Genomic DNA, 43,474 nt, shown 5'->3' on the forward strand with positions numbered 1-43,474 from the left:
ACACTATATGATAATAATTGGAAAACCAATGACCATACACCATAATCCAAAGCAGCTAAAGTTATCGCAATTATGCTACTACTTGTAATAGCAATAAGTGAACTTTTAGCTTGAATCTTAAAATTCACGTCTACGGTGAGTTGAACCTTGGGGATTAACGTTAGTCCATTTGCAATTACTGTTAACGCCAATATATCAAGTAAAGGTTCCAGTAAAGGTATTTGATAGAATAAAGCAATATAATAGGATGAACAATAAAGTACAATATATATTAATATTGAAAGACAAATATTAAATATAAATACTGTCGAATAATCTTTTTCTGTACGCTCCGGTTTTCTAATTAATGCTGCACTAAATCCACTATCAATTAGAACCTGAGCTAATGATAGAAATAAAGTTAGCATACCCACATAACCAAAAGAGCTTGGCCCAAGAATCCTACCCAAATACAACATTAATAATAATTGTATAGCTTGGGTTCCTAGCCTTTCAATAGTGCTCCATAATAACCCTTGTTTGGCTAGTTTATTATTCATCAATTAAACTTTCTCAAAAAGTTCTTTAAATGATGGTTGATTCATATCTTTGTCTGAGATAATCGCTTTTTCTTCTTTCCAATTAATGGCTAAAAAATCATCATCCCATCTTATACCTTTTTCCATTTTTGCATTATAAAAATTATTTGTTTTGTATAAAAAATCAGCAACATCACTAATCACTTCAAATCCATGAGCGAATCCTTCTGGGATCCACAACTGACGCCTATTTTCAGCAGAAATATTTACTCCAACCCATTTACCAAAAGTTTTGGAGTCTTTTCTTATATCCACTGCAACATCATATACTTCACCCACAACACAGCGTACTAATTTTGCCTGTGAATAAGGAGGCAATTGAAAATGCAACCCTCTAATTACTCCCTTAGTAGATTTAGAATGGTTATCCTGAACAAATTCAACCTTCCGTCCTACAGCTTCTTCAAATACTTTCTGGTTAAAGCTCTCAAAAAAGAAACCGCGTTCATCACCAAATACTTTTGGTTCAAAAATTAGCACATCAGGAATTTCAGTTTCAATTACGTTCATTTTATTAATAACCTTTAATCATTTTTAGCAGATACTTACCATAAGCATTTTTCTTTAGCGGCTCGGCCAATATCTTCACCTGCTCTGCATCAATAAATCCTTTACGATAAGCAATCTCTTCCGGGCAAGATACTTTTAATCCCTGACGCTCTTCAATCGTTGCAATGAAGTTGCTTGCTTCAATAAGGCTTTGATGCGTCCCTGTATCCAGCCACGCATAGCCGCGCCCCATCATAGCAACAGACAAACGTCCTTGTTCCATATAAATGCGGTTAATATCGGTAATTTCCAGTTCACCACGCGCAGATGGTTTAAGGTTTTTCGCCATTTCTACAACGTCATTGTCATAGAAATAAAGTCCGGTTACAGCATAATTGCTTTTTGGCTCTAATGGTTTTTCTTCAAGACTAATGGCTGTTCCGCTCTTATCAAACTCCACGACACCATAACGTTCAGGATCATTAACGTGATAAGCAAATACCGTTGCACCGCTTTCTTTGTTAACAGCAGCTTCCATTAATTTCGGCAAGTCGTGTCCATAGAAGATATTATCGCCAAGCACGAGTGCACAATCATCACCGCCAATAAAGTCTTCACCAATGATAAACGCTTGCGCCAGGCCATCCGGGCTCGGTTGTACTTTATACTGTAAATTAAGCCCCCACTGGCTCCCGTCCCCCAACAATTGTTGGAAACGCGGCGTATCCTGTGGCGTACTGATAATAAGAATATCGCGAATACCCGCCAACATAAGCGTTGAAAGCGGATAATAAATCATCGGCTTATCATAAATCGGCAGCAGTTGTTTACTTACTGCCATCGTCACAGGATAAAGACGAGTACCAGACCCACCCGCCAAAATAATACCTTTACGCGTTTTCATTTCACCATTCCTTTTAATTCATCCCGCTCTGGCATCATGAGCGAGATGCAAAAATTTGTTAAATTGCCGTAGTCGTAAATAATTCGTTGAGCATACGTTTCACGCCCACCTGCCAGTCAGGTAAGACAAGCGCAAAGTTCTGCTGAAACTTTTCTGTATTGAGACGAGAGTTATGGGGACGACGGGCTGGTGTGGGATAGGCCGTTGTTGGCACGGCGTTGAGTTTGTTAAGAGCAAGGTTGATCCCCGCTTTGCGCGCTTCTTCAAATACCAGAGCGGCATAATCGTGCCAGGTTGTTGTACCACCAGCAACCAGATGGTACAAACCAGCAACTTCGGGTTTGTTTACTGCCACGCGAATGGCATGAGCGGTGCAATCAGCCAGCAATTCAGCACCTGTTGGTGCGCCAAATTGATCGTTTATTACAGCCAACTCTTCGCGTTCTTTTGCCAGACGCAACATCGTTTTGGCAAAGTTATTTCCTTTACCAGCGTATACCCAGCTGGTACGGAAAATAAGATGCTTTGCGCAATGTTCTTGTAACGCTTTTTCTCCAGCTAGCTTGGTTTCACCGTAGACATTTAGCGGTGCTGTTGCATCCGTTTCCAGCCATGGCGTATCACCGCTGCCTGGGAAAACATAATCAGTGGAGTAGTGTATAACCCAGGCTCCGACTTCATTAGCTGCTTTTGCAATCGCTTCGACGCTTGTCGCGTTAAGTAATTGTGCGAAATCCGGTTCTGATTCCGCTTTGTCTACTGCAGTGTGAGCAGCCGCATTAACAATAACATCAGGGCGAATTTTTTTGACAGTTTCAGCCACACCTTCGGGGTTGCTGAAATCGCCACAATAATCAGTGGAGTGAACATCAAGAGCAATCAGATTACCTAGCGGTGCCAGAGCACGTTGCAGTTCCCAACCCACCTGCCCTGTTTTGCCGAAAAGCAGGATATTCATTACTGACGGCCCTCATAGTTTTGTTCAATCCACGACTGATAAGCACCGCTTTTCACATTCTCAACCCAATTTGTATTAGCCAGATACCATTCCACCGTTTTACGAATACCGCTCTCAAACGTTTCTTGCGGTTTCCAGCCCAATTCGCGGCTAATTTTATCGGCATCAATTGCATAACGGCGATCATGTCCTGGGCGATCGGCAACATAAGTAATTTGCTCACGATAAGATTTCTCTTTCGGTACAATCTCATCCAACAAATCACAAATAGTGAACACTACGTCGATGTTTTTCTTTTCGTTGTGTCCACCAATGTTATATGTTTCGCCCGCTTTACCTTCGGTTACGACGGTATATAACGCACGAGCATGATCCTCTACATACAACCAGTCGCGAATTTGATCCCCTTTACCATAAATAGGTAATGGCTTACCTTCCAGAGCATTCAGAATAACCAATGGGATTAGTTTTTCCGGGAAGTGATAAGGACCATAATTGTTAGAGCAATTAGTCACAATGGTCGGTAAACCATAAGTCCGCTTCCATGCGCGTACCAAATGATCGCTGGACGCTTTAGAAGCAGAATATGGGCTACTTGGCGCGTAAGCTGTCGTTTCCGTAAATAGCGGTAACGCTTCGTTATTATTTACTTCATCCGGATGGGGTAAATCGCCATACACTTCATCAGTAGAAATATGATGAAAGCGGAAACTTTTTTTCTTTTCATCATTCAGAGCAGACCAGTAATTGCGCGCTGCTTCTAAAAGAACATAAGTACCCACAATATTGGTTTCAATAAATGCCGCAGGGCCAGTTATTGAACGGTCAACATGACTCTCTGCCGCCAGGTGCATCACCGCGTCTGGCTGGTGCTGTGCGAAAATACGCGCCATAGCTACGGCATCGCAGATATCTGCATGCTCAAATGAATAACGTTCAGAATCAGAAACTTCAGCGAGTGATTCCAGGTTTCCGGCGTAAGTCAATTTATCGACATTAACAACACTGTCCTGCGTATTATTTATAATGTGACGAACTACAGCAGAGCCAATAAACCCTGCGCCACCAGTTACAAGTATCTTCACTTTTTTATTCCATATAGCTATAGAGCATGCTGTGAAATAGACTGCTCCAGAATTGATTAATAGAGGCATTAGTGCACGCTACCGCCCCTGGCTTAACAGCTACCAGAGCACTGCGTGCATGACTACGATGTGACGACCTGACTCGCTCGTGCCAAATCCAAAAAATTCAAACGCTAATTGTCTTACCAAACAGCCATAGAAACAAGGAAAATCCTGGAAAAGTTTGACGCGAAGCCGCTTGCTAACTCATTGTTATTATTGAAATTCATAAAAAAACAACGGCAGGAAAATTCAATGCGCAAAACTTATGCTATGAATCTTCACTGCCGTTTTTAATTTCTTACTTACCGACACTTCCTGTCAGATTTTCGTTATTCGCTTAACAACTTCTCAATGCCTTTGCGGAACTTCGCCCCTTCTTTCAGGTTGCGCAGCCCATATTTTACAAACGCCTGCATATAGCCCATTTTCTTACCACAGTCGTAACTGTCACCAGTCATCAGCATTGCGTCAACGGACTGTTTTTTCGCCAGTTCAGCAATGGCATCTGTGAGCTGAATTCGCCCCCATGCACCAGGCTGAGTGCGCTCCAGTTCAGGCCAAATATCGGCAGAAAGCACATAACGGCCTACGGCCATAATGTCTGAATCCAGCGTCTGCGGCTGATCGGGTTTTTCGATAAATTCAACAATGCGGCTGACTTTACCTTCGCGATCCAGCGGCTCTTTAGTCTGGATGACGGAGTATTCAGAGAGGTCTCCCGGCATACGTTTTGCCAATACCTGACTGCGACCAGTTTCATTGAAGCGCGCAATCATTGCTGCAAGGTTGTAACGCAACGGATCGGCGCTGGCATCATCAATAACCACATCGGGCAGCACGACGACAAATGGATTATCACCAATAGCCGGTCGGGCACACAAAATAGAGTGGCCTAAACCTAATGGTTCACCCTGACGCACGTTCATAATGGTCACGCCCGGCGGGCAGATGGACTGTACTTCTGCCAGCAGCTGTCGCTTCACGCGCAGCTCAAGGAGGGATTCTAATTCATAAGAGGTGTCGAAGTGGTTTTCGACCGCGTTTTTGGACGCATGAGTTACCAGGAGGATTTCTTTGATTCCTGCAGCCACAATCTCGTCAACAATGTACTGAATCATTGGCTTATCGACGATGGGTAGCATCTCTTTAGGAATCGCCTTAGTTGCAGGCAACATATGCATCCCAAGACCCGCTACAGGAATAACTGCTTTTAAATTCGTCATTATTTCATCCACCTGTAAAATGGTTGCTGAATTATAGCTTGTTCGATTTTTTTCGCCAGCATCAATTACCCTGAATTGATTACTGATTTCCTTCCGATGTTACGCCGCTTTGTCCAGGATTGCAGTAGCGTTATTCTTAAGTATGGTGCCATTTTTCCAGGAATGGTCGCAAATCTATCGTTCCAGTTTCGGTAGCCTGAAGTTTATCTTTTCCACATTAACGACATGGTGATTAATCCTGTCGATATCGACAGAGCTTTGTCCTTTTTCATTCACCGCATGAACATTTACCAGTGACAGTAGCGTCTCGTTCTTTGCCATAAATGTCCCACGGACATCCTTACGCAAGTCGAAGTTCATGGTCAATGCCGGGCCAACCGAAGATTCTTGCATTACATTGATATTACGCATAAAAAGGTGCTGCGGCTTGTTGTGTAGCTCCAGAGAAGCACGTTTCATCGCAATATTGGTCAGCGCAACAAAGGAGATAGCATTCCCTGCGGAGATTTGGATTCCACGCAATTTCCAGGTAAGATCCGTATTATCAAGATGAATATTATTCAGTCTGAAGTTTTGCGGTATGGAGAGATACTTGCCTTTAATGACGCCGTAGCCGATTAACATCCCGGCACTATTAACCATTTCTATATTGTCAATAACAAAGTTATCACATCCATATATCGCTACAGTGGCGTTATCAATACCGGCTTTCTTGCTGAAATCAGGCGTAATATTACGCGCTTTGATATTACGGATAATGAAATGTTTACCATTTTCAACATGAATCAGCTGTCGACAATCCGATCCTGTAATATTCGCCACAACAAAGTTTTTCACCGCCTGGTCTTCCGGGTAGTTATTATCGTAGGTACTTCCCGCAAGGCCTATGCCGATACCCCAGTTGATTTTGCCATTAGTACAGTTGATGCGTTCTATTACGTGGTCGGAAATTAAAATATCGCGGTCGTTGATTGCCACGTTCCATTCGATGGCGTCGCCCTGTAAGTTGCTGAACTTACAATTGGTGATGTTGGCACCGATAATCTGGTTGTGAAATCCCTGGCGTAATATGGCGTAATTAGCGTGGCTCACGGTCAGGTTATCGATGGTCAGGTTGCGCATAACCCGTTTGTTTTTGCCGCCGATATAAATCTGCGTTACCGGGCCAAAGCCGCTCATCGCCAGCCCTTTGATGGTGCAGTCAGAACCGCGCACATCCAGGGTGATGTTATGCATACTGCCGCCCTTCACCCCTGTCACCTGGCTGCCGTCCTGTAAGACAAATCGCCCTCTGCCGTTGCCGCGCAAACTACCGAGGATGTGTAACGTTTTGCCGGGAGGGATGAAGATGCCGGTGTTGATGTTGTCGCAAACAAATCCGGCGGGCACGACGACCGTTTGCCCTTCGCTAAAGGCTTGTTTAAATGAGGCGATCCAGTCGTGCGGATTGTAGTCGTTGATGTTAACGCTTTGTCGGGCGGGAAGTGCACGGGCGAAAGGGGTATGGAGGAAAGCAAGCGCGGAGCTTGCCGTCAGGAAGGTGCGTCGGGAGATTGTTTTAAATGACATGCGTTCTCCTCTATAAAGCTTGCAGCAAGCTGGCGAGTTCTCGGTTAATCACCTGCTGGTTAAAATCGTGTTCGACTTTTTCGCGCGCGCGTTTGACGACCGGAGCCAGTTCGTCTGTATCCAGTTGGCTAAACGCCGCCAGCCGTTGCGCCAGTGCATAGGCGTCATTTTCCGGCACCAGCCAGCCAGATTTATCTGCCTCCACCAGTTCTGGTATTCCGCTATGCAAAGTGGAAACGACCGGAATGCCGACCGCCATCGCTTCCATTAGCGCCACCGGAATACCTTCCATATCGCCATCCGCACCCGTTACCGATGGCAACAGGAAGACATCCGCTTCGTCGAGCATCGCTTTTACTTCGTGGCTCGGTTTAAAGCCCGGCATCTCCACCACATCTTCCAGTTGATACTGTTCGATGAGCGTACGCAGGCGCCGCTCCCACGGGCCGATGCCGAGGATGCGATAGCGAAATGCCACACCCTGCTCTTTGAGCTGACGGCAAGATTCGATCGCCACATGCAGGCCCTTTTTCTCAGTTAAACGTGCAACGGAAATAATCTCCAGCGGTGTTCCAGGCGCTTTAACCGGACGAGGGCTAAAGCGCGTCATGTCCACGCCCATGCGCGATACAGCGATTTTTTCCATCGGACAGCCCATCTTTTGCAATCTCCCTGCCCACAGATCGCTTATTGGCAACATCAGGTCGCCACGGCGAAACAGTTGTTGATATTCCGGGGTGTAATGGTTGAGCACTTCCCGACTGGAAATATCAATACCGTGGAAGATAGTGGCAATTTTGCCGCGAATGACACCTAGTTCACGCAATTTTGCTGCGGTTACCCCCGCAGGGCCAAAGTGAGCGATAAAGACATCGGCATGAAGCGGTGTTACGACCTGGCCGCAAATGGCAGACAAAATCAGGTTCCGCGACTCGGCACCATAGCGTTTGAGGTTGAGCGCCTGCCAGGTATTTTTACGATGAATGCCGCGTAAGGTCTGGCTGGCGCGGTGGCGCAGTTTCGCCACTTTGCCCGTAGGTTCGTCCTGTAACCAGCGAGTTCTGGCAGCAAGGTTGTACTTCGTCCATGCCGCATGGGTGTTTTGCGTGTCGCCTTTTTGCAGCGCGACAATCTCCACCTCAAATCCCATATCAATAAACGCAGTGATTTGATTGAGGACGAAGGTTTCTGACGACAGCGGAAATTTCAGTAAAAAGAAGCCAACCTTCATTTCGCCTCCCCGATGCGTTCCAGCACTGACTGTACCATCTGCATCCCCGTCTGGCGTTCACGACTGACGGCTTCGTTAAGTCGTGCATTCAGCGCCGGAAGCTGGCCTAAGGTATCCGCAACCATCGCTTGCAGGCTGCCGTCTAATAAATGACGGATATCAATTGCCATCTCCGACAGCCCTAACTGCTGCATAATCCCGGCGGATTTATGTTCGTAGTTGATGGCAATTGCCGGAGTGGCAAAGTTCATGGAGATAATGGCGGAGTGCAGCCGCGTACCAACGGTGAGCTCACAGGCACCAAGAATTTTGCCCATTTCCAGATCGTTAAGTTCATCCATCACCACGTGGTAACGGGCAGGATCGCTGATGTACTGACGCAGGTTGAGCGCCACCATGCGGTCGTCTTTGTTATAGCTGTCGATGCCCGTACAGGTGGAGAGCGCAATCACCTGATAGCCTTCGTCGAGAATGCGATTGACTACCCCGGCAAAGGCTTTTTCATACGCTTGTTGAGTGGTGCCAAGGCGTTTGTCGAACGGTGCCAGTTCGCGCAGGGTAATTGCCACAGTTTTCTGTTGTGCGGCAACGTCCAGCCAGTGTTGAACGGCATAGCTGGCGGTGAAATCTTCGGTGTGATGATCAACCAGCCACGCGGTATCGACGCCATGTTCGACTTTTGCGGTGGTGATATTGCTGCGTTTCATCAGATCAAGACTGACCGATTCGCGCAGGATCAACGCGTCGCAGTGACCGAAAACGTAGTTCGCCAGTTGGTTGAATTGCTCATTCTGGAACGGGCCGACGCTGTGACCAATCATAAACAGCGGCTTTTTCGCCATAAACGTGCATAGCGCGTGTTCAAACTGCGGCACGCCGTAGAGATCGACAAAAAACGATCCGCCGACCTGGATAATGGCATCGTAACCTGACAGCAGGCGCACGAAGTCGGTGAATCCCTGGGCGATGGCGATATTGCGCAGCTTGCCAGTGTCGGTGACGCGTGAGAGCAATACCTGGTGTTGATAGCGGCGACGGAGGACTTTTTTAACGCGCCCGACAACGCCCGCTGCGCTGTTGTGTTGTTTCATTTGCAGGAATAGCGGATCGCCCATCACCGGGCGATTAAGCAGCCAGGAAGAACTGACCGGATAGCGACTCATCACGTCCACTTCGGCTTGTGGATTGAGGATGTTGATGGCATCAAGTAAGCCGCGCAGGATGGCGCTGTCGCCGCGATTGCCGCAAGTATGGTTGCCAAGAATAAGTAATTTCATTTTTTCCTCATAAATTTGATGCCAGGTGAGGTTATGTTGTTGTTTTTATTGCCGGAGCCTAAAACAACCATTCACCCCGCCCGTAGAAGCATTTTCATTTTTTCGCTGCGACAAAACTGGCGTTTCACTTCCACCACCAGCGGATGGCGCGACAACACAATCATCACCACAAACGCCAGTACGCCTGCGGTAATTTGCACCGCCAGCAACGTCGCCAGCGCCAGTTGCCCTTTCAGCAGCACGCCCAGCGCATAACTAACCACCAGCGTCGGCAGCGAGAGATAAAACGGTAGCCACAAGCTCAGGATGTACTGGCGATAACTGGAACCGAGCACCGGTTTAATCATCACGAAGTAACTGAGAATAGTGTTGATAATCTGCACCAGCAGGAAACCAAGCGTGACGCCGATTGCGCCCGCCATCTGCCCACCGATAACAATCGCCGGAATAAACAGAAAGGTTTTGAATACGTTGAATTTAAAGCTGATATCGACTCGCGCTTTCGCCATCAGCAGCGAGCCAATAGGGTTACCCACCGAACGCAGCAGCCCCACCACACACAGCAATTGCAGCACCGGAATAATGCTGTTCCACTTCTCGCCAAAGACCAGTGGTACAAAGTTATTCGACACCACCATCAGCCCGAGCAGCGCCGGGAAGTTGATAATCCCCACCACCGACAGCAGCTTGTAGAAGTTAACGCGCAGCTTTTCGGTGTCGTCCTGAATTTTGGCAAACGCCGGAAACAGCACGCGGGTGATGATCGGGTTCAGCTTCATCGGCGGCACAACGGCCACGTTATAGGCCAGGTTGTAGCCCCCAGCCACGCCCGCGCCGAGAATACGCGCCAGCACCAGCGTTGAAAGGTTGGTATTGAGATAGTTGATGATGCTGTCCGCCGTCAGCCAGGCACCAAAGCGTAAGTTCGGTGCTACCGACGCCAGCGAGAAATGCAGACCGGGGCGATAAATTTTGCGACCAAAGTAGCCAAACAGCAGCGTTCTCACCGCACTATTGACCAGATAACCGAGGATCGCAGTCATCGCCAGCGGCCAGAAATGGGCACTAACCACCGTAAAAGTAAAGCCCGCCAGCACCGCGCTGGTTTCGATCATGCCGATTTTGTTGAACTCCAGCTCCTTTTGCATCAACGCGCGGAACTGCTGCCCGTGGGGGATCACCACAAACGCCAGCGACAATGTTTTAATCAACGGTGCCAGATCCGGGTTATTCAGCACGTCACCGATGAGATCACTCAACAAAAACACCGCCACGCACACCACAATCCCCAGCCCGACGTTCAGCCAGTACAGCGTAGTGAGTTCAAGGTGGCTGATTTCTTTTCGCTGAATAATCGAGTTAGCGATACCGAAGTCAGAAAGCGTATCTGCCAGCGCGATGATCACCAGCGACACGGTAAGCAGGCCGAACTGGTGGTTGTCGATAATCCGCGCCAGCACGGTCATCTGCACCAGCCCGAGGCCAATGATGATCACCGTGGCAATCGCCGACCACTTCGCGCCGCTGATGGTTTTTTCACGTAAGCTCATATCAATATGCCGCTTTGTTAACGAAGCCCTTGAATACCGTCAGGAAAACGATTTTGATATCGAACCAGACGCTCCATTCGCGGATGTACTCAAGGTCGAACTCGACGCGTTTTTCCATTTTCTCCAGCGTGTCGGTTTCGCCACGCCAGCCGTTAATCTGCGCCCAACCGGTAATGCCCGGTTTCACCTTATGGCGCAGCATGTAGCCTTCAATAAGCTGGCGATACTGCTCGTTATGCGCCACTGCGTGCGGACGCGGACCAACAATCGACATCCCGCCGGTCAGCACATTGATAAACTGCGGCAATTCATCCAGTGAGGTGCGGCGCAGAAAGTTCCCCACTTTGGTGACGCGCGGATCGTTCTGCGTCGCCTGGGTCACCACGTTGTCGTTCTCCATCACTTTCATGGATCGAAACTTCCACACTTTGATTGGCTTGCCGTCCATGCCGTAGCGAGTCTGGCGGAAAATAACCGGCCCCGGTGAACTGAGTTTCACCGCCAGCGCAATGCAGCACAGCACCGGGGAGATCAGCAGCAGGATCAGCGTTGCCAGCACAATATCTTCCGCACGTTTAATCAGGCGGTTAATCCCGGAAAGCGGCGTGTCATACAGCGGCACCACCGGCACACCGTTCATATCTTCAATGCGCGAATGGAGAATGTTGAAGGTAAAAACGTCGGGGATCAGCAGCACCGAACAGGTGGTGTCCGCCAGTTGATGAACCAGTTTTTTCACTCGCGCGCCGTCGCACATCTGCATCGCGATATAGACGTTATGGATTTTGCCCGCTTTCGCATCTTCGACCAGCTGTTGCAGGTTACCCGCCCAGTCGTTAGACACGCCGCCCGGTTTCGGGTCATGGTATACGCCCACCACTTCAAACCCTAACCACGGTTGATTACGGAAGCTCTCCATCAGCATTTGCCCGGCAGCTAAATCCCCCGCCACGGCAACCATACGCTTGTTATAGCCATGATTACGCAGCCAGCCCGCACCAATACGAATGCACGAACGGCAAACCACCAGTCCGATACTGGTCAGCCCATACCACGCCAGCCAGATTGTCAGTTGCGTGTCGAAATCATTGTTAAACGCCACCAGTCCGGCGCTGAAAATCACACTTAACGTCCAGTTTTGTAGCAACAGGGCAAATTCTGTCGCTGCCCGAACACCGCGCCATGAGCGATAAAAATCGGTGATGCCGCCCAGCATCTGGAACACCACCAGCGTAATCAGCGCCACCAACAGGTGCATGTAGAGGAATGACAGTCCGCTGAGTTCGCAAACCAGCCATAGTCCGGCAAACATGATGGTGATATCTGAAAAGCGTTGCACCATAGAGATTAACGATGCATTGGTTTTCGCTCGCTCGCGCTTTTTTAGATTTGTCATCGTTGTTCCTGTTCTATTGTCGCCTCACCCCGGCCCTCTCCCCAAAGGGGCGAGGGGGAGAAGAAAGTTCCGTGCTCTCTTCTCTCCGCAGGCAGTAGAGCGTCAGGGTGAGGGGGAAAGTAATGACATTACTCGTTCAGCAACGTCAGCAGAGTTCGCGTTCGCGCTTCCATCAGCGGCACATCACCGCGCGATTCCACATTCAACCGCACCACCTGTTCGGTGTTGGAGGAGCGCAGGTTAAAGCGCCAGTCGGCAAAGGTCATGCTGATGCCATCGGTGCGATCCACCGCCAGCGCCTCACGGCTAAAATGCTGTTCGACGCGATTAATCGCCTCAACGGGGTGCGCCAGTTTGCTGTTGATCTCACCGCTTGCCGGGAATGCTGCCATCCGGTCGCGTACCAGTTCGCCCAGCGTTTTTCCTTTCAGGCACACCAGTTCGGCTACCAGCAGCCACGGGATCATGCCGCTGTCGCAGTAGGCGAAATCACGGAAGTAATGATGCGCGCTCATTTCGCCGCCGTAGATGGCGTCTTCCTTGCGCATACGTTCTTTAATAAAGGCGTGTCCGGTTTTCGACATCACCGGCGTACCGCCTGCGGCAGTCACCACATCGATGGTGTTCCAGGAAAGACGCGGATCGTGGATGATCTTCGCCCCGGGATTTTTTTCGAGGAACGCTTCTGCCAGCAGGCCGACGATGTAGTAGCCCTCGATAAACTGCCCTTTTTCGTCAAACAGAAAACAGCGGTCAAAATCGCCATCAAAAGCAATGCCCATATCCGCGCCGTGTTTGATGACTGCATTACGGGTGTCGTCGCGGCATTCCGGCAGCAGCGGGTTAGGAATACCGTTGGGGAAATTGCCGTCCGGCGTGTTGTGCACTTTGATTAATTCCACAGGCGCACCGAGAGCTTTAAAGCGGGCTTCAATAGCGTCCACCACCGGCCCCGCCGCGCCGTTCCCGGAGTTGATCACCAGTTTGAGCGGCGTGAGGTTTTTGACATTGATATAACCGAACAGGTGATCAACGTAAGCGTCACGCAGATTGATTTGCTGATAGCGACCGCGTGTTGTTTCATCGACAGGCGGGAAGTCGTTGGCTTCTGCCAGACGCTGGACGTCGCGCAGTCCGGTATCGCCGCTGATCGGGCGAGCCCCTTCGCGCACCAGCTTCATGCCGTTGTAATCCATCGGATTATGGCTGGCAGTGACTTCAATGCCGCCATCAACACCGAGATGGAACGTGGCAAAATAGATCTCTTCGGTGCCGGACATGCCGATATCCAGCACATCGACGCCCGCATCCTGTAAACCTTTTGCCAGCGCCAGTTTTAAGGTTTCGCTGGTGAGACGGACATCACCGCCTAAAACAATGGTTTTCGGTTTAAGGAATTCGCCATAGGCGCGGCCAATGCGCCAGGCAATATCTTCATTCAGTTCTTTGCCTAATTTTCCGCGAATATCATAGGCTTTAAAGCAGGTTAATTTTTTCATGTCGTTACCCTTTTTCAGGCAATAGTTGACCCTGACCGAAGCGGCCAATTTTGTTTTTGTCGTTATTTACCGGAGAATTAATCCGGTTGATTATTCAACTGCTACACCCGTCCGTAGCGATCCGCGAAGCGCACCACATCATCCTCTTCGAGATAAGAGCCGGAGCGCACTTCAATTAAATCGAGCGGAATTTTCCCCGGGTTTTCCAAGCAATGCGTCGCCCCCAGCGGAATATAAATGGACTCGTTTTCGCCAAGCAGTTTGATATCACCGTCAATGGTGACTTTTGCCGTTCCCGCTACCACTACCCAGTGTTCCGCGCGGTGATGGTGCATCTGTACCGACAAGCCCTCACCTGGTTTCACTGTAATGCGTTTCACCTGATAGCGGTCGCCTGCGTCGATAGAGTCATATTTGCCCCACGGGCGATACACTTCGCGATGCACCCGATGCTCATGGCGACCATCGGCTTTGATCTGCTCGACCACTTTTTTCACATCCTGCACCGAGTTCCGGTCGGCAATCAGCACCGCGTCTTTGGTCTGCACCACGACCAGATCTTTCACCCCGACTGTGGTGACCAGGCCAGATTCGGCATACACATAGCTGTTTTCGGTTTTGTGATTAATCACATCGCCATGGCAAACGTTGCCCTCGGCAGTGTGGGCGCTGATCTCCCATAATGAAGACCAGGAACCGACATCGCTCCAGCCCGCATCCATCGGCACCACAACCGCATCTGCCGTGCGTTCCATGACCGCGTAGTCCACCGACTCTTCCGGACAGGCCAGAAACGCCTCTTCATCCACACGAATAAAATCGAGATCCGGATCGATGGCGCTCATCGCTTTTTCACAGGCGTCGAGAATATCCGGGCGATATTTTTTCAGTTCTTCGAGATAACGTCCGGCGCGGAACAGGAACATGCCGCTATTCCAGTAATATTCGCCGCTTGCCACATAGGCCTGAGCGGTTTCCAGATTCGGTTTTTCGACAAACTGCGCCACTTCAAAAGCCACCGCATCCTGCTCGCCCGCAGAAACCTCGCCACGACGAATATAGCCATAACCGGTTTCTGGTAGATCCGGCACAATGCCGAAAGTCACCAGTTTGCCCGCTTCGGCATACGGCATGGCGTTACGCACGGCGGCGCGAAAAACGTCTTCATCTGCAATTACATGATCCGCCGCCAGCACCAGCATTAACGGATCGCTCTCAGGGCTATGACGTGTTGCCGCCAGCGCCGCCAGCGCAATGGCAGGGGCAGTGTTACGCCCTGCCGGTTCGAGAATAATGTTCTCGGTAAGTTTGTTCAGTTGACGCAGCTGTTCCGCAACAATAAAGCGGTGCTGCTCATTGCAAATCACCACCGGGCTTTCGCACTCCACGCCGTTCAGGCGGCAGATGGTGGTTTGCAGCATGGTGAGATCGCCTTTCAGGCATAAAAACTGCTTGGGGTAAAGTACGCGGGAAAGCGGCCATAAGCGGCTCCCGGAGCCACCTGCCATCACGACTGGATAGAGTTTCGACTGCGCCATAATTATCCCCGAATATCATTTATAAATTGACGTAACACGTTCTCTTTATCGAGCGTGCGTTCGGCATATTCACGTGCCACCGTGTTGTGTTTGGGCAGCAGGAGCGCCTGGCAAATCCCTGCCACCAGCGCCTCAACCGATTCCGGTTCTACGCAAACCGCAATTCCTGGGAAGGTTTCGCAGAGTTGCCCCAGCTCAGTGTGGGCTTCTGCGGTAATCACCGCGTTACCGCCTACCGCCAGAATATTGGTCAGCTTCGACGGCAATACCGCATCTGCTGCGCCACGTTTTTGCACTACCAGATGGCAATCGCCCATCTTCAGCAGCGCGGGTAAAGCGTCATACGATTGCAGCGGGAAGAATTGCATGTTGCGCAATCCACGCTGTTGCGCCATTTTTTCCAGCCGCGCTTTGCCGCCGCCCTGCCCGACAATGGCAAAAATCAGCGGTTCATCGCGCAGGCGATCGGCGGCTTCAATAACGTTTTCCAGCCCCTGCTTTTCACCAATATTGCCGGAGTAAAGAATGATTTTTTTGTTATCCGGCAGGCCAAGCTGGTTACGAAGGGCGTCAACATCAGCCTCTGCAACATGCTGAAAACGGGCAATTTCCGACCAGTTGGGGAAGAAGATGACCTTTTCCGCCGCCACGCCTTTTTCAACGGCTTTGTTCATCATTGAGCGCGAAATGGTAGAGACGTTATCGACGTTATGCAGTCCGCTACGTTCGAACGCCGTCGCCAGCTGTGCCACTTTGCCGCCTTTGCCCTTTCCGGCAAGACCCAGCCCCAGCATGGCGTCCACTTCGTAATCCTGAATATGCAGCACCGTGCGCGCGCCAGAGAGTTTCGCCAGCAGGCGCATTCCCGGCGTGCAAAACAGCGTTGGCACCACGCCGATAATGCGATCCGGCTTCCAGCGACGTTGCGCCATCAGCGGAAAAAAACTGCTGGCGGCAAAACTGCCGAGATGTAACAGGCGTTTCAGTGTGCTCGGCTGTTTTGGCACATACAGCGGGCAGCGCCACACAGTGGCTGCGCCCTCTTCACGTTTGTACCGCCAGGCGGAATAGTTCTCGCCCACCTGCCACTGCGGGTAGTAAGGCGGTGCGGTAATGACCCGCACCTCATGACCTTGTGCCGCCAGCCATTCGACCATCTCACCGGTATATTTGCCGATACCGGTTAACTCCGGCGAGTAGTTAATGCCGTAGACCAGTATTTTCATAATCCGGGTACTCCGGCACGCTTCTCAGCGAGAAAATAGGCGCGGCTGTTAGCGTGAACATTGTCACTGGCGAGCAGCGAGTCCGGCGTCAGCCAGCGGTAATCGTCGTGCTGCTCATCCGGCAGAAACAGCTCCTCTTCCGTCACTTTCAGGCGAAAACCGAGCACCACATAGTGAGTGGTGAAATCCGTGCCGGAGAAATTATCGTCATAAAAGTGCTGCCAGACACCGTAAAACTGGCCTGCTGTTATCGGCAGACGCAGCCCCAGTTCCGCCATCGTCAGCCGCTCAAATGCGGCTTCCAGCGTTTCGTCTTTCTGCACGCGCCCTCCCGGCACAAACCAGTAACCCTGCGCCGGGCGGTTGGTTCTTTTGCCAAGCAGAAACTCGCCGCGACTGTTCTCAACAATAAAGTCGAGAGAGACAAGCGGAGTGGAGCGCACTACCGTGGCAAAGTCTTCCTGACGTAAAAACATCATTACCCCCGAAAGCGGTCTTGATTCTCAAGGAACCACTGGTAAGTGCTGGCAAGCCCCGCTTCTAGTGAGATTTCGTGATACCAGCCAAGCTGATGCAGGCGCGTCACATCCAGCAGTTTGCGCGGCGTACCATCCGGTTTGCTGGCATCAAAAACCACCCGACCTTTAAAGCCCACCACTTTGGCGATGGTTTGCGCCAGCTCGCGAATGGTGCAGTCAACGCCAGTGCCGACGTTAATGTGCGACAGCATCGGCTGGGTATTTTCCAGCCAGACTTCGTGCGCCAGCTCCATGACATGAATGCTCGCCGCCGCCATATCATCGACGTGCAGGAATTCACGCATCGGTGTACCGCTGCCCCACACCACCACGTCCGGCGCATTCTGTGCCGTCGCCTCGTGGAAGCGACGCAGCAATGCAGGGATCACATGCGAATTACTCGGGTGGAAATTGTCGTGTGGCCCGTACAGGTTGGTCGGCATGACTGAGCGGTAATCGCGTCCGTACTGGCGGTTGTAAGATTCGCACAGTTTGATCCCGGCGATTTTGGCAATGGCATAAGGCTCGTTGGTCGGCTCCAGCGTGCCCTGCAACAACTCGCTTTCTGCCATCGGCTGTTTTGCCAGTTTCGGGTAGATGCAGGACGATCCGAGAAACAGCAGTTTGTTCACGTCGTTCTGATGCGCGGCGTGAATGATGTTGCTCTCAATCATCATGTTCTGGTAGATGAAATCCGCCGGATACGTGTTGTTGGCGACAATGCCGCCCACTTTCGCCGCCGCCAGATAGACCTGGTCAATACTTTCGCTGGCAAAGAAATCATGCACCGCGCGGCTGTCCAGCAGGTTCAGCTCGTCGCGGGTGCGTAATACCAGTTCCACATCACCGCGCTGTTCAAGCTGTCGCCTGATGGCGGAACCGACCATCCCGCGATGGCCAGCGATAAAAATGCGTTGTTTACTCATGCTTATGACTCCAGCGCGATCGCCACGTCGTAGCCGTGAGATTTCAGCAGAGAGTGTTTTTTCGCCGCTTCGAGGTCATTAGCCACCATTTCAGACACCATCTCTCTGAGGGTGATTTCCGGTTTCCAGCCCAGTTTTTCGTGCGCTTTGGTCGGGTCGCCGAGCAGCGTTTCAACTTCAGCCGGACGGAAGTAACGCGGGTCAACGGCGATAATCACATCACCCGGTTTAACGCCCGGCGCGTCATGTCCGGTGACGGAAACCACAATGCCCTTCTCTTCAACGCCCTTGCCTTCAAAGCGCAGTTTGATGCCCAGCTGTGCCGCCGCCATTTCCACGAACTGACGTACGGAATACTGAACGCCGGTAGCAATAACGAAATCTTCCGGTTGTTCCTGTTGCAGCATCATCCACTGCATTTTTACGTAGTCTTTGGCATGGCCCCAGTCGCGCAGGGAATCCATATTGCCGAGGTACAGGCACGACTCCAGCCCCTGGGCGATGTTGGCGATTGCGCGGGTGATTTTGCGGGTAACGAAGGTTTCGCCACGGCGCGGGGATTCATGGTTGAAGAGAATACCGTTACAAGCGTACATGCCGTAGGATTCGCGGTAGTTAACGGTGATCCAGTAGGCGTACAGTTTGGCGACCGCATACGGAGATCGCGGGTAGAACGGCGTGGTTTCTTTCTGCGGAATTTCCTGCACCAGACCATACAGTTCAGAGGTGGAAGCCTGATAAAAACGGGTTTTCTTTTCCAGACCGAGGAAGCGGATCGCCTCGAGCAGGCGCAGCGTACCCATCGCATCAACGTCTGCGGTATATTCTGGTGACTCAAAAGAGACCGCAACGTGGCTCATCGCGCCCAGGTTGTACACTTCGTCCGGCTGCACTTCACGCAAAATGCGCGTCAGGTTGGAGGTATCACTCAGGTCGCCATAATGCAGATGGAATTTCGGGTTGCAGGTGTGCGGATCCTGATAAATGTGATCCACGCGCTCGGTGTTGAATGACGATGCACGACGCTTAATACCATGCACCTCGTAACCTTTTTCCAGCAGAAACTCTGCCAGGTAAGAACCATCCTGTCCGGTTACACCGGTGATGAGAGCGACTTTTGACATGTCTTATTCCTCTGTATTTTTTGAATTTATTCAGTTTCAACGCGTTCGCGTATCACCACTGCGGGATTCCCCCGGCAAACCACATTTGCCGGAAGCGATTTAAAAACACTGCTTCGCGCACCCACGACGGTGCAGTCGCCGATCGTGACGCCAGGGGCAACAAAGACATCGGTTGCCAGCCAGCATTTCTCGCCAATCACAATAGGTGTGGCGTTAATGGTGAAATGTTGACTTGCATGGTCGTGGCTACCGGTGCATAAATAACTTTTTTGCGATATCACCGAATTTGCGCCAATGGTTATTTCACCGAGGGTATATAAATTGACCTCATCGCCGACCCACGCGTAATCACCTAAGGTTAATTTCCACGGATAGGTAATTTTTACTGACGGACGAATAACTACGTTTTTTCCTATTTTTGCGCCGAATAAACGTAATAAAAATGCCCGCCAGCGATACAATATTTGTGGCGACCAGGCAAATATTGTTGCCTGTACCGCCCACCATAATTGCACTTTAATAGCATTGCTGCCCCGGAACCCTTTCGGCACCGAGAAACCACTTAAATCTTGCATTGATATTCCTTATATTCAAAGTTTGTTATATAAGGCTTTAGTCTTACCCGTCGTACGCTGGCGTAAATGCCAGGATAATTCTGCCCAGAAGCCAGGCACATGTAATATCTGCCGTTGGACTTTTTTCGCGTCGGCACACAATTCCATATTATTGGTGGTAGATACCCCACCCATGGAAAATTCAGACACCAGGCCATTGAGTTTTTTAAATGCATAACCAGCTTTATACATTTTGGCCGCCAGCGCATAATCTGAAGAAACTTTATATTCCAGGTCATAACGCCATTTTTTCAATCCGGATACCGGGAAAAATATCGCCTGATGACTGGCGGGCAGGCTGTGATAAATATACCAGCCCGGTTTGGCGCTACGTTTAATTTTATGCCCGTCGCCAAAATCCAGCAGCGCATCGCCGGTGATCATCACGTTATCTTTTTGCATTTTTAACTTACGGACAAAAATTGCGGCATCCTGATGGAAAATATCGCCCGAGTTGAGAAACAACGCGAACTTGCCTTGTGCCATCGCAATGCCCTTGTTCATGGCGTCGTAGATACCGTTATCTGGCTCGCTGACAAAGCGTAGGTTATAGATACCATTGAGATTTTCCAGATACTCACGGGTGCCGTCGTTGGAACCGCCATCGACAACAATCCATTCGAAGCTGATATCGTCCGCCTGCGCCAGATGCGCCAGCGAGGCGTGTGTTTTGACTATCCCTTCGAGGTTACGAAACGCGACAGTGATTATGCTAAGCAACATGTTTTACCTCGTAATACCCGTCATACTTCAAGCTGCATGTGCGTTGGTTTTCCTCGCTCACCCCAGTCACGTACTCGTGTACGCTCCTGGGGATTCGCTGCGTCACCAACTTCCTGCAACTCGAATTATTTAGGGTATATATTTAACGCTTTTCGCAAAATAAACGGACAGACGATTAAAAATGCATATTCCGGGCTAAATATCGAACCGGTAAAAAACAGTGATACCGGCGTAAAAAGATAGAGCTGCACGCGAAAATTGCGATTATCGCCAAAAGCGTTGAGCATCATTTTTATCACTTTCCCCATGTACCACAGCGATAAAAACACCGCGAACCAGGAAAAATAAATAATCAGCAGATACAAACCATTGTCTATGGTTTTTCCGACATCCGCACCGTTAAATATTCCGAATGATGCGACATATTCATAAAGTGAGCCAAATCTGACTACACCGTCAATATGGGTCAAAGAATAGCCGACCATCACCAGCGGACCGACAATACGATAATACGATGACGATCCTTCCGTACCTAAATCTCCCAGACGGGTGGAAATATAAGGAAACGCAATTACCACACCAACCAGGAATACAGCCAGAGAAATCAATGCTAACGGTAACTTTTTCTTAATCGCCTCTTTATTCAGATATTGAAATGCCCACTCCAGCAAATAAAAAAGGATAAAGGTCATAACCCCTGAAAATGATCCGGATAATATTATCCCTGCGAGAATCATAGCATCGGTTTTAGGCGTTTTGATACCAAACTGTTTGATGCTGAGCCAAATTGAGATTAATGCCAGAGCGAAAAATGCCGGTTCGAAATAAAGTGCTGTCGTACGCTTGCCGCCGAATTTGATGAAATTCAGTACATAGCTGTTGCTGTAAATCAGATATTTCGAAATCGACTCCATAATACTGCTGCCGCCGGTGAGGATAATTTGCGCCATCTCCACCGCCGCCAGCGCCACCACCAGCCCGACCACCAGATAAAAGAAACGTAATATCTTGCGATGGTTGTGTGGCGAAATCGTTTTAAAGCGAATACTCCACACCATACCAATAATGATCACAATATAGACAAACAGCATGGTTGAAGTGACGTATTTACTGGCATCCAACGACTGACCAAACAGGTAGTTAAACGCCGTGAGTCCCGCGCCAATCCCTAAGGCAATCATCAATTTTTTAACGCTGATGCGTTCTAAAAACAGCAATAACAAGACGGGTAAAAAAGTGACGATGGTGATGGGGAAACTTTCGCCAAGCTGGGCGATTTTGACGTTAACCAGCAGGTAAATCAGCGGCAGCAGCAGGTAGCTACAGATTCTGATAGACGTTGACATACTCCTCCAGCATCTGTTGTCCACTGTAGGCGGCGCGGCTGCGTTGGCTGAACTCAGCCAGCGTGGTACCAAATATCGCCTGTGCGATTTCCGGTTTGCTTAACTGCACCAGTTGCAGCACATCTTCTTCGCTGACGGTTTTACCACCGGATTTTTGCAGCACTTCCCGCGCCGCATCGCTATGGGTGGCGATCACCGGCACGCCAATCGATAACGCCTCACACAAAATCAGCGGGTAGTTATCGACGCGAGAACTGAAGACCAGCGCGTCCATTTGATTGAGCTCGCTCATTAGCTTACGTTTGTCGGTTTCAAAGCCGTGATTAACCACATTGCCAGCGTTGAACGGCGAGAACTTACCGAAAGTATGCAGTTCGATTTTGTCGCCCAGCGCCATCATCTCGCGCACCAGTTGCTGGTTAGTTTTGCCGTCGTAACGCAGGTCATGCGCCACCACCGCGATTTTCGGCTTGCCCTGGGTTTCACGCACCGGTGGCAGTTCCGCCAGAATCGCCTCGGTTGCCACATCAATGCCGTTATTGATGATCCGGCAGCGCCCTGGACCGTACAGACTATTGAAAGCGTCAGCCACATGCTGGCTGGGGGAAATAAACTGACAGCCCAGCGCCAGCATCTCGCGGAACAACTGGCGTTTGCCCGCCACCAGCTGGTGTGCGCGATCAATCTTCACCGGCGGATAGTTATTTAGCGTCGGGCATTTCTGACAGCCGGTTTTCCAGCCTTCGCAACCGTCGGTAAAGGCGCAGCGCCCGGTAACGCTCCAGTGGTCGTGCAGCGTCCAGACCAGGGTGACATCCGGTTTGTGGTTTTTCACTTTTTCGCAAAAGCGCACCACACTGTTAAGATTCAACCAGTAGCTGTGCAGCACATGAAAATGAAGAACTACCGGCCCCGACGTGCGGGTAATAGAACGGTACAACTCATTGAAATTGCCGAACAGATCGCGATTAAACAGACGAAACAGCGCAATGTTCGCCATCGCCGTCATCCGAGGTGTATGTTTGATTACCTGCGGATAGTGTTGATGACTGACGCTCTCTTTGCCGCCTTTGCCGTAGCCGTAGACAAAATGTGACGCCAGCCCCTGTTGCAGCGCGCGCTGGTGGAGATCTAACGCCACACCTGCCGCTCCGCCTTCCGCCAGTCGCACATTAAATTGCAGAATATTCATTTAATTACCTTCACTCGCGCTTTTTCTCCCACCACCAGCGCGTTGTCCGGGACAGAATCGAGCACCACGCTGCCCGCGCCCACGGTGACGTTGTTTCCAAGCGTGATATCACCAAGAATAATGACGTTGGCGCCGAGTTCGACACCGTTGCCAATTTGTGGACATGCCATGTTATCGGCACCCCGATTGCCGATGGTGACGCCGTGGCGAATGGTGAAATCATCCCCCGCCACCACGTTTTTATTGATCACTACGGCGTAACCGTGATGAATGATGAAGCGGCGACCAATGGTTGCGGCGGCCTGGATTTCATAACCGAAAAAGCCTTCGGTGATAATGCGATACAGCACCAGCAGCGGAGCCGCCCACAAATTGTTGAGGACGTTCTTTTTGCGCCACACCGAACAAAAATGAGCAACGCGATAGGCAAGAACCATGCAACACGGGCGTAAACTCCAGCTATTGGCACGCAGATCTTCCAGCATCTTTAGCGCCCCCGTATGCCATCAGCCAGACGTTTGCCGTTACGCACCGACAGCAGCGTCAACAAAGTCCGCCAGGTCATGCGTTTATTGCGGATCTGGTAGAGGGTAAACAGCTGATATTTTTTGCTGGCGCGGTCAAATTTGTCTTTGTGCTTGCGGTAAAAGTGGAAGTATCCGGAGAATTTTTTCGGTGACGAGGTGATCTGCATTTCGCCGTGATTGATATGCAGGATCTGCGTCGCCTCTTCCACTTTCCACGGTTCGCCATACTCCACCACCATCCGCAGGAATATGTCGTAATCCTGTGCCGCTTTCAGTTCGGTATCGAACAAACACTCTTTGAAACGCCACGCCCAGCTAAAGACCTGATTGCCAATGATATTGCGTTTATAGAACAGGCGGCGTGAATACGGCGATTTGGGATACAGTGGCAAACTTGCCGGTTGGGAATAGACTTCGCCCTGGCAAACATAGTCGTTAGCGTACAAAAAGGCGTGAGTGACCAGTTGCTGTTTATGGGCGAGGAAGACGCTCAGGCGGTTGGGTGTCCATTCATCATCATCATCGATCCCGGTGATGTATTCCCCTTGCGCCTGCATAATTGCCTGGTTACGTACCGCGCACGCTCCGCTGTTAATATCGTTGTGGATGTAAGTGATACGCGGATCGTTGAGGGTGGTGACGTACTGTTGCAGTTGTTCCCAGGAGGTGGAGCAATCATCCACGATGATCATCTCCCAGTTGCTGTAGTCCTGGCGCAGGACCGATTTTATCGCCCGAATCGCCAGTTGTTGGCGGTTCCAGGTTGGCATATAGATTGAGATCAGCGGATTGTCTTTCATAGGTTGTTCTCCCGGAGTGTCAAGATGTTCTGCCGGTTTATGAGCTGGTTTACGGGTTCTGTTGCCGGATGCGGCGTGAACGTAGGTCGGATAAGATGCGTCAGCATCGCATCCGACAGCGGATCTCGTTATTTCGCATCCGACTTATATTCGTATTCGTAATAGCCATAATCCTGATACGCGCTGGCGCGGCGGAAGATGGAGTTCAGAATCACCCCTTTCACAGGAATACCGTTTTGCTCAAAGCGGCTCAGACTGGTTTCCACTTCTTTTAAGGTGTTGACCGCATAACGCGCTACCATCAACGTGGTTCCGGCGTGACGCCCGACAATTGCTGCATCGGTCACTGCCAGAATCGGCGGCGTATCAATCAACACCAGGTCGTAGCTTTTACTCGCCCAGCTCACCAGTTCGGCAAAGCGTTCGCTCATTAACAGTTCAGAAGGATTTGGCGGCACCTGACCGCGCGGGATCAGGTCAAATTTGGCAATAGAGGTCGGTTTAGCAGCGGTAGTAATATCGCCCTGACCAATCAAAATTTCCGACAGGCCATTGACGTTATTGGTGCCCAACAGCTCGTGGGTGTAGCCTTTGCGCATATCGCAGTCGATCAACAGCACCCGTTTATTGGTCTGGCTAATGACCGCCGCCAGGTTGGCACAGACAAAAGTTTTACCAATTGACGGGCTAACCCCGGTCATCATCAACACATTGTTCTGCGCCTGCATCATCGCAAAGTGCAAACTGGTACGCAGACTGCGGATAGCTTCAATCGCCAGATCGGTTGGATTCCCCACCGCCAGTAGCTGGCTCTGTTTATAGCGTTTAACCCCTTTGATGGTTTTGACGCTATCGCGCGCTTTCTGCCATTCCGACAGCGGAATGCTGGCATAGACGCTGATACCGTGTTCTTCCAGCACCTGCGGGCTTTCGATGCCGCGATTAAACAGCGAGCGCAGTAGCACACCAACAATGGAGAGCATCAGGCCAAGAATAATCGAGCCAAGAATAATCAGCCCTTTCTTCGGTTTCAGCACGCCAGGCTGGGTGATTGCCGGGTCAACAATGCGCACATCGCCGACGGTGCTGGCTTCGGTGATTTTCAGCTCCTGCTCTTTATTCAGCAGTTGCATATAGACCTGCTGACCAGACTCGACATCGCGGGTCAGGCGCACAATCTCCTGCTGGGTTTTCGGCATCGCCGTTACGCGCCCGTTAAGTTTGGCTTTTTCGTCTTCCAGCGCCTGCCGTTTCTCCAGCAGCGTGCGGTACGCCGGATGAACTTTGGTGTACAGCTTGGAGATTTCCGCCTCTTTAAAGGTCAGTTCGTTCAGCTGCGCGTCGATGTTCACCATCGAATCGAGCACCGCTTTCGCTTCCAGCGGCAGATCAACGGAATCTTTATCCTGACGGAAGGCATTCAGTTTGTTTTCGGCAACATCAAGGCGGCTACGTACTTCCGGTAACTGTTGCGCGAGGAAAGCGAGGCTTTTCGACGCTTCCGCCGATTTGCGCTCAATATTTTGTTCCTGATAGTTACGGGCGATGCTGTTAAGAATGTCGCGGATCTGCTCGCGATCTTCACCGGTGTAAGTGAGGCTCAGTACGCCAGCGTCTTTGCCGTTCTCTGTTACCGTCAGGCTGTTTTGCAGTTGATTGATCATCCCCAGCGTGGAGTATTTGGTGACGGTAAACTCACTGTCCGGGCTGGCGTGAATAGCCTCAACCATCAGCGTGACGCCTTCTTTTTTCAGCATCTGGCCTGCTTGTCCACGGGCGCTAAAGCCGCCATCACTGCTCAAAGTGTAGGTTTTGTTGTCCAGCACATTAAGCGTAAATACCTGATCCGCCATCTCTTTCGGGCGGTTAAAGGTGGTCACTTTCACCGTCTCGTTCTGGCGTCCCATCAGGCGATCCCAGCCCGCACCGAAAATCGGGAACGTGTTTTTGCTCACCGCAATATCGAGGTCGAGATCGTCCACCGTTTTACCAAGCACCAGACGCGAACGAATCAACTGGATCTCGGCGTCCGAGGCTGGCGGTTTGTTAGCTAACGCCGAACCAATGTCCTGCACCAGCGAATTGCCGCCGCTTTGTTCGATTTGTACCAGCGCGTCGGCACTATAAATCGGCGTGGCGAAGAAGGTGTAAATCACAGCACAGAGGGCGAACACGGCGGTGATGCCAGTCACCCACCAGCGCGCTTCAATGACGGTGCCGACCAGGCGACCAATATCGATTTCATCACTGCCCGTTACCGGAGCGGCATGTTGTTTTACTTTTTCTGTCATTCTTATACCTGCTCTGCGTTCAATGCCTGCGCCCACTGGCGGGCAGACCGTTCAAGTAATGTGTACACCGCTGCAAACGTTTCCCAGCTTTTGCGATACGGATCGGGAATTTCACATTCGTTATCCCAGTGACCAAACAGCATCACTTTGCCGCGCATCTCGGGTGCCATCTCGCATAAGTGTTCGATATGGCGCTTTTCCATGGTCAAAATCAGGTCATAGTTGCGACACAGGCGGCGGCTGATTTGACGGGCACAGTGGCCTTCCAGAGAGAGTTGATGCTCGGCGGCGACGCTGATGGCGGTAGGATCAGCGCCCTTACCGACCAGCGCGCCGAGTCCAGCGGACTCCACTTTTAGCTCCGGGTGATAACGTTGCAGTAAGCGTTCCGCCGTCGGGGAACGGCAAATATTGCCGACACAGACAACTAAGATATTGTTAAACATGACGATTACCAGTTATGAATGTCGCTGGCTGTATCCGTCATGTAACGGACACCGCTAATAGTTGGCAGCAACTGATTGATCAGACGGTTCCAGCGGGAAACCGGGGCGGTGGTGACATACACCACGTCATAAGGTTGCAGGCGGAATTCTGTCGCCATCACCAGCGACGTCGCATCGGACATATCCAGCTGGTAGATATTGGCAATCTTGCCGTTACGCCCCCCCTCGCCTTTCAGCGGACGAATGACAAAGATGCCGCTGGCGTTGGAGGTGGTCATGTCGATACCTTCGGCATTGCCCAGAGCTTCAGTCAGGGTCATGCCGCTAAAGTCCATTTTCAGGGTGCTCTGTTTCTTCACTTCACCCATCACAAATACTTTCAGATCGTCATTACGCGGCACGTAGAGAATATCGCCTGGGTAAAGCAGTCGGTTCTGATTGAGGTCGCCGTTTTGCATCAGCGCCTGCAAAGAAATGCGTTCTTCACGACCATTGTGTGTTAGCACCACGTTGCGCCAGTCAGCGGTGTCGGTCAGGCCACCTGCGGCGTTGATGGCGTCGAGAATGGTCAGTGGCACGTTGGTGATCGCCTGTTGACCGGATTTATTCACCTGACCTGAGATATAGGCTTTTTGCGAGCGGAAGGCGGCGATATTAACGTCCACCTGCGGGTCAGCGATGTACGTCGCTAAGCGCCCGGTAATATCACTGCGGATTTCAGCGAGCGTTTTCCCCACGACGTGAACCTTGCCGATATACGGGTAGAACATAGTGCCGTCAGGCTGTACCCAGTTGCCGGTGTCGCTGGAGCTGCGGTACTGACCTGCGGGCGTGGTAAGTTCCGGATGATCCCAGACGGTGACATTAAGAACGTCGCCCGGCCCGACGCGATACTGGTAATTCGCAATCTCGCTTTCCAGCGTCATATTGGGGCGCGCCACGTTCGGGCGTGGGCGTAATTGATCAATCAGGCGCGGGGTCAGCGGATAAACATTCACCATTTTGTCGAGGTCGAAATCAGCGTCCTGCTGTTTGATGACGTCTTTACCCAGCGTAGACATATTACTGCCCGGAAGTACTGTGCAACCGCTTATCAAGGTTACTGACACCAATAATGGCATCAATTTCATTTTGGATTTCATCATTGTTTATTTATCACTTTGGCAGAGTAATTATCCTGTGCATTATTTATCGACATGCACATTTACCTTGCAGCTAATTGAATAAGAATTTAACTGGCATCAGTCCTAAAAAAATTGATTTCATCCGCAGGCTATTGACAGAATAATTCAGACTGGTCTTTCAGGCATCCAGACACGCTACCGCCCCTGGCTTTCTAGCTACCAATACACTGATTTAGTTTGGTTTTTAAAACCCTCTCAGCATACAGTCGTTTATGAGAAAGGGTTATTCAGGAAATTCATTTTCCGAATATAAGGTAGCATTATGGTAATTGAATATTGGCTCCCCAATAATGCAGGAGGAAGTGTTACAGCTAACGGAATAGCAGGCAAGGTAACAATTCGACAATCGGCTATTTTTAAGAATTATATTAAGTGTCATTCAATATGGTTTTTAGGAGTTTCTTTAGGTTGACAGCAATTAATATTGCGTCTCCACATGCGATATTTCTTAAATAATGTTTTATTATTACCACTTTTAATTCAGGGATAATGCAATGTTATAGTTCTCAAATAAAGTTAGATAAATAGTGCTGCAACATTGCATTTTTGCCCTGATTTATCCATGATCGAATTGTGACATTTGTCATACAACGAATAGGTATTGCACTTACTATGGAATGGATTGCCGATCCGTCTATCTGGGCCGGGTTAATCACGCTGATTGTGATCGAACTGGTCCTCGGCATTGATAACCTGGTCTTTATTGCCATCCTCGCCGAAAAACTACCGCCGAAGCAGCGTGACCGCGCACGAGTTACCGGGCTGCTGCTGGCAATGTTAATGCGCCTGTTACTGCTGGCGTCAATCTCCTGGCTGGTCACCCTGACTCAACCGCTGTTCAGCTTCCGCTCGTTTACCTTTAGCGCACGCGACTTGATCATGCTGTTCGGTGGTTTCTTCCTGCTGTTCAAAGCCACGATGGAGCTGAACGAACGGCTGGAGGGGAAAGACAGCAATAACCCCACGCAGCGCAAAGGTGCGAAGTTCTGGGGGGTGGTGACACAAATTGTGGTGCTGGACGCCATCTTCTCACTCGACTCGGTGATTACCGCCGTCGGGATGGTCGACCATTTGCTGGTCATGATGGCTGCTGTTGTTATCGCTATCAGCCTGATGCTGATGGCAAGTAAACCGTTAACGCAATTTGTTAACAGTCACCCGACGATCGTTATTCTCTGCTTAAGTTTCCTGTTGATGATTGGCTTTAGCCTGGTGGCGGAAGGTTTCGGATTCGTCATTCCGAAGGGCTATCTGTACGCCGCGATTGGTTTCTCGGTGATGATCGAGGCGCTCAATCAGTTAGCCATCTTTAACCGGCGACGTTTTCTTTCTGCTAACCAGACGCTGCGCCAGCGGACTACCGAAGCGGTAATGCGCCTGTTAAGCGGGCAAAAAGAAGATGCGGAACTGGATGCCGAAACCGCGTCCATGCTGGTGGATCATGGCAACCAACAAATCTTTAATCCGCAGGAGCGGCGGATGATCGAGCGGGTGCTTAATCTTAACCAGCGTACCGTCAGCAGCATCATGACCTCGCGCCACGATATTGAGCATATCGATCTCAACGCGCCGGAAGACGAGATCCGCCAGTTGCTGGAGCGAAATCAGCATACGCGTCTGGTGGTTACCGACGGCGATGACGCAGAAGATTTGCTCGGTGTTGTTCACGTTATCGACCTGCTACAACAGTCGCTGCGCGGCGAACCGCTCAACCTGCGTGTGTTGATTCGCCAGCCGCTGGTATTCCCGGAAACCTTGCCGTTGCTACCTGCCCTGGAGCAGTTCCGTAATGCCCGCACGCACTTTGCTTTTGTGGTGGATGAGTTTGGCTCGGTAGAAGGGATTGTGACATTAAGTGACGTCACCGAAACCATTGCCGGTAACTTACCGAACGAAGTGGAAGAGATCGACGCCCGTCATGATATTCAGAAAAACGCCGACGGTTCCTGGACGGCGAATGGTCATATGCCGCTGGAAGATCTGGTGCAATATGTGCCGCTGCCGCTGGATGAAAAACGTGAATATCACACCATTGCCGGGCTGCTGATGGAATATTTACAGCGTATTCCAAAACCTGGCGAAGAAGTTCAGGTGGGGGATTATTTGCTTAAAACGTTGCAGGTGGAAAGCCATCGCGTGCAGAAGGTGCAAATTATTCCGCTACGTAAGGAAGATAATTTGGAGTACGAGGTGTGATGATATGTAGGCCTGATAAGACGCGTAAAGCGTTGCATCAGGCCTACAAATTATGTCATCTGGAAACTTACATCTTCTCCAGCAACTTCTTCACATCTTTGCCATTGCGGGAATCTTTATTGCGCTCAGCCCAATCGTGCAGGCGACGTTTGGCTTCATCCTGTAAGTGTTTGCGCAGTAACTGATCCACTTGCAGACTGTAATTGAGTTGCTGCCAGTTGCCGTAAACCCGCAGCGGAACCGGTGTTTCTTTGAGGAAATCAATCAGTTTGCTTTCCCCGTTCCAGCCACCAACGACTCGAATGTCAAACTGGGTATCGCAGGTCTGCTCTGCCAGATTCAACGAGCCTTCCCCTGTCAGAGCCAGCACTGGCGATTGACCTTGCATGTCGTTTAACGTTACGAGGCCATTATTTAGCGTGAGATCGGTCGTAAAGCGGTCGAGACGAGTCACATTATCGAAGTTTTCAGCGGCCTTCACATCACCGCCGTTACGTTCTACCGCTTGCTGAATCATCTGCTGGAAATTCATCCCTTCCATGCGCGTGTCGGTCATTTCAACATGCGCTTGCCCTTGCCAGTTGTGGCGGAATGCTTCGGCATCGATGTCAGCGCCGGAGAAATCACCAGCTAGCGACATTTTTCCGGTTAACGAAATCGGATAGTTAAATGCCTTCAGAATGGTACTAATCTCGACATTCTCCAGCCGAGGTTGAAAGGTTATCTGCGGATGTTTTGCCGTCGCGTCCAGCGTCCCCGGCAGCGATATCTGTCCACCGTTGAGTTTGCCTTGCAGTTGGGTGATTTCCAGCAAACCCGATTTATTGGTCATTTGCGTAGCAACATCAGTAAAATTCATCCCGCGCCAACGCACGTTACTGGCCTGCAATAAAATATCAGCCGCAAAACCTTTCAACCCCTGATAGGCCGGTTCATCAATACGCGAGGAAATAACCGGACGCGGCAGCATTGGCTGGTTCTGCCCCTGTTGCGTGGTTCCGTTTTCACTGTTAACGGCTTCATTAAGCGGTATGAGATTATCAAGATTCAGTTGCGAAAACTGCAATCTTAACAACCATTCTGGCTTTTCAGTCAGCGTGACCTGCGCCTGCCCACTAAGTGTGCTGTCATTCGCGGTCAAATTGATTTGATTAAATGAAAGGCGTTTATGTGACTCTTGCCACTGGGCCTGGAAGCTCCCCTGCCCCTGAATACCTTGCTGTGGTAGATCTGCGCCTTGCAGCTGCCAGCTAATTTGCTCAATGGCTGCGGTTAAATCATGTGGATAATCAGAAGCATCCACCGTGCCTTTGAGGGATAACGTGAGATCGCGCTGATCGCGATTAACCCGCCCGGAGAACTCAAACGAGCCACGATGCTGTGGATCTTGTTCCATTTGCAGACGGATGTTGCGAATTGTCACCTGCTCGTCATCTTCATGCTGGAACACCAGCAGACTGTCCGCCACTTTCAGACTGGAGATATCAAACGACCAGCCGCGATCTTCTGACAGATCCGGCAACGTATTGTCGCGCGGCGCAACGGGTGCATCGTCACGACGAACCGCTTCCGACTGTGGCGTAAGTTGAATTACCGCGCCTTTCAGCATCACCTGCTTAACGCTCAGTTGATGACTCAACAACGGCAATAACGCCACATCAAGGCGCATATTATCGGCGCGCACCAGTGGCTGGCTCGCCCCCTGGGCAGTGAGGGACATTCGCCCGGAGAGGATACTAAGCTGCGGCCAGACGTGCCAACGCAGTGGCCCATCCAACTGCAATTGATAACCGCTACGTGCAGCAACCTGCTTGACCATATAGTCGCGGAAATCATTCGGATTCACCAGCAACACTAACGCAGATAATCCGGCCACCAGCACGACCAGGATTATCATCAGCGTCGTCAGAAATCGTCTCATGGTATCCTCAATGAGCCTGAATTAGTCTTTATCGATTCGGCTGGCAACCGCGCCCTGCTGGTTGCGATATTTCGCATCTTCACGGCGGTTGTATGGCCGCGCCGCCGGGCCGGAAAGTGGTTCAAAACTTAACGCGCCAATTAACATGCCCGGACGCAGCGCCAGCGGCAATTTACCGGAGTTGTAAAACTCCAGCACAATGCAGCCAGACCAGCCTGGATCGATACGGTGCGCGGTAACGTGAACCATCAGCCCCAGACGCGCCAGTGAGGAACGCCCATCCAGCCATCCCACAAGATCGGCTGGCAGCGTAACCGACTCCAGCGTCACCGCCAGCGCCAGCTCACCTGGGTGAAGATAAAACGCCTCGCCCTCGTCGAGCACGATTTCATCGCTCATCACCCGATCGAGCGCGGCGCTCACTTCATCTTTGGGACCGCTCAGATCGATAAACGCTGCCGTGTGACCACGGAAGGTACGAAACTTATTGCCCAGGCGCACATCTACCGTCGCGCCATTAATACGCTCTACCGGCGGACGTGGGTTGATCGACAAACGGCCTTCATCAAGCCAGGCTTCAATATCTCGGTCACACAGACGCATGGCATTTTCTCCTTTCGTGCATCACTCCCTTAACGCCAGTTACGTCAAGGGCATACCAGGTTATCACTGAACGGTACACAATTTATCAAGCTTATTCAAAGAACTGACTTATTTTAGCTTTCAATATATCGATCGCGATGCGGTTTTTACCACCGCGTGGCACGATAATGTCCGCATATTGTTTTGAAGGTTCAATGAATTGCAGGAACATCGGACGCACCGTTTTTTGATATTGCGCCATCACGGAATCCATCGAACGCCCACGCTCGTTAACGTCGCGCTTGATGCGGCGCATCAGGCAGATATCCAGCGGGGTATCAACGAAAATTGAGAAGTTAAGTTCGTCACGCAGACGCGCATCCGTCAGCAGCAAGATGCCTTCGAGGATAATGACTTTCTTCGGCTCAACCTTCACCGTTTCTTTCATACGCGTATGTTCAACGTAGCTGTAAACCGGCAGGTCGATAGCCGAGCCGCGTTTCAACGCTTGTAAATGCTCAAGCAGCAGACTGTGATCCATCGCGCTCGGATGGTCATAGTTGGTCTTAACGCGTTCTTCCATCGACAGATGGCTTTGATCTTTGTAGTAACAATCTTCCGGAATAACGCCGATGTGTTCATCACCCACTTGTTCACGTAATTCACGATAAAGGGTACTGGCAATGAGACTCTTGCCGGAAGCCGATGCGCCAGCGATACCGATAATGACGCACTGATGAGACTGATCAGTCATAAATTTAGCGACCTGATTAACCTGGATGTTAGGAAGGGGGCGCCGAAGCGCCAAACGCGGCAATTATAGGGATTTCATCCGCCTGATACCAGTCGAATAGCGTTGCCGCACACTTAGAGTTAAGTGTTGACGATCAATTCCCTGACGCAAATTTAATTGTTCGGTTTTAAAGCAAGGTAAAAAATGTTGTGCAAAGTTGCACAAATTATCCGCCATTACGTCACTTTATGAACAATCCGCATATAAAATGTAAAACTTTTGTACTAGCATAAATACAAATACTAATACTGACGACCTGGTCATACGGATAGAGCGGTAATGAGTAAACCATCACAACGTGTTTTAATTACCCTGCCTCATCCCCTGCTTCACCTCATCAGTTTAGGTTTAGTCTCATTCATCTTTACCCTTTTCTCGCTTGAGCTTTCACAGTTTGGTACGCAACTTGCGCCACTCTGGTTCCCCACGTCCATTATGATGGTGGCATTTTACCGCCATGCCGGGCGGATGTGGCCGGGAATCGCATTGGCCTGCTCGCTGGGGAATATCGCCGCATCCGTGCTACTGTTTTCTACCAGTTCGCTGAATATGGCGTGGACGGCAATCAACATTGTTGAGGCCGTAGTGGGGGCAATGCTGCTGCGGAAATTGCTGCCGTGGTATAACCCACTGCAAAATCTGGCTGACTGGCTACGTCTCGCATTTGGCAGCGCCATCGTGCCGCCAGTATTGGGGGGCGTGCTGGTTCTCCTGCTGGTATCAGACGACGATCCGCTTAGAGCGTTTCTAATCTGGGTACTTTCCGAATCAATCGGCGCACTGGCGCTAGTACCGCTAGGCTTGTTATTTAAGCCACATTACCTGCTCCGTCACCGTGATCCACGGCTGTTGTTTGAAACACTATTAACATTAGCCATCACGCTGACGTTAAGCTGGCTCTCGATGCTATATCTACCGTGGCCTTTTACTTTCATTATTGTGCTGCTGATGTGGAGCGCCGTGCGCCTGCCACGGATGGAAGCCTTTTTGATCTTCCTCACCACTGTGATGATGGTGTCGCTGATGATGGCGGCCGATCCGACTTTACTCGCCACGCCGCGAACCTACTTGATGAGTCACGTACCGTGGCTGCCATTTTTACTGATCCTGCTGCCCGCCAACATCATGACCATGGTGATGTACGCCTTTCGCGCTGAACGCAAGCATATTTCAGAAAGCGAAACCCGCTTTCGTAACGCTATGGAATATTCCGCCATCGGCATGGCATTAGTGGGCACCGAGGGGCAATGGCTGCAATCCAACAAAGCTCTATGCCAGTTTCTCGGTTACAGCCAGGAAGAGTTGCGCGCCCTCACCTTCCAGCAACTTACCTGGCCGGAAGATCTCAATAAAGATCTACAACACGTTGAGAAGCTAATTAGCGGTGAAATAAATACCTACTCGATGGAGAAACGTTATTACAACCGTAATGGCGACGTTGTCTGGGCGCTGCTTGCCGTCTCGCTGGTGCGCCACACCGATGGCACGCCGCTCTACTTTATTGCGCAGATTGAAGACATAAACGATCTTAAACGCACCGAACAGATTAACAAACGCCTGATGGAACGGATAACGCTGGCTAATGAAGCGGGTGGGATTGGCATATGGGAGTGGGAACTGAAGCCGGATATTTTTAGTTGGGATAAGCGGATGTTCGAGCTGTATGAAATTTCACCACATATCAAACCGAACTGGCAGGTGTGGTATGACTGCGTGCTGCCGGAAGATCGCCAACACGCCGAAAAAGTGATTCGTGATTCATTACAGGCTCGCTTGCCCTTTAAGCTGGAATTTCGCATCACCGTGAAAGACGGTATTCGTCATATCCGCGCCCTCGCCAATCGGGTGCTGAATAAAGAAGGCGAAGTCGAACGATTGCTCGGTATTAATATTGATATGACCGAAGTGAAACAGCTGAACGAGGCGCTGTTTCAGGAAAAAGAGCGCCTGCACATTACGCTGGATTCCATCGGCGAAGCCGTGGTCTGTATTGATATGGCGATGAAAATCACCTTTATGAATCCGGTTGCCGAGAAGATGAGCGGCTGGACACAAGAAGAGGCGTTGGGCGTTCCACTATTAACAGCATTGCAAATTACATTTGGCGACAATGGGCCGTTAATGGAGAACATTTACAGTGCCGACACGTCGCGTTCCGCTATTGAACAAGATGTCGTTCTCCACTGCCGCAGCGGCGGCAGCTACGACGTCCATTACAGCATTACGCCGTTAAGTACTCTGGACGGCAGCAATATTGGTTCGGTACTGGTCATTCAGGATGTGACTGAGTCACGCAAAATGCTGCGCCAGCTTAGTTATAGCGCCTCCCATGATGCCCTGACGCATCTCACTAACCGTGCCAGTTTTGAAAAACAACTGCGAATACTGCTGCAAACGGTAAGCAGCACGCATCATCGACATGCACTGGTGTTTATCGATCTTGATCATTTTAAAGCGGTGAATGACAGCGCCGGGCACGCGGCGGGCGATGCTTTACTGCGTGAACTGGCGTCGTTGATGCTGAGTATGCTGCGCTCCAGCGACGTGCTGGCGCGACTCGGCGGTGATGAATTTGGTCTGTTGCTACCGGACTGTAATGTTGAAAGTGCCCGCTTTATCGCCACACGCATTATCAGTGCGATTAATGACTACCACTTTATGTGGGAGGGCCGTGTGCATCGGGTAGGTGCCAGCGCAGGGATTACCCTGATCGATGACAGCAATCATCAGGCGGCAGACGTGATGTCGCAGGCCGATATCGCCTGTTATGCTTCGAAAAATGGTGGGCGCGGTCGGGTGACGGTTTACGAACCACAGCAAACTGCTAAACATAGCGAACGGGCGGTGATGTCACTCGATGAACAGTGGCGGATGATCAAAGAGAATCAACTGATGATGATCGCCCACGGCGTCGCTTCACCGCGAATCCCGGATACGCGTAATTTGTGGCTGATTTCGCTTAAGCTCTGGAGTAGTGAAGGTGAGATTATTGATGAACTGGCATTTCGTCGTAGCTTCAGCGATCCGGCGCTCAATCACGCCCTTGATCGTCGGATATTACATGAGTTTTTCCAGCAGACAGCAAAAGCGGTTGCCAGTAAAGGCTTAAGCATCGCCCTCCCCCTTTCCGTTGCCGGGTTAAGCAGCGCCCCGCTGGTGGATAAACTGCTTGCGCAACTGGAAAGTAGCCCCCTACCATCGCGGTTATTACATCTGATTATTCCGGCTGAAGCAATTTTCGACCACGCAGAAAATATGCATAAATTGCGGCTGGCAGGCTGCCGGATCGTGCTCAGTCAGGTAGGGCGCGATCTGCAGCTCTTCAACACACTGAAAGCAAATATGGCGGATTATCTACTGCTCGACGGTGAGTTATGCGCCAGCGTACAGGGTAATTTGATGGATGAGATGCTGATATCGATCATTCAGGGTCATGCCCAGCGACTGGGGGTGAAGACCATCGCGGGGCCAGTAGCGTTGCCGCTGGTGATGGATACGCTTTCCGGCATGGGTGTTGATCTGATTTATGGCGATGTCATTGCCGACGCTCAACCTCTGGATTTGCTGGTTAATAGCAGTTATTTCGCGATTAACTGAGTATTGCCTGATGCGACGCTGACGCGTCTTATCAGGCTTACAATTCGCTCATTCCCCAGGCTGGATAAGACGACCAGCATCATACTTCTTCTGGTTGCCAGCCTTCCGTATACCAGATATGCAACAGCGCACAAGAACGCCAGGGTTTCCAGCGTTCGGCATAACGGCGGATTTGTGCCGGCGTCATTCCAGGAAATCGCTGTTTAATCAAATAATCATCCGGCAGGAAAACATCTTTCGCTTGCCAGCCACGCAAGGCAAAATAATTTGCCGTCCAGCGCCCAATTCCAGGAAATGTTTGCAGCGTTTTCATCGCTAGCTCAACGTCGCCCGGCATTTTCATCGGTAAGGAGCCGTCCAGTGCCGCATTGGCTAAATGAATCAGCGCCTCTGCCCGTTTCAACGGCATCCCCAACCCTTTTAGTGCCATCGGGTCGGCTGCTGCCAGTCGTTGAGGTGTGGGAAAGCAGACATATTCAGGGAAATCATCCAGCCGTTCGCCATAAAGCTGCGCCACTTTGGCGGTCAGTTTTGCCGCCATCGTTACACTCACCAGTTGGCCTAAAATTGCGCGTACGCCCTGCTCAAAAGCATCAACACAGCCCGGTAAACGCAATCCGGGCCGCGCCGCGCCTAATTCGCCCAATGCACCGTTAACAATCTGCGGATTACATTGCAGATCAAACAGGCGGCTCATTTTCGCCAGGCACTCGGTCGCCACCGGTTCTAATCCCGAACTTACGTTCACTTGCAACGTATTATTTTTGCTATCAGGAACCACCGTTATCACGCCGCGATGTTCGCCCACCGCCAGACTACGGGCATAATAATTGTCCGCAACTGTTTCCACTCCACTCACCGCACGAGCGGCAAGAAATCCCAACATCCACGACCAGTCATACGGCGGCTGCCAGTTCAGGGTATACATCGCATCTCCTTTTTTATCCGCTTTCAGCATAAACGTTATTCAGACGCTGTGCTTTGCTTTCATATTCCGGTTGTCGCGACGGCAACATTTCGCTAAAGTCACGCCCCTTCTTCACCGGCATGGGGATTATTTCGTGTTTATTGGTTTTGATTACGGTACAGCAAACTGTTCAGTGGCGGTGATGCGCGACGGTAAACCGCAGATGTTGAAAATGGAAAATGACAGCACGCTGCTGCCCTCGATGCTTTGTGCACCAACGCGTGAAGCAGTAAGCGAGTGGCTGTACCGCCATCATGATGTTCCGGCAAACGATGATGAAACGCAGGCGCTGTTACGTCGGGCGATTCGTTATAACCGCGAAGAAGATATCGACGTCACGGAGAAAAGCGTGCAGTTCGGTCTTTCCTCACTGGCGCAGTACATTGATGATCCGGAGGAAGTGTGGTTTGTGAAATCACCGAAATCGTTCCTCGGTGCCAGCGGGTTAAAACCGCAGCAGGTGGCGCTATTTGAGGATCTGGTCTGCGCAATGATGTTGCACATTCGCCAACAAGCGCAGGCGCAACTGCCAGAAACAATTACCCAGGCGGTCATTGGTCGCCCAATCAACTTCCAGGGATTGGGCGGAGATGAAGCAAACGCCCAGGCGCAAGGGATTCTGGAACGTGCGGCGAAGCGTGCCGGGTTTAAGGATGTGGTATTTCAGTACGAGCCGGTAGCGGCAGGGCTGGATTACGAAGCCACCTTACAGGAAGAAAAACGGGTGCTGGTGGTGGATATCGGCGGTGGTACTACTGACTGTTCCTTACTGCTAATGGGGCCGCAGTGGCGTTCGCGTCTCGATCGTGAAGCCAGCCTGCTGGGTCACAGTGGTTGCCGTATTGGCGGTAACGATCTGGATATCGCGCTGGCATTTAAACACCTGATGCCGCTGCTGGGCATGGGGGGCGAAACCGAAAAAGGTATCGCCCTGCCGATTCTGCCGTGGTGGAATGCGGTTGCCATCAACGACGTACCTGCGCAGAGTGATTTCTACAGTAGCGCCAACGGTCGCCTGCTTAACGATCTGGTACGCGATGCCCGCGAGCCGGAGAAAGTCGCCCTGTTGCAGAAAGTCTGGCGGCAACGTTTAAGTTATCGGCTGGTGCGCAGCGCGGAAGAGTGCAAAATTGCCCTTTCAAGCGCAGCGGAAACCCGCGCGTCGCTGCCGTTTATCCGTGACGAACTGGCAACGTTGATTAGCCAGCATGGACTGGAAAGTGCCCTCAACCAGCCGCTGGCGCGGATTCTGGAACAAGTGCAACTGGCGCTGGATAACGCCCAGGAAAAACCAGACGTCATCTATCTGACCGGTGGTAGCGCCCGATCGCCGCTGATTAAAAAGGCACTGGCGGAACAGCTGCCGGGCATCCCGATTGCAGGTGGCGACGACTTTGGTTCCGTTACTGCCGGGCTGGCGCGCTGGGCAGAAGTAGTATTTCGTTAAATAAGAAATGGCTCAGCAGCGGCTTAAATCTGCCTGAGCCTGAGCCAGTTTTTCTGCCGCCTGACGTAACGGTTCCATCAACGGCATGGTTCGTGCGGGAGCATGAAGGCGGAATCGCTGTAACTCTGCCGCGCCCTCTGTCAACGCAGATTCCAGCCGATGACGTTTAGCGGTCATTTTCGCCATTACCGCTTGTCTGTCTGCTGGTGTTACCGCTTCGTTCGGCCTGAATACAAAACGGCGTTCGCAGCTCGCTTTCCAGTCGATAACCGCCTGAGTCAGATGGTCGCCAAATCCTTTCACTTGTTTAACGCCGCGCCGGGTCACATCTGCCGCTGTTTCGATACTAAAGGACCGTAAAGCCGCTTTACGCGCGGGACCAACGCCGGGAATAGAAGCAACATCAATAAAAAACCCCTCCAGAAACTTCTGCTTCTGCCGCTCCCTTGCGGTGTCCTGAAGTGCTGCCAGATCGCGCTTTTCTTCTTCCGGCAATCCCAAAAGCTCATTCTTCATTTTTTCAAGCATCGTTCGTTTGGTGATAAAACCTTCCAGCCCACCCACCTGCTGGATCTGGCTGACTAGATGGTCATAGTCCATTTTCGCGCGATTAAAAGCCTCACGTCGTCGCTGGACTTCTGCTTTGTGCGCTTTGCTTGCAAGGCTGCCAATAATCCAGATAGCCGCCAACACAGGAACCAAAATGATATAACGCGGTTCCGCCTGAAGACCGCAAAGCAGCAGCGATAACGCTGACAGCGCGATCTCAATCAGAATGATGTATTCACGCCGTAACAGGCCTAAAGGAAGCGGCCTGCCAGCAGCCTGGAAATGAGCGGGTAATGGTAACTGTAGTGCTGGCGGTGGCACTGACGCCATCACCATCGCCCAGACTTTCGCCAGCACAAAATCCCCGCCTGTGGTAATGACCTCTTCGCCGAGATCAATAAAATAGATAACGCCTTGATTATCCAATGCACACCACGGACAGTCAGTTAAATGACCGGGGTAAACATGCATTGCTGAAACGGGACATTTTTTTAACTGTTGGCGTAGAGAATCCAGTGCCGCTACCCACGCTTTAGCCGTCGGACGCCCGGTTGCCACGCCACTTTCAGTGAACGCCTGCTGAAACATGACTTCAACATCACTCAGTAACATCGATAGCGGAATAGATCGTGGCGGCGGTTTTAAGCCACGTCGCTGATTGTCTGATGCATAGGCATAACGGAAATGGGCAATATCCGTCTCCAGCGCATTACCCGCTTCAGAGATAAGCGGCACACCGGAATAAGGGTGACGCCCACCAAACAAGACGTGAAAGATCAGCAACGCAAGGCCAAAATTATCGTGATTTACGGTGCGCTCAAAGCCGACAAATGACGGTAAGGCTTGCAACTCTGGCGGCGTAAAATGCGACACGCCGACTTCGCATAAATGCAGCGTGCCATTGGCGTTAATCTGAAAGGAGTCACTATCGATAAGCACCACTTTGCTGTCGCGGCCCACCATAAAGCTGTTCTGGTTGACGTCACCCACGACATGCCCGTGCTCATGCACCGTAGCAAAAGATGCCGCTATATTGCGCGCAACATAGAGTAGAAAATCCCACGCACAATGAGGATAACGTTGACGACGATGTGCCGGGCTATAGATCATATGAATCGGTTCTTTACCAGAAACTTTTGGCATCATAAAACCGATAACTTTTCCGTCTCGTCCACCGTGAAGCGTTGCCTGCGGCCAGGCGACATAATTCAACAACTGCGCGTCGGCTGTCGCGGCCATAAAGGTGAGTTTGTCCTGTTTTAAGGCGGGTGGCGGTGTGTGATAAATCTTGGCGACGCTATCGACAAACTCATTGATATCATAAACCGTACCTTCGCCGCCTTTGCCTAATTCATGACCTGGCGTCACGCAATCACCAGCTGCGGTATATATAGTTGATTTCACGGCAACCACATGGCCAGCGCCAGCGTTTTATCATCATCGGTGCGTTCATTCACTGCGGGGCAGGACAAAAATTGCTTTAGCAAATCTGGCAATATATCGCGTTGTTCTGACGTCGCTGATTCCAGCCCATTGAAAAATGGCGCAAAAAAAGGTACATGGGGAGAATTTTCCAGCATATTTAATGCCAGCCGCTGAATACCATCCGTAAATGCAGCCACTTTTATCACCTGCGCATCGCAACTGTAAGTCTCAAGGCGCGTGACAGCATCTTCATCAGTAATGAAGTAGGTCATATTGGCATATTCGCCATTCATCGGCGTTAGTGGTAGCTGTAGCCCTTCACCAAAATCCACCACCACGCCACCATCGCCAATCTGCATAATCAATGTGCCGGTCGCTGATGATATAACGCCCAAAAAAGTACAGGAAAAATCACGAACCGCCAGTTCTTCAGCTTGTGCACGGGCAGTAATACGGTGGCGAATTGCCAGCACAATATCTGTCGCAAGCACATCATTCAGACCACATTCACCACCCTGTACTTTTTGCATCATAAACGCCATCGCTTCATTGACGGCGAGCGTCGCGCCTTCGCCACCCTGCGAAACGCTACCTGCGCCATCAGCAAGAAACATCACCAGTAATGGTTGCTGGTCGTTTAGCCAGACAACCTGCATCTGGCAGGCATCCTGGCAAGGTAAGTCAGAGCTGATATGCGACGTTCCGACGGCTGATGAATAGACCAGACGCCAGCTCACACTGACGTCCAGCCTTTTGGCGCTTCCAGTACAACTTCCGTTCCCGGCGTGGAGCGGGAAACCGAACGTAGCGAACTGGATAACCAGCTAAACAGTTCACGGAATTGTAATCCCTGCAACGGCAAAGGCTGACGGACGCTAATTTGTGCCAGAGTATTCATATCAGCCCCCTGAACACCGATGGTAAAGAAGGCAAACTTCTTATCTTCTTCTCCCTGAAACACTTTACTGGCAGCAGCCTGCCACTCATCGGTTGGCGCGCCATCGGTGATCAAGAAAATCCACGGGCGATAATACGAAATACCATTTGCACGGTACTCACGTTTCCGCTCCTCAACCATATTCAGGGCTTTGGTAATTGCAGCGCCCATTGGCGTATCGCCCTGAGCAAACAAGATGGGCGGGAAAAAGTTAGCGACGCTGGTAAATGGTTGTTCCACATGCACCGGGCCGAAAGTCACAATGCCGAGTTCCACTCTTTTTAAGGCCAGCGGATCGGCAAGCAGTTCATCGCGAAAGCTCACCAATCCTGCGTTAAGTTCGTTAATGGGTCTACCGCTCATCGAGCCAGAAACATCCAGCAGCAAAATACAGGGGCAACGTGGTTCCGGGTTACTGGCAAAATCGCTGGTGGCAAAGGTGATTTGTTCGCTCACAAGAGATCCTTTCTTAGAGAATTATTGAGATTCGGTATCATACCGAGAGCAATAATAAATTAAGAGCAAGCGAAGATACTTTCAGAATTAAGCCCGGCGGCGCAGATAAGTTTGCTATTCGCCTCGCAAGAACGTGGGCTTCAGATTGACAATAAGGGTGGAGTAACATAAGTTCAGGAGTGAGGGTAGAGCGGGGTTTCCCCCGCCCTGGTAGTCTTAGTAAGCTGGCCAGCTAATGACTAAGAGCACCACGATGATGAGTATCTTCATCATGACCCTGTCCTTATTTAAGGCCCCTTCCTCGGGAGGGGCTTTCCCGTTTCAGCGTCCCGCTGAAATCTTCGGCTT

General features: G+C 50.8%; 37 protein-coding genes. 3 read left to right on the plus strand and 34 right to left on the minus strand.

Annotated elements, in window-relative coordinates; all coding sequences use genetic code 11:
* From HEN21_RS18630 to wza, 26 genes are all read right to left on the minus strand, one after another.
* On the minus strand, positions 1-539 hold a 539-nt coding region (locus HEN21_RS18630), incomplete at its 3' end, for an oligosaccharide flippase family protein (RefSeq protein ID WP_183082924.1).
* 3 nt (positions 540-542) lie between these two features.
* Entirely contained in the window at positions 543-1,088 is a 546-nt protein-coding gene (gene rfbC / locus HEN21_RS18635) for a dTDP-4-dehydrorhamnose 3,5-epimerase (protein ID WP_183082925.1), read from the minus strand.
* A gap of 4 nt (positions 1,089-1,092) precedes the next feature.
* Positions 1,093-1,971 carry a glucose-1-phosphate thymidylyltransferase RfbA gene (gene rfbA, locus HEN21_RS18640; protein WP_105285102.1) on the minus strand — a complete coding sequence of 293 codons (879 nt, stop codon included), beginning with the start codon at positions 1,969-1,971 and terminating at the stop codon, positions 1,093-1,095.
* A gap of 58 nt (positions 1,972-2,029) precedes the next feature.
* Positions 2,030-2,929, minus strand: a complete 900-nt coding sequence (gene rfbD / locus HEN21_RS18645) for a dTDP-4-dehydrorhamnose reductase (RefSeq protein ID WP_001023613.1) — start codon at positions 2,927-2,929, stop codon at positions 2,030-2,032.
* Positions 2,929-4,014, minus strand: coding sequence for a dTDP-glucose 4,6-dehydratase (rfbB, locus tag HEN21_RS18650; protein WP_000699456.1), 1,086 nt, complete (start codon positions 4,012-4,014; stop codon positions 2,929-2,931). Before rfbB ends, rfbD begins: the two co-directional genes overlap by 1 nt.
* Positions 4,015-4,385: 371 nt before the next feature.
* Positions 4,386-5,279: a UTP--glucose-1-phosphate uridylyltransferase GalF gene (gene galF / locus HEN21_RS18655; RefSeq protein ID WP_000183032.1), complete on the minus strand. Its 894-nt coding sequence runs from the start codon at positions 5,277-5,279 to the stop codon at positions 4,386-4,388.
* 174 nt (positions 5,280-5,453) lie between these two features.
* The gene (wcaM, locus tag HEN21_RS18660; RefSeq protein ID WP_176252684.1) at positions 5,454-6,848 is read right to left on the minus strand and encodes a colanic acid biosynthesis protein WcaM; all 1,395 of its coding nucleotides are present in this window, start codon (positions 6,846-6,848) and stop codon (positions 5,454-5,456) included.
* Between the two features lie 10 nt (positions 6,849-6,858).
* The gene (gene wcaL, locus HEN21_RS18665; protein ID WP_000862690.1) at positions 6,859-8,079 is read right to left on the minus strand and encodes a colanic acid biosynthesis glycosyltransferase WcaL; all 1,221 of its coding nucleotides are present in this window, start codon (positions 8,077-8,079) and stop codon (positions 6,859-6,861) included.
* Positions 8,076-9,356: a colanic acid biosynthesis pyruvyl transferase WcaK gene (gene wcaK / locus HEN21_RS18670; RefSeq protein WP_176252683.1), complete on the minus strand. Its 1,281-nt coding sequence runs from the start codon at positions 9,354-9,356 to the stop codon at positions 8,076-8,078. The genes wcaL and wcaK overlap by 4 nt, the downstream gene beginning before the upstream one ends.
* A gap of 71 nt (positions 9,357-9,427) precedes the next feature.
* Positions 9,428-10,906, minus strand: a complete 1,479-nt coding sequence (gene wzxC, locus HEN21_RS18675) for a colanic acid undecaprenyl disphosphate flippase WzxC (RefSeq protein WP_085460860.1) — start codon at positions 10,904-10,906, stop codon at positions 9,428-9,430.
* A 1-nt stretch (position 10,907) separates the two neighbouring features.
* Positions 10,908-12,302, minus strand: a complete 1,395-nt coding sequence (gene wcaJ, locus HEN21_RS18680; protein WP_176252682.1) for an undecaprenyl-phosphate glucose phosphotransferase — start codon at positions 12,300-12,302, stop codon at positions 10,908-10,910.
* Positions 12,303-12,430: 128 nt separating this feature from the next.
* Positions 12,431-13,801: a colanic acid biosynthesis phosphomannomutase CpsG gene (gene cpsG / locus HEN21_RS18685; RefSeq protein WP_183082926.1), complete on the minus strand. Its 1,371-nt coding sequence runs from the start codon at positions 13,799-13,801 to the stop codon at positions 12,431-12,433.
* 101 nt (positions 13,802-13,902) lie between these two features.
* Positions 13,903-15,339, minus strand: a complete 1,437-nt coding sequence (cpsB, locus tag HEN21_RS18690) for a mannose-1-phosphate guanyltransferase (protein WP_176252680.1) — start codon at positions 15,337-15,339, stop codon at positions 13,903-13,905.
* A 2-nt stretch (positions 15,340-15,341) separates the two neighbouring features.
* Complete coding sequence (gene wcaI / locus HEN21_RS18695; RefSeq protein ID WP_176252679.1) at positions 15,342-16,565, minus strand: colanic acid biosynthesis fucosyltransferase WcaI; 1,224 nt, start codon at positions 16,563-16,565, stop codon at positions 15,342-15,344.
* Positions 16,562-17,041 carry a GDP-mannose mannosyl hydrolase gene (gene gmm / locus HEN21_RS18700; RefSeq protein ID WP_105285109.1) on the minus strand — a complete coding sequence of 160 codons (480 nt, stop codon included), beginning with the start codon at positions 17,039-17,041 and terminating at the stop codon, positions 16,562-16,564. The genes wcaI and gmm overlap by 4 nt, the downstream gene beginning before the upstream one ends.
* Positions 17,042-17,043: 2 nt before the next feature.
* On the minus strand, positions 17,044-18,009 hold the full coding sequence (gene fcl, locus HEN21_RS18705) for a GDP-L-fucose synthase (RefSeq protein WP_176252678.1): 966 nt from the start codon (positions 18,007-18,009) through the stop codon (positions 17,044-17,046).
* 2 nt (positions 18,010-18,011) lie between these two features.
* Positions 18,012-19,133, minus strand: a complete 1,122-nt coding sequence (gene gmd, locus HEN21_RS18710; RefSeq protein ID WP_176242735.1) for a GDP-mannose 4,6-dehydratase — start codon at positions 19,131-19,133, stop codon at positions 18,012-18,014.
* A gap of 26 nt (positions 19,134-19,159) precedes the next feature.
* The gene (gene wcaF / locus HEN21_RS18715) at positions 19,160-19,708 is read right to left on the minus strand and encodes a colanic acid biosynthesis acetyltransferase WcaF (RefSeq protein WP_176252677.1); all 549 of its coding nucleotides are present in this window, start codon (positions 19,706-19,708) and stop codon (positions 19,160-19,162) included.
* 15 nt (positions 19,709-19,723) lie between these two features.
* Complete coding sequence (wcaE, locus tag HEN21_RS18720; RefSeq protein WP_176252676.1) at positions 19,724-20,470, minus strand: colanic acid biosynthesis glycosyltransferase WcaE; 747 nt, start codon at positions 20,468-20,470, stop codon at positions 19,724-19,726.
* Positions 20,471-20,595: 125 nt separating this feature from the next.
* Positions 20,596-21,816 carry a colanic acid polymerase WcaD gene (gene wcaD, locus HEN21_RS18725; RefSeq protein ID WP_016158523.1) on the minus strand — a complete coding sequence of 407 codons (1,221 nt, stop codon included), beginning with the start codon at positions 21,814-21,816 and terminating at the stop codon, positions 20,596-20,598.
* Positions 21,791-23,008: a colanic acid biosynthesis glycosyltransferase WcaC gene (wcaC, locus tag HEN21_RS18730; protein WP_176252675.1), complete on the minus strand. Its 1,218-nt coding sequence runs from the start codon at positions 23,006-23,008 to the stop codon at positions 21,791-21,793. The genes wcaD and wcaC overlap by 26 nt, the downstream gene beginning before the upstream one ends.
* Positions 23,005-23,493: a colanic acid biosynthesis acetyltransferase WcaB gene (wcaB, locus tag HEN21_RS18735; protein ID WP_105285115.1), complete on the minus strand. Its 489-nt coding sequence runs from the start codon at positions 23,491-23,493 to the stop codon at positions 23,005-23,007. The genes wcaC and wcaB overlap by 4 nt, the downstream gene beginning before the upstream one ends.
* 2 nt (positions 23,494-23,495) lie before the next feature.
* A complete protein-coding gene (wcaA, locus tag HEN21_RS18740; protein ID WP_176252674.1) occupies positions 23,496-24,335 on the minus strand; it encodes a colanic acid biosynthesis glycosyltransferase WcaA in 840 nt (279 codons plus the stop codon).
* 128 nt (positions 24,336-24,463) lie between these two features.
* Positions 24,464-26,626 carry a tyrosine-protein kinase Wzc gene (wzc, locus tag HEN21_RS18745; RefSeq protein ID WP_176252673.1) on the minus strand — a complete coding sequence of 721 codons (2,163 nt, stop codon included), beginning with the start codon at positions 26,624-26,626 and terminating at the stop codon, positions 24,464-24,466.
* A 2-nt stretch (positions 26,627-26,628) separates the two neighbouring features.
* Entirely contained in the window at positions 26,629-27,072 is a 444-nt protein-coding gene (gene wzb / locus HEN21_RS18750) for a low molecular weight protein-tyrosine-phosphatase Wzb (protein ID WP_176252672.1), read from the minus strand.
* 5 nt (positions 27,073-27,077) lie between these two features.
* On the minus strand, positions 27,078-28,217 hold the full coding sequence (gene wza / locus HEN21_RS18755) for a polysaccharide export protein Wza (protein WP_016158526.1): 1,140 nt from the start codon (positions 28,215-28,217) through the stop codon (positions 27,078-27,080).
* A 651-nt stretch (positions 28,218-28,868) separates the two neighbouring features.
* Here wza and HEN21_RS18760 point away from each other — a divergent pair.
* Positions 28,869-30,452: a TerC family protein gene (locus tag HEN21_RS18760; RefSeq protein WP_010355864.1), complete on the plus strand. Its 1,584-nt coding sequence runs from the start codon at positions 28,869-28,871 to the stop codon at positions 30,450-30,452.
* A gap of 67 nt (positions 30,453-30,519) precedes the next feature.
* On the opposite strand, the gene asmA is transcribed toward HEN21_RS18760, so the two are convergent.
* The 3 genes from asmA to udk form a co-directional block, all read right to left on the minus strand.
* The gene (gene asmA / locus HEN21_RS18765) at positions 30,520-32,373 is read right to left on the minus strand and encodes an outer membrane assembly protein AsmA (RefSeq protein ID WP_001252249.1); all 1,854 of its coding nucleotides are present in this window, start codon (positions 32,371-32,373) and stop codon (positions 30,520-30,522) included.
* A 21-nt stretch (positions 32,374-32,394) separates the two neighbouring features.
* On the minus strand, positions 32,395-32,976 hold the full coding sequence (dcd, locus tag HEN21_RS18770; RefSeq protein WP_001234767.1) for a dCTP deaminase: 582 nt from the start codon (positions 32,974-32,976) through the stop codon (positions 32,395-32,397).
* A gap of 91 nt (positions 32,977-33,067) precedes the next feature.
* Positions 33,068-33,709, minus strand: a complete 642-nt coding sequence (gene udk, locus HEN21_RS18775; RefSeq protein WP_000132077.1) for a uridine kinase — start codon at positions 33,707-33,709, stop codon at positions 33,068-33,070.
* Positions 33,710-34,027: 318 nt separating this feature from the next.
* Between udk and HEN21_RS18780 the strand changes: the two genes are divergently transcribed.
* Positions 34,028-37,345 carry a diguanylate cyclase gene (locus HEN21_RS18780; RefSeq protein ID WP_176252671.1) on the plus strand — a complete coding sequence of 1,106 codons (3,318 nt, stop codon included), beginning with the start codon at positions 34,028-34,030 and terminating at the stop codon, positions 37,343-37,345.
* 79 nt (positions 37,346-37,424) lie between these two features.
* Here the strand turns inward: HEN21_RS18780 and alkA are convergent, their stop codons facing one another.
* Positions 37,425-38,273, minus strand: a complete 849-nt coding sequence (gene alkA / locus HEN21_RS18785; protein WP_176252670.1) for a DNA-3-methyladenine glycosylase 2 — start codon at positions 38,271-38,273, stop codon at positions 37,425-37,427.
* Positions 38,274-38,406: 133 nt separating this feature from the next.
* On the opposite strand from alkA, the gene yegD reads away from it, so the two are divergent.
* Entirely contained in the window at positions 38,407-39,759 is a 1,353-nt protein-coding gene (yegD, locus tag HEN21_RS18790; RefSeq protein WP_176252669.1) for a molecular chaperone, read from the plus strand.
* A gap of 12 nt (positions 39,760-39,771) precedes the next feature.
* On the opposite strand, the gene HEN21_RS18795 is transcribed toward yegD, so the two are convergent.
* The 4 genes from HEN21_RS18795 to HEN21_RS18810 all read right to left on the minus strand — a co-directional run bounded on the left by HEN21_RS18795 (position 39,772) and on the right by HEN21_RS18810 (position 43,399).
* The gene (locus HEN21_RS18795) at positions 39,772-41,712 is read right to left on the minus strand and encodes a helix-hairpin-helix domain-containing protein (RefSeq protein WP_176252668.1); all 1,941 of its coding nucleotides are present in this window, start codon (positions 41,710-41,712) and stop codon (positions 39,772-39,774) included.
* Positions 41,709-42,470, minus strand: a complete 762-nt coding sequence (locus tag HEN21_RS18800) for a PP2C family serine/threonine-protein phosphatase (RefSeq protein ID WP_105285120.1) — start codon at positions 42,468-42,470, stop codon at positions 41,709-41,711. The genes HEN21_RS18795 and HEN21_RS18800 overlap by 4 nt, the downstream gene beginning before the upstream one ends.
* Positions 42,467-43,126: a vWA domain-containing protein gene (locus HEN21_RS18805; RefSeq protein WP_176252667.1), complete on the minus strand. Its 660-nt coding sequence runs from the start codon at positions 43,124-43,126 to the stop codon at positions 42,467-42,469. Before HEN21_RS18805 ends, HEN21_RS18800 begins: the two co-directional genes overlap by 4 nt.
* Before the next feature lie 216 nt (positions 43,127-43,342).
* Complete coding sequence (locus HEN21_RS18810) at positions 43,343-43,399, minus strand: type I toxin-antitoxin system Ibs family toxin (protein WP_100692412.1); 57 nt, start codon at positions 43,397-43,399, stop codon at positions 43,343-43,345.
* Positions 43,400-43,474: the final 75 nt, after the last annotated feature.

Source organism: Escherichia sp. 93.1518 (assembly GCF_013368915.2).
Taxonomy (GTDB): Bacteria; Pseudomonadota; Gammaproteobacteria; order Enterobacterales; family Enterobacteriaceae; genus Escherichia; species Escherichia ruysiae.

What these genes read in the sequence shown, in the direction of transcription:
- udk (WP_000132077.1), bottom strand. Translation starts at nt 33,709, where the DNA reads ATGACTGATCAGTCTCATCAGTGCGTCATTATCGGTATCGCTGGCGCA.
- wcaL (WP_000862690.1), bottom strand. Translation starts at nt 8,079, where the DNA reads ATGAAGGTTGGCTTCTTTTTACTGAAATTTCCGCTGTCGTCAGAAACC.
- alkA (WP_176252670.1), bottom strand. Translation starts at nt 38,273, where the DNA reads ATGTATACCCTGAACTGGCAGCCGCCGTATGACTGGTCGTGGATGTTG.
- HEN21_RS18760 (WP_010355864.1), top strand. Translation starts at nt 28,869, where the DNA reads ATGGAATGGATTGCCGATCCGTCTATCTGGGCCGGGTTAATCACGCTG.
- wzc (WP_176252673.1), bottom strand. Translation starts at nt 26,626, where the DNA reads ATGACAGAAAAAGTAAAACAACATGCCGCTCCGGTAACGGGCAGTGAT.
- rfbC (WP_183082925.1), bottom strand. Translation starts at nt 1,088, where the DNA reads ATGAACGTAATTGAAACTGAAATTCCTGATGTGCTAATTTTTGAACCA.
- wcaB (WP_105285115.1), bottom strand. Translation starts at nt 23,493, where the DNA reads ATGCTGGAAGATCTGCGTGCCAATAGCTGGAGTTTACGCCCGTGTTGC.
- cpsG (WP_183082926.1), bottom strand. Translation starts at nt 13,801, where the DNA reads ATGAAAAAATTAACCTGCTTTAAAGCCTATGATATTCGCGGAAAATTA.
- wcaM (WP_176252684.1), bottom strand. Translation starts at nt 6,848, where the DNA reads ATGTCATTTAAAACAATCTCCCGACGCACCTTCCTGACGGCAAGCTCC.
- wcaA (WP_176252674.1), bottom strand. Translation starts at nt 24,335, where the DNA reads ATGAAAGACAATCCGCTGATCTCAATCTATATGCCAACCTGGAACCGC.
- fcl (WP_176252678.1), bottom strand. Translation starts at nt 18,009, where the DNA reads ATGAGTAAACAACGCATTTTTATCGCTGGCCATCGCGGGATGGTCGGT.
- dcd (WP_001234767.1), bottom strand. Translation starts at nt 32,976, where the DNA reads ATGCGTCTGTGTGACCGAGATATTGAAGCCTGGCTTGATGAAGGCCGT.
- HEN21_RS18780 (WP_176252671.1), top strand. Translation starts at nt 34,028, where the DNA reads ATGAGTAAACCATCACAACGTGTTTTAATTACCCTGCCTCATCCCCTG.
- wzxC (WP_085460860.1), bottom strand. Translation starts at nt 10,906, where the DNA reads ATGAGCTTACGTGAAAAAACCATCAGCGGCGCGAAGTGGTCGGCGATT.
- wcaJ (WP_176252682.1), bottom strand. Translation starts at nt 12,302, where the DNA reads ATGACAAATCTAAAAAAGCGCGAGCGAGCGAAAACCAATGCATCGTTA.
- wcaK (WP_176252683.1), bottom strand. Translation starts at nt 9,356, where the DNA reads ATGAAATTACTTATTCTTGGCAACCATACTTGCGGCAATCGCGGCGAC.
- rfbA (WP_105285102.1), bottom strand. Translation starts at nt 1,971, where the DNA reads ATGAAAACGCGTAAAGGTATTATTTTGGCGGGTGGGTCTGGTACTCGT.
- wcaD (WP_016158523.1), bottom strand. Translation starts at nt 21,816, where the DNA reads ATGTCAACGTCTATCAGAATCTGTAGCTACCTGCTGCTGCCGCTGATT.
- asmA (WP_001252249.1), bottom strand. Translation starts at nt 32,373, where the DNA reads ATGAGACGATTTCTGACGACGCTGATGATAATCCTGGTCGTGCTGGTG.
- wcaC (WP_176252675.1), bottom strand. Translation starts at nt 23,008, where the DNA reads ATGAATATTCTGCAATTTAATGTGCGACTGGCGGAAGGCGGAGCGGCA.
- rfbD (WP_001023613.1), bottom strand. Translation starts at nt 2,929, where the DNA reads ATGAATATCCTGCTTTTCGGCAAAACAGGGCAGGTGGGTTGGGAACTG.
- wzb (WP_176252672.1), bottom strand. Translation starts at nt 27,072, where the DNA reads ATGTTTAACAATATCTTAGTTGTCTGTGTCGGCAATATTTGCCGTTCC.
- wcaI (WP_176252679.1), bottom strand. Translation starts at nt 16,565, where the DNA reads ATGAAAATACTGGTCTACGGCATTAACTACTCGCCGGAGTTAACCGGT.
- gmm (WP_105285109.1), bottom strand. Translation starts at nt 17,041, where the DNA reads ATGTTTTTACGTCAGGAAGACTTTGCCACGGTAGTGCGCTCCACTCCG.
- wcaE (WP_176252676.1), bottom strand. Translation starts at nt 20,470, where the DNA reads ATGTTGCTTAGCATAATCACTGTCGCGTTTCGTAACCTCGAAGGGATA.
- wza (WP_016158526.1), bottom strand. Translation starts at nt 28,217, where the DNA reads ATGATGAAATCCAAAATGAAATTGATGCCATTATTGGTGTCAGTAACC.
- galF (WP_000183032.1), bottom strand. Translation starts at nt 5,279, where the DNA reads ATGACGAATTTAAAAGCAGTTATTCCTGTAGCGGGTCTTGGGATGCAT.
- wcaF (WP_176252677.1), bottom strand. Translation starts at nt 19,708, where the DNA reads ATGCAAGATTTAAGTGGTTTCTCGGTGCCGAAAGGGTTCCGGGGCAGC.
- gmd (WP_176242735.1), bottom strand. Translation starts at nt 19,133, where the DNA reads ATGTCAAAAGTCGCTCTCATCACCGGTGTAACCGGACAGGATGGTTCT.
- cpsB (WP_176252680.1), bottom strand. Translation starts at nt 15,339, where the DNA reads ATGGCGCAGTCGAAACTCTATCCAGTCGTGATGGCAGGTGGCTCCGGG.